We start from the raw sequence: 42621 nt of genomic DNA, 5'->3' as shown, positions 1-42621 counted from the left end.
GCCCCGCCGTCGGCTCGTCCAGCAACCACAAGGGCCGGTGGCTGACCAGCAGTTTCGCAATCGCCGCGCGTCGTCTTTGCCCGGTCGAGAGATAGCCGAACGGCAGATGGCCGATGCCGCCCAGTCCGACCGTCTCCAGCGCCTCCTCGACGCCGACGGCCCCACCGCCGTTGAAGTCGCGCCAGAAGCGCAAGTTTTCCGTCACGCTGAGCGCCGTTTTCATCGCGTTCTGATGGCCGAGATAGTGGCAGGCCGAAGCGATCGACGGAAATTCATCGCCGCCGCCCTCGAGCAGCAAATTGCCTTCGGCCTTCGGCAGCAGTCCGGCCACGATCCTGAGCAAGGTCGATTTGCCTGATCCGTTCGGCCCGGTGACGACAAGCGCCTGGCCTTGATCGAGGTCAAAGCCAACGCCCGAAAACACCGTCTCGCCGCCGCGTTCGCCGCCTAGATTTTCGGCGATAAGCCGCATCCCTCGCCCGCCCTGAAACAATCCGCCTCGGCCTCTGCCGCATCGCACAAATTTGCTTTTTAACTGTCTAGAACTATTCCAGAAAATTCTCTATATGCGGTGCATCCGTGCCAGCGGTCGGCGCGGGAACAGAACTAGCGCCGAACCAGCGCACGCGCCGCCTTGAACGGCTCGGGTTGCTTGGGAGCGGACAGCGGAAATGGCCGTACCCGCACCTTTGCGCGTGATTGCATGCCATCGGCGTCCGTTCCCTTTCAGGCTGAACAGACAAGGACGGATCGCACGTGTCAAAATCCCTCGACAGTTTCAATTGCCGCCGCACGCTGAAAGCGGGCGACGCCGAATATGCCTATTTCGATCTCGTCGAGGCCGAGAAGAACGGCCTCACCGGCATCGCCCAATTGCCTTATTCGATGAAGGTTCTGCTGGAGAACCTTCTGCGCAACGAGGACGGCCGCTCCGTCACCAAGGACTCGATCAAGGCCGTCGCCGGCTGGCTGACCGACAAGGGGACGGCCGGCGTCGAGATTGCCTATCGCCCTGCCCGTGTCCTGATGCAGGATTTCACCGGCGTTCCGGCGGTGGTCGACCTGGCGGCGATGCGCGACGCCATGGCCTCGCTCGGCGGCGACCCGCAAAAGATCAACCCGCTGGTGCCGGTTGACCTCGTCATCGACCATTCCGTCATTGTCGACGAGTTCGGCTCGCCGATGGCCTTCGCCCGCAATGTCGAACTCGAATATGAGCGCAACGAGGAACGCTACAAGTTCCTGAAATGGGGCCAGCAGGCGTTCCGCAACTTCCGCGTCGTGCCGCCCGGCACCGGCATCTGCCACCAGGTCAACCTCGAATATCTCGGCCAGGTGGTGTGGACCAACACCGAGGACGGCGAAACGACCGCCTATCCCGACACCTGCGTCGGTACCGATTCGCACACCACCATGATCAACGGCCTGGGCGTTCTCGGCTGGGGCGTCGGCGGCATTGAGGCCGAGGCGGCGATGCTCGGCCAGCCCGTCTCCATGCTTTTGCCCGAGGTCATCGGCTTCCGCCTCACCGGCAAGCTGAAGGAGGGCGTCACCGCCACCGACCTCGTGCTCACCGTTACCCAGATGCTGCGCAAGAAGGGCGTCGTCGGCAAGTTCGTCGAATTCTTCGGCCCCGGTCTCTCCAACATGACGTTGGCCGACCGCGCCACCATCGGCAATATGGCGCCTGAATATGGCGCCACCTGCGGCTTCTTCCCGGTCGATTCGGAGACCATCCGTTACCTGACCATGTCGGGCCGCGAGGAAAGCCGCATCGCGCTGGTCGAGGCCTATTCCAAGGCGCAAGGCATGTGGCGTGACGCAGGCTCCGCCGACCCGGTCTTCACCGATTTGCTGGAGCTCGATCTCGGCGATGTCGTGCCGTCGATGGCCGGACCCAAGCGCCCCGAGGGCCGCGTCGCGCTGGAAGGAATTCCGGCCGGCTTCGTCAAGGCGATGGACACCGAATACAAGAAGGCGGCGGAAATCTCGAAGCGCTATGCCGTCGAAGGCGCCGGCCATGATCTCGGCCATGGCGACGTCGTCATCGCCGCCATCACCTCCTGCACCAACACCTCGAACCCCAGCGTGCTGATCGGCGCCGGCCTGCTCGCCCGCAACGCCAATCGCCTCGGCCTCAAGCAGAAGCCCTGGGTAAAGACCTCGCTGGCGCCGGGCAGCCAGGTGGTCGCCGAATATCTCGAGAAATCCGGCCTGCAGAAGGAGCTCGACCAGATCGGCTTCAACCTGGTCGGCTTCGGCTGCACCACCTGCATCGGCAATTCCGGCCCGCTGCCGGCGCCGATCTCGAAGACCATCAACGATAAGGGCTTGATTGCCGCCGCGGTGCTTTCCGGCAACCGCAACTTCGAAGGCCGCGTCTCGCCCGACGTGCAGGCCAATTATCTCGCCTCGCCGCCGCTGGTCGTGGCGCACGCGCTTGCCGGCACGGTGACGAAGGACCTGACCACCGAGCCGCTCGGCGAGGACAGGAACGGCAAGCCGGTCTACCTCAAGGATATCTGGCCGAGCTCGGCGGAGATCCAGGAGTTCATCGAGAAGAACGTGACGCGCGAACTGTTCGCCCGCAAATACGCCGACGTCTTCAAGGGCGATGAGAACTGGCAGAACGTCAAGGCGCCGGAAGGCCAGACCTATGCCTGGGACGACAATTCCACCTATGTGCAGAACCCGCCCTATTTCGCCGGCATGACCACGGGGTTCGGCAAGATCGGCGACATCAAGGGTGCCCGCGTGCTGGGCCTGTTCGGCGATAAGATCACCACCGACCACATCTCGCCGGCGGGCTCGATCAAGGCCGCCTCGCCGGCCGGCAAATACCTCACCGAGCATGGCGTCGGCGTTGCCGACTTCAACCAGTACGGCACGCGGCGCGGCAACCATGAGGTGATGATGCGCGGCACCTTCGCCAACATCCGCATCCGCAACCACATGCTGGGCGAGAACGGCAGGGAAGGCGGCTACACCATCCACTATCCCTCGAAGGAAGAGGAATCGATCTACGACGCGGCGATGCAATACAAGAAGGAAGGCGTGCCGCTGGTCATCTTCGCCGGCGTCGAATACGGCAACGGCTCGTCGCGCGACTGGGCGGCCAAGGGAACGAATCTGCTTGGCGTCCGCGCGGTCATCGCCCAGTCCTTCGAGCGCATCCACCGCTCCAACCTGGTCGGCATGGGAGTGATCCCCTTCGTCTTCGAGGAGGGCACCTCATGGGCTTCGCTCAACCTGAAAGGGGATGAGCTGGTCGAGATCGACGGCCTGGACGCCATCAAACCGCGCCAGAAGATGGCAGCCAGGATCACCTATGGCGACGGCACGGTGAAGAACGTGCCGATCATCTGCCGCATCGATACGCTTGACGAACTCGACTACTTCAAGAACGGCGGCATTTTGCAGTACGTGCTGCGCGATTTGGCAGCATAAGTAAGGGAATAAGGCAGTAAGGGAGTAGGGAAGGAAGGCACCTACTGCCCTACTGCCCTACTGCCCTACTGCCCTACTGCCCTACTGCCCTACTGCCCTACTGCCCTACTGCCCTACTGCCTCGCTGTGGCGCGCCGTAGCGCGCCGCGGCGGCCAGCAGCACGCCCAGCATCAGCCCGTTGAGCAGGTGCCAGAGGAAGTGCGTGCCGAGCGGGAAGCTGGTGCAGACCAGCGGATCGACCATGCGGCAGATGACAGACAGCACGAAGATCGCCGATCCGGCCAGATTATACCAGCCGGCGCGATTGCCGCTCGCCGCCACCCAGACACCGAAGAAGGCGAGCGCCAGGAACGGCGGCAGGTAGCCTGTGGTGCCGTTCGACGCCTGGTGCAGCCAGTCCGGCACCGCGAATGTGACAAGCCCGGCAACGACATAGAAGCTGACGAAGACCGCGATTGCCTTGCCCCATTCCAGGCGCAGGAAGCGCCGCAGGTTGAACAGCGTGTAGGCCAGCGTGAAGCCGGCGATCGGCACCACGTCGGCCCAGACCGTTCCCTTGGTGGCGAAGATGTGAAAGATCGTCGAGCCGACGCCGATCGCCACCACCCACCAGGCCAGGACCTCGGCGAAAATGCCGGTCCTGCATCGCCGCACTTCGCGGACGCCCCATAGTCCTGCGGCAATGAAAGCCAGGTTGGTCAAAGCATTCGCCGGCTCTGCCCAAAGTTCAGGACCCGTTCGCTCGCAATAGAGATCGACCGGAGCCAGGAAACTTTGCCACATGATGATGATCCCGCTCCCGAATCGAACCGCCGGTTGAAATGCAGTGGCTTCTCCTATTGCCGCCCTACCCAGGCTTGCAATGGCAAAATTTCACCGCAACGTGACTTCCCGTTGACTTCCGGTTCTGCCACATATTTCGGCCAATCAAAACAAAGCCGGCATCACCGGCGGGAATTGGAATGGTCATGGCCTCGCGTAGATCATTGTGGCTGGCAGCGTTCGCGCTGGCCTTATCGGCGTTTGCCGGTGCCGGGCACGCCGGCGAGTCCGGCAGGCTCCCGGCCGACAAGCCCCAGGGCGACAGGCCCGTGGGCGTGGTCGAGCTGTTCACCAGCCAAGGCTGCAGTTCCTGTCCGCCCGCCGACGCCTTCTTCTCCGAACTTGCCGCCAGGCAAGATCTCGTCGCGCTCTCCTATCACGTCGGCTACTGGGATTATCTCGGCTGGCGGGACACGCTGAGCAGCAAGGAAAACACCGAGCGGCAATATGAGTATATGCGGGCCTTCGGCAACCGCTCGGTCTATACGCCGCAAGCGGTCATCAACGGCCGGGTTCATGTCAACGGCGCCAATCGCGGCGAGGTCGATGGCCAGCTCGCTCGCATGGCAAGGATCGGCGAAGACATGCGGGTCGCCATCAAGGTCAGTCGGACCAGCGACCGTGTCATGATCGATGCCGGCGATGGCGGGACCGGTCCCAGCGATGCCCATGTCGTCATCGTTTATTTCGAACCGCCGCAGACGGTCACGATCGGCCAGGGCGAGAACACGGGCCGCAAGATGACCTATTGGAACGCGGTGACCGGCATCCAGACCGCCGGCATCTGGCACGGCAAGGCGCAGCGCTACGAATTGCCGATGAGTGAGATTTCCAAGAAGGGCGGCTGCGCCGTGCTTTTGCAGTCCGTCGGCAAGGATGGCCTGCCGGGCCCCATCCTGGGCGCCGCCTTCATTCACCGCCCCGGTTCCGAGGCGCCATTCGATCGAAGGCTCTGAAGCGCGCCGCCGAGAACGGAAATGATGCGACGCGCTGTCGGTCTCCATTCATGCCTGTCGACCAAACGGAATCAAATTTGAGTGACCTGCCTCAATGGCCGGTCAGCCGATCCGCGAAAGCGGCGAGGCGCGACGTCCGCCCTAGGCCGTTCGCCTCGCGCCGGTCGGCGATGCGGTAGAGCTGGTACATGGCGTGGACGCCGAGCCAGCGCAGCGGCTCCGGCTCCCATTTCTTCACCGTGCGGTTGACCCAGGGCAACCGGGTCAGTTCCGTGTCGTGTCCGAGCACCAGGTCGCGCAAGGTGCGGCCGGACAGGTTCGAACTGGAAACGCCGAGCCCGACATAGCCGCCGGCCCAGCCGATGCCGCTTTCGCGATCGAAGCCGCATGTCGTGCACCAGTCGCGCGGCACGCCGAGCGTGCCGCACCAGGCATGGTCGAGCCGCACGCCTTTGGTCTGCGGCAGCAGTCTGGTCAGGATCTCGTGCAGCTGATCGATGGTCGCCTGTTGTGTCTTGCCGCGTGTGTCGGTGCGCGACCCGAAGCGGTAGGGCACGCCGCGGCCGCCCATGGCGATCCGGCCTTCCCGCGTGCGCTGCGCATAGCAATAGGTATGCGCTGCATCGCCCAGCACCTCGTAACCGCTCCAGCCGATTTCGTCCCAGAGCTTCTGCGGCAGCTTCTCGGTCACCACGATCGCGCTGTTCAGCGGCAGCCAGAGACGCTCGTAGCCGGCAATGCCGGCGGTGAAGCCCTCGGTGGCGCGCACGATCTTTTGCGCCCGCACGATGCCGCGATCGGTTGTGACCTTGCCCTTGTCGAGCGCCAGCACCTGCGTCTGCTCATAGATTGGAACACCGAGCCGAACGACCGCCGCCGCCAGACCCTGCACGAGCTTGGCCGGCTGCACGCGCGCGACGTCGCGCACGACGAAGGCGCCCAGTACATTGTCGACGGCGATGCGCTCGCGCGCTTCCTGCGCACCGAGGAAGGCCAGCCGCTCCGGCGGCATTTCCCAGTGCCGGGCCTCTTCGTACTCGGCTTTGGCGCGCTCAAGCTGCGCGGCGTTGGTGGCTACGGTGATGTTGTCGACGCGGCGGATATCGGCGTCGATCCCTTCGGCAGCGGCGATCGCGATCACCTCGTCGACCGTGCCGGACATGGCGCGCTGCATGTCGATCACAGCGCCGCGCGACGAGGTTTTTGCATATTTCTCGCGCGACCAGCTGAAGCCCCCGGACAGCCATCCGCCATTGCGGCCCGAGGCACCGAAGCCGGCGAACTCCTTTTCGACGATGGCGATGCGCAGCGCGGGCTCCGCTTTCTTGAGATAGTAGGCCGTCCACAGTCCGGTATAGCCGGCGCCGACGATGCAGACATCGGCCTCGATGTCGCCGGGCAAGGGTGGGCGGCTCGCCGGCGGGCCGCCTATGTCGGCATACCAGAACGACACGTCGCCATTGCGCTGGGCTTGCATTGCGGTCTCGCTTTCGGATTTTCAGGTAAGGGTAAGATCGGCCTTGTCGTCATCGGCAAGCAGCTTCACGTCGCCGCCGGCGAAGAGCACGTCGACCTCGTCTCCAATGGCAAAAGTATCCGCCTCGAGCGTCGATCGCACGATGGCTTTCGAGCCGTCGGCGAGCTCCACCTCGTATTTGGAGCCGGAGCCGAGATAGATGGCCTCGCCGATACGCCCTGTGAGCCGGTTGCGGCCATCCCCGCCGGCACCGCGACGCGCAAGCGCCAGCTTTTCGGGACGCAGCAGCATCACCGGCTTGCCGCCATCGGCGAGACGCTTGGCGGTCGCCACTCTCTGGCCTGATATCTCGATCGCCGTCTCGTTGCCGGAAGTGACGGCGGGGCCGCGCAGCACGGTGGAATCGCCGATGAACTTGCCCACGAAAAGCGTCGCCGGCTCGTCGTAGAGTTCGCGGCCGGTGCCGATCTGCTCGATGCCGCCGCGGTTGAACACGGCGATGCGGTCGGAGAGCACCAGCGCCTCCTCCTGGTCGTGCGTCACATAGACGAAGGTGGTGCCGAGTTCGCGGTGGATGCGCTTGATCTCGAGCTGCAGCCATTCGCGCAGTTTCTTGTCCAGCGCGCCGAGCGGCTCGTCCATCAGCAGCAGCGGCGGATCGAAGACGATGGCGCGGGCCAGTGCCACGCGCTGCTGCTGGCCGCCCGAAAGCTCGCTCGGAAAGCGGTGGCCGAAATCGGCCATCTTGACCATGTCGAGCGCGTGGCGGACGCGGCGTTCGCGTTCTGCCCCGGTGACGCCGCGCAGCTTCAGCGGATAGGCGACATTGCGGCCGACCGTCATGTGCGGGAACAGTGCATAATGCTGGAAGACCACGCCGATGTTGCGCTTGTGCGCCGGCACGCCGACCACGCTCTTTCCCCCGACCAGCAGCTTGCCGCTGGTCAGGTCGGTAAAGCCGGCGATCACGTTCAGCGTCGTCGTTTTGCCTGAGCCGCTCGGACCGAGCAGCGTCATGAATTCGCCCGGCTCGATTCGCAACGACACGCCGTCGAGCGCCTTGAAGGAACCATAGGCCTTGCTTACCGACTCCAGGTCGATCGCCGCACCGCGATTTTCCGCCTTCCGAGTCATAAGCCTCCCTTCCGCTCACGGCCAAGAATCAGCATGCCGCCGCCGATCAGCAGTGTCGTTGCGCATAAGAGGATCGTGCCGACGGCCGCGACCGTCGGATCGGCGTCGCGCGTGATGGAAGCGAAGATCTGCACCGGCAACGTCTTGAGATAGGGATTGGTGATGAACAGCGACACGACGATCTCGTCGAAGGAGGTAGCGAAGGCGAACAGCAGGCCGGACAGTACCCCGGGGGCAATCAGCGGCAGCGTCACCGTGCGGAACGTGGTGAGCGAGCCTGCGCCCAGGCTCGCCGCGGCTGTCTCCAGCCGCTTGTCGAACACTTCGAGATTGGCCGAAACGGCGATCAGCACGAAAGGCAGCGCAAGGATGGTGTGGGCCAGCACGAAGCCGAGCAGCGTGCCGACAAGCCGCGTGTCGAGATAGACGGCGTAGATGCCGATGGCCAGGACCACGCCCGGCACCACCATCGGCGTCAGCATCAGCATGCGCAGGAGGTTTGCCGGCCGCGCCTGCATGCGGTCGATGCCGAAGGCGGCAAGGGTGCCGAGCACTGTTGCCAGAACCGCAACGATCGATGCGACCTTCAGCGAATTGAGAAAGCTGGTCGACCAATCCGGATTGGTGACGAAATTTTCGTACCATTGCCAGGAGAAGCCCTGGGGTGGAAATGCGAGCGATTTGTTCTCGTTGAATGACATTGGCACCACGACAAGCGTCGGTGCCACCAGCCAGATGGCTACCAGCAGGCAGACAAGGCCCAGCATGACGCGGGTGAGCGGCTTCATCTCCATCAAGGCCGCCCCGCTTGCCGATGGCTGGACCGCATCACGGGCGCGGCAAGCGCCAGCAGCACGAAGGTCGTGACGAGCAGCACCACGCCCATGGCGCCGCCCCTGCCCCATTGCAGGAGGCTGAGCACCTGTGTCTGCACCAGCGTGGACAGCATCGTCGAGCGCGGTCCGCCGAGCAGGGCCGGCGTGATGTAGAAGCCGAGCGCCAGGATGAAGACGATGATCGCGCCGGCATAGACGCCAGGCAGCGACAGCGGCAGATACACAGTGAGGAACGCGCGCGACGGTCTCGCCCCAAGGCTCCGCGCGGCTTGCACCAGCCTGAGATCGATGCCTTTCATGACCGAATAGAGCGGCAGGATCATGAAAGGCAAAAGCACCTGCGCCATGCCGATGACCACGCCCGTCTGGGTGCGGATCAGCCTGATCCCACCGAACCCGAGCACCCGCAGGATCGAGTTGATGACCCCCGAATCCTGCAGCAGTATCACCCACGACAAAGTGCGTACCACGCCGCTCACCCAAAACGGGATCAGCACACATAGCAGCAGCACCAAGCGCACGCCTGGTCGGACCGCGGTCATCAGATAGGCATAGGGATAGGCGCAAACCACGCAGACCAGCGTGACCCACGCTGAAATGAGGAAGGTCCGCTGGAGCACGGCCAGGTTGATGGGCGCGCCGAAGAACCAGATATAGTTCTGCAGGCCCCACTGCGGCTCCGACAGGCTGCGCACGACGATGGTGAGCAGCGGATAGCCGATCACCGCGAAGAGCAGGACCAGCGCCGGCAGCGTGAGCGCGAACGGCCGCCATGCCCGGCGCCTTTCGGCCGAAATGATTGGCTCGGACGCGCTCACGGCTTTTGGTCTCCCTCAGCCGGTCAGTTGCCGGACATCAGCGCGGACCACTTCTCCTGCGCCACCGCGAAATTCGGGACCCAGAACTTGAAGTTCTGCTTATAGCCCTGCTTCTGGCGTTCGGGCGTGTTGGTCAGGAAAGCGGAGACGGAAGCGTCGACCTTGGGCTGCGCTTCACTGTTGATCGGCGTGTAAGACGTTTGCTCCGTCAACACCTCCTGCGCGTGCTTGCCAAGATAGGCGTTGAGCAGCGCGTAGGATGCCTCCGTGTCCTTGGCGCCGACAGGGATCGTCATCTGATCCATCACCACCAGCCAGTCCTGCCAGGCCGGTGCGTATTTGGCGCCGTTCTTGACCGCGGTCATGGCGCGGCCCGTCCACATCATCAGCATGTCGGCCTCGCCGGATTCGGCGAGTTGCTGCGATTCAGCACCCGTCTTCCAGAAGATGGTATCGGGGCCGAGCTTGCGAACCACATCGATGGCCTTGTCGATATCGGCCACCGTCATCGCCTTCGGGTCGCCGCCGGCGACCTTGAAGGCCTGTTCCAACAAGCCGCCGGTCGGGCTGCCGGAGCCGTCGATTCCGCGCACGCCGGGGAATTTCTGCGTGTCGAAGAAGTCGGCCCAGCTCTTGGGCGGATTGTCCTTGTACTTTTCGGTGTTGTACATCAGCACGACGCCGTAGTTCATCGCCGGCACCGAGCATTCGCCGACCTGGCCCTCGGGAATTTTCGAGACGTCGAGTTTGGTGAGGTCCAGCTTCTGGAACAGTTTGCCGCAATAGACATAGGGCGGCAGATCGTCGGTATCGACAACGTCCCATGTCACATTACCGGACTCGACCTGCGCCTGCAGCTTGGCGATCTCCGTCGGGCCGTCATTGAGCAGCTTGACGCCCGACTTGTCGACGAACTCCTTGAGCGCCGCCGCCTGGCCGTCCTGGTAGATGCCGCCATAGGACACGAAGGTCAGCGTCTTGCCCTTCAGCGAGCCTTCGGCCACCTCTCCGGCAACCGGCTTCGATTGCGCGAGCGCGGCCGTCGCTGCCAGAAGCACGCCCAGGCACGCCGCATGTGCAAATTTCACTCTCATCGTCAACTCTCCCATTCCAGAGCTCGCATTTGTTCTCATTCACCCGGATGCGAGCGGTTTCCGGGCCTGTACTGATCAAGTTCGAGCGCGCCTGCGGTCGGCGGCGCGATGATCCAGAGCACCTCCGCCGGCGTGTCGCCGACATTGACCGTGCGGTGCGGCACCGAGGTCGCGTATTCGACGCTGTCGCCCTCGCGCATCAGATGGCGCTCTTCGGCAAGCGTCAGTTCGACGGTTCCCTTGAGCACCATGAACATCTCATGCTCGCCGCCATGCACATAGGCGTCCTCGCCGGTCGAGCCGCCGACCTCGAAATGGCCCGCATAGACCTCGAACTGGTGGATCGGCCGCCGCGACAAAAGCATCTTGCGGCCTCGCACGCCGACGGGAACGACAGGCCGTTCCGCGCGCCTCAGCACCTTGTGCAACGGACGGCCGGAGTCTTCGAACAGGTCGTTGATGCCGAGATCGAGAGCGGCGGCGATCTTGAGCAGCGTGCCTGTGTTGGCGCCGCAGAGATTGCGCTCGAGCTGGCTGATGAAGCTCGCCGTCGTGCCGGTCATGTCGGCCAACCGGCGCAGCGAGACGCGCCTTGCCATGCGCAGCGCCTTGATGCGGGGACCGACGCCGCCGGCCTCGACCGCGGCCGTGCCATTCACCTCTTTCGCCGTGGAGTCCGATATGCGTGGCATTGCCGCTCCCGTTTCACTTAACACCTTATTAAGTGGCGATGGCGTTGGCAAGCGACGGCGGCGTGCCAAGATTTCGGCGCGCATCGATCCTGCCGGTCGCACCGGGAGCGGACTGGAACCCCCCTATGGGGCCGGGAAATCCGCCGTCGCGGCGATCCAGGCATGAAAAAACCGACGTCAGCTTGCTTCTGACGTCGGTCATTTAGGTTTTGGGATCGTCGCACCCGGCTCTTCCGAGGAAAAGCCGAGGTTGGTTCGATCCGACGCAGACCCGTGGGCGGGGGGCTTGGGGTTTACGAGCCGGTGCCGGACCGAACCGTCTCAGGCAACGCCGGTAAATTCGTCGGACATTGGGGCATGAGCGCGGATAAAAAATGGCGAGAATGTGGCGGAGCATCACCAATTCCAACATGTCGTTTGCAAACGTGACTGGACGCGACGGAAATGGCGCGGCTCCGCACCGCTTCGCCGGCACTTGCAATTCCATGGCGAAAGCGCCAACTTTGGTTGGCAAAGGTTCATTTTTGAAGGATCGAGGCATGACCGATCACGGCGGCGGGACGGAGGATGGCGACGCATCCGCAATACTGATCCCGCTCCATGAGGCACGCCGTGCGCGCCTCGACCAGCCGGTGCGCTTCGAGCGCCGCGAACTGGACCAGATCCTGAAACTCTACGGGCGCATGGTCGCCGCCAACGAATGGCGCGACTACGCTATCGATCATCTCACTGACAGGGCCGTGTTTTCGGTGTTCCGCCGGGCCAGCGAGGTGCCGCTGTTCCAGATCGTCAAGGACCCGAAGCTGGCACGCAAGCAAGGCGCCTTCGCCGTCATCGCCGCGGGCGGCCGCATCCTCAAGCGCGGGCAGGAGCTTGGCCGTGTGCTCGGCGTCTTCGACAGCAAGCTGAAGCTGGTCGAGGCCTGAGCCGGGAACTGAAGAATTGGGGAACTGAAGAACAAAGAAGACGGCCGGCATGCAGACGCTGAGTGCCAATTCTTCAATTCTTCATTTCTTCAGTTCTCTCTGACGCCTCGCGGAACTTTCGTTCCGGCAGCGAGTCCGGATCGGGCGGCACCGATGCACCGCCGTTCAGCGCCAGTTGCATGAACACCGTGTCCAGCCAACGTCCGTGCTTGTAGCCGGAGCCTTCGAGGCGGCCGGAATGACGAAAGCCGAGCTTTTCGTGCAGCTTGACGGAAGCGCTGTCGGGATGGCCGTCGCCGATCACCGCGACGATCTGCCGAAAGCCCGCCGCCTCGGCCGCCGCGATCAGGCTTTGCATCAGCTTGAGGCCGACACCCTGGCCCTTGGCATCAGGCGCGACATAGACGGAATCCTCGACGATGAAGCGGTAGGCCGGGCGGGGCCGGAAGGGGCCGGCATAGGCATAGCCGAGCACGGCGCCGGCCTTTTCCGCCACAAGGTAAGGGAAGCCGCCGGCCTGGAGCGTGTCGAATCGCGTGCCCATTTCGGCGCGGCCCGGCGGCTCCAGTTCGTAGCTCGCCGTGCCGCGGGTCACAGCGTCGGCATAGATTTGCGTAATAGTGTCGAGGTCGGCCGCGCGTGCGGCCCGTATAACGATAGTGCTCATTCTTTATGCAGGCCTCTTTGTCTGCCTGCAATAACAGCAAAGGTCGGCGAAAAAGAAAAGGGCGGCCGTTGGGCCGCCCCTTCCAAACCCGATGGTCCAGTCAGACCATGACGCGAACCAGGCCTTAGCGGCGGTCGCCCATGAACTGGAGCAGGAACATGAACAGGTTGATGAAGTCGAGATAGAGCGTCAGCGCGCCCATGATGGCCTTGCGGCCGGCGACGTCGGAAGCGTCGCCCTCGAAATACATCTCCTTGATCTTCTGCGTGTCGTAGGCGGTGAGGCCGGCGAAGACCAGCACGCCGATCGCCGAGACGGCGAAGGACAGCGCCGACGATTGCAGGAAGATGTTGATCACCATCGCGATGATGATTCCGAACACGCCCATGATCAGGAACGAGCCCATCGCCGTCAGGTCGCGCTTGGTCGTGTAGCCGAACAGCGACAGCGCGCCGAAGGCCGCGGCGGTGGCGAAGAAGGTCTGCGAGATGCTGGCGGTGGTGTAGACCAGGAAGATCGACGACAGCGACAGGCCGACCAGGCCCGCATAGACCCAGAACGTCGTCTGCGCCGCCGACACGCTCATCGACTGGACGCGGAACGACAGGAACAGCACGGCGGCCAGCGGGGCCAGCATCACCAGCCAGCGCAACGGCGAGCCGAAGATCGCGTAGCCGAACGAGGTCAGCATCTCGCCGCTTGGCAGCGTCGCGACAGCCGAGGCCGGATCGGTGGTTGTGGCCAGCATGATCGTGCCGACGGCGGCAAGACCAGTGATGAGGAGACCAAGCCCCATCAAATTGTAGACCTTGATCATATAGGCGCGCAGGCCCTGATCGATGTCGACGGCTGCGCCGGGCACGGCGCGCGTCTGATAGTTGCGAATGGGTTCAGCCATTGTGGTCCTCTATTGCTTCTGCCCCGTCCGGTGTCGGGTCCACCCGGACCCAGGCGCCGCTGGCGGGACTCCAGCATGCCTGCGGCGAAATATGATGGTTATTCGCGTCAAGAACAAGACCGTAACCGGGTGTAATGCTTCGTGAGGCACGTATGGCGCGGTTTTCCAGCCCTTTGGCCGCGAAACATTACGCCGATTTAACCAAATGACGGCCGTCGGCGGGGTGGAACCGATGCGGATTCAGAGGTTGCGCAACACGGGCGCTGCCTTGTGGCCGAGTACCCGCCAAGTGCCGGCGAGACCGATGCCGACGGTGATGACCAGCGCAAAGAGAATGGTCGCCACCGCCACTTCGGGCATGAAATGCGACGGCAATGTCATGATGCGGGCGACAACGAACCATGCGGCGGCACTGCCGGCGGCGAGCGCGAAGACCGCCGTGGCGAGGCCGATCAGCATATATTCCAGCGAGAAGGCCGATATCAGCGTCAGCCGCGTCGCGCCCAGCGTCTTCAGCACCACCGCGTCGTGGATGCGCGCCCGGTTGCCGGCGGCGAGCGCGCCGGCCAGCACCAGCACCGACGCGATCAGCGCCACGCCGGCGGCCGCCCTGATCGCCGCGCCGAGCTGTCCCACCAGCCGGTTTACGATGTCGAGCGCGTCCTTGACGCGCACCGTGGTGACTGCCGGGAAGGTGCGGGTGACGGCATTGAGGATGCGGGCATCGTCGGCTGGAGTGGCGCTCTTTTCGGTCAGCGTCGCCACCCAGCCATGCGGCGCGCCGGCAAATGTGTTGGGCGAGAACACCATGACGAAGTTGATGCCCATCGTCTCCCATTCGACCTGGCGGAAATTGGCGATTCTCGCCGTGACATTGCGGCCGAGCACGTTGACGGTGACGGTATCGCCGAGCTTCAGCCCGATTTCCTTGCCTTCCTTGTCGGAAAACGAGACGAGCGGCTCGCCGGTATAATCGGCCGGCCACCATTTCCCCTCGGTCAGCGTCGCGTTGTCCGGCTGCTTGGCCTCATAAGTCAGGCCGCGATCGCCGCGCAGCACCCAGGCGCCCTCCGCCGGCACCTTGACCTTGTCGACGGCAACGCCGTTGAGCGCCATCACCCGGCCGCGCAGCATCGGCACCTTGGCCAGCGTCCCCTGCGGGGCCTCCTTGCTGATCAGACTGGAGAAGCCGTCGACATCGCTGCTCTGGATATCGACGAAGAAGAAGTTCGGCGCCCGCTCCGGCAGGCTGCCGGAGATCTGCCGCCGCAGATTGCCGTCGATCAGCGCCAGCGTCACCAGCAGCGTCAGCCCAAGCCCCAGCGACAGCACCACCGACGGCGTCAGCGCGCCTGGCCGATGAATGTTGCCGACGGCGAGCCTGAGCGCCACGAAGCGCACGCGCGGGCTCTTCCTTGCCGCCCATTGCACCAGCGCGCCGACCAGGCGCAGCACCAGGAAGGCGAAGATGGTGGCCCCGACGAAGATCGAAGCGATGCGCTGGTCGCCCGAAAACAGGATGGCGAGCGCTGCAAGCAGCACTGCGATGCCGAGCGCCGAAACGACATAGATAGCGCGTGGAAAGCCGCGGCCTTCCAGCCCCATCTCGCGAAACAGCGCGGTCGCCGGCACATCGCGGGCGCGACCCAGCGGCAGCAGCGCGAAGGCCAGCGTCACCAGCAACCCGAACAGCGCCGCCATGCCGAGGGCGCCGGGATAAAAGCCGCCTTGCGCCGGTACCGGAACGACGGACTGAAGTGCGGCGCTCGCGGCGAAGGGCATCAGCGCGCCGAGCACCAGACCGGCGGCGATGCCGAGGGCCGCGATCATCAGGATCTGCACGAGGTAAACGGCAAAGACGAAGCCGCCGGATGCGCCCAGGCTCTTGAAGGTGGCGATGACGCCGCGCTTGCCGTCGAGATAGCCGCGCACCGCGTTGGCCACGCCGACGCCGCCGACCACCAGCGCCGTCAGCCCGACCAAGGTCAGGAATTGCGAAAAGCGCTCGATGTTGGACGACAGCGCCGGGGCCGCATTGCCGCGCGTGCGGATCGACCAGCCGGCCTCCGGGAAATCCTTGGCGGCCTCCTCCTGGATAGCCTTGAGCCGCGCCTCGTCGGCGTCGGCGGCCAGCCGGACCTTGTAGGAATTCTCGACCAGGCTGCCCGGCTGGACCAGCCCTGTGGCGGCCAGGCCCTCCGTCGAGATCATCAGGCGCGGCGCGAAACCGAAGCCTTCGGACACGGCATCGGGCTCGGTGACCAGCCTGGCGCGCAGTTCGAAGGTGGCGGTTCCGAGCTTCAGCCGATCACCGAGCTTCACATGCAGCCGTTCGAACAGCAGGTCGGGCGCGGCCGCGCCGAAAACACCGAACTGTTCGCCGAACAGCTCGCCCTTCGTCAGCGCCGGCTCGGTTTCCAGCGCACCGTAAAGCGGATAGGCCTCGTCGACGGCCTTGGCCTCGACCAGCGCCTGATCCGAGCCGTCGGCAAGCCGCGCCATCGAGCGCATGCTGGCGGTTCTCGACACGGTGCCCAGCCCATCGAGGAAGCCGCGTTCGGCGTCGCTTGCGTCGCGCTGGTTAAGCTGGAAGCGCAGATCGCCGCCAAGCAGCGTCTGGCCCTGGTTGGCAACGCCGGCGCTGATCGAGCGCGCGACGGAATTCACGCCGCCGATCGCCGCGACGCCGAGCGCGATGCAGGCAAGAAAGATCAGAAAGCCGGCCAGGCCGCCGCGCATCTCGCGCAAGGAGAAACGGACGGCGAGTTTTAACGTCCGCGCCGGCGACATCAGGCGATGGCCTTGGTCGGCGCGGGCGCCTCGATCCTGCCGGAGCGCATAGAGACCTGGCGCGAACAGCGCGCCGCGAGCGCCGGATCATGCGTGACCAGCACCAGCGTCATGCCGCGCTCGGCCGCCTTGGCGAACAGCAGGTCGGCGACCTGCTTGCCGGTCGCATGGTCGAGATTGCCGGTCGGCTCGTCGGCGATGAGGATGCGCGGCGATGGCGCAAGCGCCCGGGCGATCGCGACGCGCTGCTGCTCGCCGCCCGACAGTTCGCCGGGATAGTGCGTGACACGGTCGCTCAGACCGACGGCCGCAAGCTCGCGTTCCGCCACCGAGAACGGATCGGCATGGCCGGCCAGTTCCAGCGGCACGGCGACATTTTCGAGCGCCGTCATATTGGGAATGAGATGGAAGGACTGGAAGACGATGCCGATGTTTCGCCCACGAAACGATGCGATCTGATCCTCGCTCTTGCCGTTGAGCAGCTCGCCGGCAATTCGTACCGTGCCCGAATCGACCCTTTCCAGACCGGCGAGGACCATGAGCAGCGTCGACTTGCCCGACCCCGACGGTCCGACGATGCCGGTCGCCTCGCCGCGCGCCACATCGAGGCTGACGCCCTTCAGCACATGGACGGACGAGGCGCCTTCGCCCAATGTCAGCGATACGTCTTTCAGCTCGATGACGGCTTCTGTCAAAATGAAAGCGTCCTATATGGAGATGAGGGCTCCGCCTGCCGGGCCGTCGCCGGAAGAATTCTCTGTCATATGGGACCTGCCGCATGTCTTTCCAACGCAGAATTGCCGCAGGCCTGATCGTTTTCCTCGTCATTTGCGGCGCCATTTCGTCGGCACGCGCCGAGCCTTTCAAGATCGTCGGTTTCGGCGACAGCCTGATGGCCGGCTTCGGGCTCGGACCCGAAGAAGGTTTTACCGACAGGCTGCAGGCGGCGCTGCGCGCCAGGGGCAGGGATGTAATCGTCGCCAATGCCGGCGTTTCGGGCGATACCTCCAGCGGCGGGCTGGCGCGGCTCGACTGGTCGGTGCCGGACGGCACGCAGCTTGTCATCCTCGAACTCGGCGCCAATGACATGCTGCGCGGCGTTTCGCCAGACATCACCCGCAAGAACCTGGATACGATGCTGGCCAGGCTGAAACAGCGCAAGATCGCCGTGCTGCTGGCCGGCATGCGCGCAGCGCCCAATCTCGGCGCCGATTATCGGAACGCCTTCGACTCCATATTTCCGGAACTGGCCGCAAAATACGGCGTTACCTTGTACCCGTTCTTTCTCGACGGCGTAGCCGGCCAGTCCGCCCTGCAGCTTGAGGATGGCTTGCATCCGAACGCCAAGGGGGTCGCCCAGATGGTCGAGCGTATATTGCCCGCGGTCGAGAAGGCCATCGCGGCGGTGCCTGGAGGATCGTGAGCAGACCTTTCCGTTGGGGAAATCTTTCGACGAGACCTGTGACCAACAAATCTCTTGCCCCGCTTGATTATCGATGATTCGCTAGGGGCACAGTTCGATTCGAGGAAGGGAGGCTCTTCATGCCGCGTCTTTTCACCGCCCTCGAAATTCCGCGTGACGCCGCCCTTTCGCTGTCCCTGCTCAGGGGCGGCCTGCCCGGGGCCCGCTGGATCGACGTCGAGAACTACCATCTGACGCTGCGCTTCATCGGCGATGTCGAAGGCCATGTCGCCGACGAGATCGCAAACGCGCTCGATCGCGTCCATCGCCCCTCCTTCCCGCTGACGCTGTCGGGCGTTGGCGCTTTCGGCCAGAAGAAACCGCATGCCGTATGGGCCGGGGTCTCTGCCTCGCCGGACCTCGCGGCGCTTCAGGCTGAAATCGAGCGCATCTGCCAGCGGCTCGGTATTCCGGCCGATCCGCGCAAGTTCATGCCGCATGTCACACTGGCGCGCCTGCGCAGTTCGAGCCCGCTGGACGTCGCCCAATATCTTTCGGCGCGCGGCAATTTTTCGACCTTGCCGTTCCGCGTCAGCCGCTTCGTCTTGATGTCGTCGCGCGATTCGGTCGGCGGCGGCCCCTACATCGTGGAGGAAGCCTGGCCGCTGTCGGGCGCCGATACGCGCGCGGCAAGCCGGGTCGCCAGCGCCTCCGACGCTTCGCGGATCATGCGGTAGACCTCGGCGAAGGCTTCCTCGCCGTGGTGATAGGGATCCGGCACGTCGCGGCCCTTTCCCTGCGCAAATTCCAGGAACAGGTGGACGCGGTCGCGCACGGCGGCTGGCGCCAGCCTCTTCAGGTCGGCGACGTTCGAGCTGTCCATGCCGAAGATCAGGTCGAAACGCGAGAAATCCTCGGGCGTGATCTTGCGTGCCCGCAGTTCCGATATGTCGATGCCGTGGCGCGACGCGATGGCGATCGAACGCCGATCAGGGGCGGAGCCCGCCTCCCAGTCGCTGGTTGCGGCCGAATCGAGCACTATGTCCCGGCCCAGTCCACGTTCCGTCAGCACGGAACGAAGCACGCCTTCCGCCAGCGGCGAGCGGCAGATGTTGCCCAGGCAGACGAACAGAATGGATTTTATGGGCTTCGTGCTCATCGATCCGGCGCTATGGTGAAGGTCATCTTCGAAATAGCACAGGAACCGGACATGACGAGAGAGAAACTTGGCAAGGAAGCCATCATCGCGGCGCTGAAAGGCCTCGAAGGCTGGTCGCTGGCTGCGGATGGCGCTTCCATCAACCGGACGTTCACCTTCAGGAATTTCTCCGAAGCCTTCGCCTTCATGACCCGCGTCGCGCTTGCTGCCGAGAAGATGGACCATCATCCCGACTGGTCCAATGTCTACAAAACCGTCGACGTGACGCTGAACACCCACGATGCCGGCGGCGTCACGGCGCTTGACATCGAGTTGGCGAAGAAGATGAACCGCTTTGTCGGCTAGGTGGTGGGCGACGCGGCGCAACGTCCCTAAACTTCGGCTCGACGCGGTCAAGACTGATTCCGATTTTCAGCCCAGCGATCCGCCAAGCTCTTGCAGCAAGCGTCGGGTTTCACCACATTTTGCCCCGCGGCCATGCGCAGGCAAGCGCTTGAGCCCGCAAGGAGAAATTGATGGCGCAAAAATCCGGTTTTGATTTCTTCGGCTTTGGCGACAGGCTGGGCGGCGAGGGCGAGGTGCGCGAGAAATTCTGGCGCACGGCCAAGAAGGCCGCGCGGCAGATCCCGTTCATGGAAGATGTCGTCGCGGCCTATTACTGCGCCATGGACAAGAACACGCCGCTGCGCGCGAAAGGCATCCTGGTGGCGGCACTCGGCTATTTCGTCCTGCCGGTGGATATGATCCCCGACTTCGTCCTCGGCCTCGGCTTCACCGATGATGTCGCCGTGCTCACCGCAGCGATCACCGCCGTCAGCGCCCATATCACGCCGGCGCACCGGCAGGCCGCCAAGGATGCCATATCAGACAGGGGTTGAGCCCTGGCACCGCCTTCGCGCGCTCTGGACACCAGCGTTCAGAGGGCTTGTGGAAAAGTCAAACTCTTGCCGCTTTCATGCCCTCCAAGTCGCCGAAGGGACATCGCGCCAGCCGCTTGAAAGGCGGCGGCGCGAAGACGGCGGCGGTTTCCTGGGGTGAGCGTCCTTTTCTCAGAGGTATTCACCGTTTGGTAACCCAGATTAAATCAAAATGAAGCGACGGCAGGACGCCACGCGGCCTGCCTCCGCACCATTTGGAATACGGGAAAAACGATGCGCGGATTGATTGCTACAGTTTCGAGCCTGGTCCTGGTGGCCTTCGCAGCGCCGGCGATGGCGCAGCAGGCGACCAAGATCGGCCAGCACAATGCCTGGGGCACCTACAGCTACCAGGCATCGGGCGGCAAGGTCTGCTATGTCCTCACCGTGCCGACCGACAAGCAGCCGCCGACGCTCGACCATGGCGACATGTTCTTCTTCGTCAGCCAGCGGCCCGGCCAGCAGGTGTCCTACGAGCCGCAATTCATCGCCGGCTACACCTTCCAGGAAAACTCCAAGGCCACCGTCACCATCGATAAGAAGACGTTTTCGATGTTCACGCGCGGCAAGTCGGCCTGGGTCGAGAACGCCGCCGAGGAGCCGGTGCTGATCGCCGCCATGAAATCCGGCACCGACATGAAGGTGCAGGCCAAGTCCGGCCGCGGCAACACCACCTCCTATGTGTTCTCGCTGAAAGGCATCTCGGCGGCGCTGTCCTCGATCGCCAACTGCAAATAGTCGAAGCTTCGCTTGAACAGAGGGCCGGACCGCTGAGTCCGGCCTTTTGCTTTTCAGGCCGGGCCTTGTTCCGGCGCCGCCTCCGCCCTGCGCCGGCGGATGGCTTCCGCGATGAAGACGCGCGACAGCGCATGATAGAGCGGCTCGCGCGAGATCATGCGCGCCGTGCCGTAGCCCAGCATCGAGGCCAGCATCAGCGCGATGACATTGTCGTGATTGCCGGTCATCTCCAGGATGATGACGAAGGCCGTCATCGGCGCCTGCACGACGCCGGCGAAATAGCCGGCCATGCCGAGCAACGCGGCCGCACCCGTGCTGGCGCCGAAGACGAGGCCGAGCGAGCTGCCGATGCCGGCGCCGACCGAAAGCGAAGGCGCAAAGATACCGCCCGGAATGCCAGAGACCATCGACAGCAGCCCGGCAAGGAACTTCTCGGCGAAGAAGAACCAGGGCAGCGGCGTGCCTTCAACGGCGCCGCGCGCCTGGGCGTAGCCGGTGCCGAAGGTCAAGCCCCCCGACGCGATGCCGATCGCCGCGACGCCGAGCCCGCAGATGGCGGCGACCAGCAAGGCGCGCCGCAAGGGCTGCCCCGTGTTCCAGCGCCGGATCCGGCGCGTTGCCTTCAGCGCCAGGAGCGAGAACAGCGCGCCGAAGCCGCCGCCGATGATCCCGCAGGCAATGACAAGCGGCCACTCGGCGGAAAACGAGATCGTCTCCTTCGAGACACCGAAATAGGTGTAGTTGCCAAGCAGGCCGAGCGAGGCGATGCCGGCCAGGATCACCGCCGTCAGCACCAGCCCGTTGGTCCGCGCTTCGTAGGTGCGACCCATTTCCTCGATGGCGAAGACAATGCCCGCGAGCGGCGTATTGAAGGCGGCCGCGATGCCGGCGGCCGAGCCGGCCAGGATCAGGCCGCGCGCCTGCGCCATGCCGCCCCAGCGTGCCGCCTGCAGCATCAACGACGCGCCGACCTGCACGGTCGGTCCCTCGCGGCCGATCGAAGCGCCGCAGAACAGGCCGACCAGGGTGAGCGCGATCTTGCCCGCTACCAGCTTCAGCGACAGGATATGGCCACGGTCGTCGTCGTCGCGCAGATGCCGAGCGGCGATCGCCTGCGGAATGCCGCTGCCTTGCGAGCCCGGGAAGAAGGCTTGCGCCAGCCAGGCGCACAGCACGAAGCCGAGCGGCGTGATTGCCAAAGGCAGGTAGAAGCGCCAGTCGCCGTCATCGCCGATCATGGCGTGGAACAGCGCCTGCGCTTTGTCGGCCAGCACCGCGAACATAACGCTGATCATGCCGATGCAGATCGCGCCGGCCCAGAACACCAGCCGCGGCTGCCACACCCGGCGAGAGCCCCACATGGCGCGCGAACGCCGCAGCAAGGGGTATTTTCGTACTGTACCGGCCATGTCTGTCCTCTCGACGAAACCCAGCCCTAACACAGGCATGACCTCGATCAAGCATTCGCATCGAACGTGGATTGGACGACGGACCTGGACCGAATGTCCATGGCGGCGGTTTGGGACCATGAATAAGGAACCATGAGCTATGCCCGGTTCGCCGCAATGATCCCGATCATTTTCCGATCGGCCTCCGGGGACAAGGCTCGAATAGCCCCCGCCGACCTCGGAGCCGGCGGGAACATCGATCGATGGCAGCCCTCACATAGCCATTTTTTCGCATTCCGCCTGAGCCTTCTTGGTCGACGTGTCGATCATGAAGGCTTTGCCCTTGCGTCGGTCATCATCATCATGCAGTGTTTGATCGGCTTTGCCATCTTCATCATCTCGGCACTCATTTTCGCGTCCGGCGTCATGGTGCCCATATGCCCGTCCGGCATGATTGCCGTGACTTGCCCTGCTTTCATCATGGTCATCGTGCCCATCGCGTCTTCGGCAAATGCCTGCGAGGCGAAAAGGCCGACGAAGCCGGCAATGACGGCGAGCTTGATAGAGTTCATGCTGCATACTCCCATTTGTCGGGGCATGGTTGCCCCATCCAGGGGTTCGAACACGCGGTGAGAACCGTTACTTCAACACGATCAAGTGATCCGTTTTCAGTCGAGAAACACGGACCGCAGGGCCTGACCGGCCAGCGCATCTGTCAATCGGTCGGCCTACAGATGGCCTCGCCATCGCATGACTCCGCCGCCAAGCTGTGCTATGGGCCGCGCTTCATATCGGGCCGATGGATGAAATCGGCCGCAAACCGCTTATATCAGTGCAACCATGACCCTTTCATTCGACCTCACCGCCGAAGGCGCCCGTGACGCATTGCGCGCCCGCGCCGTGCCGGCCGAAAAACCGTCGCTGATCGGCCTGACGCGCGCCGAGCTCGGCGAGGCCCTCATTGCTTCCGGCATCGTGCCGGAGCGTCAGGCAAAAATGCGCGCCCAGCAGCTCTGGCACTGGATGTATGTGCGCGGCGTCTCCGATTTCGCCGGCATGTTCAATATCTCCAAGGATCTTCGCGCCGAACTCGACAAGCATTTCACCGTGGCGCGGCCCGAGATCGTCGAGGAACAGATCTCCGCCGACGGCACGCGCAAATGGCTGTTCCGCTTTCCGCCGCGCGGCGCCGGCCGCCCGGTCGAGATCGAGACCGTCTACATTCCCGAGGAAGGCCGCGGCACGCTCTGCATCTCCTCACAGGTCGGCTGCACGCTGACCTGCTCCTTCTGCCACACGGGCACCCAGAAGCTGGTCCGCAACCTGACGGCCGAGGAAATCCTCGCCCAGTTGCTCACCGCGCGCGACCGGCTCGGCGACTTCCCCGACGGGGACACGCCCGACGGCGCCATCGTGCCGGCCGAGGGCCGCAAAGTGTCCAACATCGTCATGATGGGCATGGGCGAGCCACTCTACAATTTCGAGGCGGTCAAGAAAGCGCTGCTGATCGCCTCCGACGGCGATGGTCTTTCGCTCTCCAAGCGCCGCATTACCCTGTCGACCTCGGGCGTCGTGCCGGAGATCTTCCGCACCGGCGAGGAGATCGGCGTCATGCTCGCCATCTCGCTGCACGCCACCAATGACGATCTGCGCGACCTCCTGGTGCCGATCAACAAGAAGTATCCGCTCAAGGAGCTGATCGCCGCCTGCCGCGCCTATCCTGGCCTGTCGAACGCCAGGCGCATCACGTTCGAATATGTGATGCTGAAGGACGTCAACGATTCCCTCGACGATGCCAAGGCGCTGGTCAAGCTGCTCAGGGGCATTCCGGCCAAGATCAACCTGATCCCGTTCAACCCATGGCCCGGCACCAACTACCAGTGCTCGGACTGGGAGACGATCGAGAAATTCGCCGACTACATAAACAATGCCGGCTATGCCTCGCCGATCCGCACGCCGCGCGGCCGCGACATCCTCGCCGCCTGCGGCCAGCTCAAGTCGGAATCGGAGCGCATGCGCAAGGTCGACCGGCTGGCGCTGGAAGCCATGATGATCGCGGGGCACGGGGAGGCGTGAGGCGTCTCGTCGCCGGGCTCAAGCGCTTCGTCTTTATAGCAGTCGGCTATATCGCCGCCGTGCTGACCTCGATCCTGATGCCTGTGCTGCTGATCGCTCTTCTGGAAGGGCTTGAATATGGCAACTGGTCCATCGTTTTCGCGTTCGACTGGCTGGTTTCCTTCCCGCTCACGGTAGTGACAGTGGCGGTCTGCGCCCTGTTGATCGTCGGCCCCGCGATCTTCATGGCCGAACGCTTGTCGCTTCGGGGGTGGTTCTACTTCGCGGCCACGGGCGCGATCACGTCCATCGCGTTCGGGGTTCTCATCCCGGGCTCGGCCGGAGGGTTTGTTTTCAACCCGGGCTTTCTCGGCTTCCTGGCCACCGCCGGCATTGCCGCCGGTTCGGTCTACTGGTTTCTGGCCGGGCGCAAGTCCGGTTATCTCACACGCCGGGATCAGCAATGACCCGTCTCGTCGCCTATATCGTGCGCCTTGCCGTCATCCTGTTCGGCTATGCCGTCGCCGCGCTGGCGGCGAGCGCGTTCCTCAATGTCCTGTTCCTGGCCTCGCTCGGCTATACGCCGGCGCATGCGGACCCGGCGGCGACCGCCTCGCTCTATTTCTCGATCCCCTTCGTCGCGCTGTTTGCGGCCTATTTCGCCTTCATGCCGGCGGCCCTCGCGATTCTGATCGCCGAGATCCTCGGCCGGCGCGATTGGCTGTTCTATGCGCTGGCCGGTGCGATCGTCGCCGCCGTCTTCCTCGGCTTCGCCGACCAGATGGGCGATACGCCATTCGCCGTCACCGAGCCGCGCGCCATGGCCGCCGTCATCGGCGGCGGCATGGTCGGGGGTATCTTCTATTGGCTGAGCGCCGGGCGCTGGGCCGGAAGCTGGTGGAAAGCCGAATCGTGACCCCGAACCGAGCGCCCGCGTAAGCGGGGAGCTTTGCTGACCTCCGGTTCGGAAGAGATCAGCAGCGAACAGCAAAATCCTACTTCGCCTGGGCAGTCAGGATTTTGAGCGCGAAGGCGGAAAACACGCCGGCGAAGAGATAGTCGACCACCCGCGTCACGCGCGGGCTGGCCTTCATAGCCGCCGAGAATTTCTCCGCCGCCAGCACCATCGGGGTCGTCACCGGGGTCGACAGCACCACGAACATGGCGCCGAGGAAGAACAGCTTTCCCGGCGCGTGCGGATCATGCGCCGAGACGAATTGCGGCAGGAAGGTCATGAAGAACAGGATGATCTTCGGGTTGAGCAGGTTGACGCCCAGTCCCACCATCCAGCTCCGGAACAGCGAGATTTGTGGGCCCGTCTTCTTCTCCGGCGAGAAGGCCGAACCCTTGGTGATCGCCTGCCAGGCCAGGAAGACGAGATAGCCGGCGCCGAAGATCTTCAGCACGAAGAAGGCCATCGGCGAGGCGACGATCAGCGCCGAGACGCCGACCACCACCAGCGTGGTGTGGATCAGCGTGCCGCACAGCGCCCCCGCCATCGAGGCGAAGCCGGCGGCGCGGCCCTGGCTCAGCGTGCGCGAGACGAACAGCGTCATGTCCGGTCCCGGCGTGATCGCCAGGATGAACGTGGCGATGGCGAACTGGATCAGCGTTGCGGTGTCGGGAATGAAGGACATGGGCGATCCGTTGGCTCTAAAGACGCTGCTATAACGAATGGCTACTGTGGTTGCCAGCGGCTGTGCGACGGAAAGAATGATCCAGCTGTCCCGGATGCCTGTTTCTCCGCGCCTTGCCGCGTTCATCCCCTTGCGGTGACCGGAAACGGCGTGATACCTCGCCGGCCGAGAACTCTTGTCGCGGAAACGCCAAATGTCGAAAACAAAAGACGTCAAGAAGGTCGTGCTCGCCTATTCCGGCGGCCTCGATACATCCATCATCCTGAAATGGCTGCAGACAGAGCTCGGCGCAGAGGTCGTGACCTTCACGGCCGACCTCGGCCAGGGCGGCGAATTGGAGCCGGCGCGCCGCAAGGCCGAGTTGATGGGCATCAAGGACATCCGCGTCGTCGACGTGCGCGAGGAATTCGTTGCCGACTTCGTCTTCCCGATGTTTCGCGCCAACGCCGTCTATGAGGGCACCTATCTGCTCGGCACCTCGATCGCCCGGCCGCTGATCTCCAAGCATCTCGTCGAGATCGCAAAGGAGACCGGCGCCGACGCCATCGCCCATGGCGCCACCGGCAAGGGCAATGACCAGGTCCGCTTCGAGCTTTCGGCCTATGCGCTCAATCCCGACATCAAGGTCATCGCGCCCTGGCGTGACTGGTCGTTCAAGTCGCGCACCGACCTCATCAACTTCGCCGAGCAGCACCAGATCCCGGTGCCGAAGGACAAGAAGGGCGACGCGCCGTTCTCGGTCGACGCCAATCTCCTGCATTCCTCTTCCGAGGGCAAGGTGCTTGAGGACCCATGGAGCGAGCCGCCGGAATTCGTGCATCAGCGCACCGTCTCGCCCATGGACGCGCCGGACAAGGTCACCGAGATCGAGATCGAATTCCTGAAGGGCGATCCGATAGCGCTCAACGGCAAGAAGCTGTCGCCGGCAACCATGCTGGCCGCCCTCAACGATCTCGGCCGCGACAACGGCATCGGCCGGCTCGACCTCGTCGAGAACCGCTTCGTCGGCATGAAGTCGCGCGGCGTCTACGAGACCCCCGGCGGCACTATCCTTATCGCGGCGCACCGCGCCATCGAATCGATCACGCTCGACAGGGGAGCTGCCCACCTCAAGGACGAGTTCATGCCGCGCTATGCCGAACTCATCTACAACGGCTTCTGGTTCGCGCCCGAGCGGCTGATGCTGCAGGCGATGATCGACAAGAGCCAGGAGGATGTCGAAGGCACGGTGCGTCTGAAGCTCTACAAGGGCAATGTCATCGTTACCGGCCGCAAGTCGAACAAGACGCTCTATTCCGACGCGCTGGTGACCTTCGAGGACGACCGCGGCGCTTACGACCAGAAGGACGCCGCGGGCTTCATCCGCCTCAATGCGCTGAGGCTGCGCACGCTGGCCGCACGCAACCGCGGGGGCTGACCACTCTACCGATCAGTGACAGGAAACCCGGCATCGCGCCGGGCTTTCCGCTGAACGAAAACATAGAGCGGTCGCCGTTTCCGTGAAACGGTGACCTGCCCTAACGATTACTCGCCGTCAATTGCGGTGGCGATACGGGCGATGGCCTGCTGATAGACACTCGCCGAGTTCCAGCCAGCAATTGCACCCATATTCGACTGAGCGCTCGCGCCGGCCTGCCAACCATGCGCCTTGAGGAAGTTGGCCGTGGATGCCAGCGCGATGCTCTTGTCGCGCAGGTTTCCGCTGCCCACCCCATATTTCAGGACATTTCCGGGCAGGAACTGCGTGTGGCCGATCTCGCCATGCATGGCCCCGACCGACGAGGCGGTCAACGTTCCGCGATCGACCAGCTTCAGGGCCGCAATGGCATGCGGCTGAAAATAGTCCGGACGGCGGCAGTCATAGGCAAGCGTCAAAATGGCGGACACCGTGTTCTGGTTGCCCATGGAGGCGCCGAAGCCCGTCTCCATGCCCCAGATGGCAAGCAGCACGCCCGGCGAGACGCCGTAGGTCCGTTCGATCTTGTCGAACAGCGCCGCATTCGATTTCTTCAACGCCCGGCCCCTGGAAATGATCGCCGCCCCGCCGCGGCGCTTCATGAAAGCTTCCACGGAGCCGCTGAAAGCCTTGTGGATGGCGCGGTCCGCGGAAATGGTCCTGGTCGCGTAGGTCGCGCCGGCCAGGGCGGCCAGCCCTCTCGAACCCACGCCCTCGGCCCTGGCCTCCGCTGCGAAGTCCTGCTTCCAGGCATCGAAGCCGGCTCCGGTCTTGCCACAGCTGGCCGCCGCCTGTGCGCCCGTCGCCAGCGCAAGCATCGCCACCACAGTGGCCGCTGCAAACATCTTACCCTTGGCAAGAAATGCCATGTTGTTCTCTCCTGGTTGCCTGAATCACGTCCCGGCCGGAATTTGCCAGTGAAACGCGCACTTGTCACTGTCGCGCGCGCAAGCTGGCCAATGGATGGGAATTTGCCTACGATCAAGCAATTATTATGGCAAGAACCGCCCATGGCCTGACGATCCTTGCGCCATGTTGCTCAATGACGTCACAGGGGGGAACGACGTTTGTCGGCCGGCGTTTTGCACGACGCGCCTTCCCCTGTTCCGTGGTCCGAGACCGAGATGAAACTCTTCGACTGTCCTCATTGCGGCCATCGTCTCTATTTCGAGAACGCCCGGTGCCTGAACTGCTCCAGTGCCGTGCTCTACGATCCGCAGCGCGCCCGCTTTGCCCTGTCCGGTGCCGACGGCGGCTCCCCATGCGCCAATGCCGACGAATGCGCCTGCAACTGGATGGCCGAGGCGGGACAGCCCTTCTGCCGCGCCTGCGCGCTCAACCAGCTGATCCCGGACCTCTCCGTCACCGGCAACCGCCGCCGCTGGATACGCGTCGAGGCGGCGAAGAAGCGCGCGGTCTATTCGCTGCTGGCCTTCGGACTGCCGGTGACGCCCAAGCAGAACCCCGCCGACGAGGCCGGCCTTGCGTTCGACTTCCTTGCCGATCCGATCGGCGGCGGCCCGGGCGGCGAGCACATCCTGACCGGCCACGACAATGGCCTGATCACCCTCAACGTCGCCGAAGCCGACTCCGCCGAGCGCGAAAGGCGGCGTATTGAGATGGGCGAGAACTATCGCACCTTGCTCGGCCATTTCCGCCACGAGCTCGGCCACTACTACTGGGACCGGCTGATCCGAGACAATCCGCAAAGGCTTGACGCCTTCCGCGCGCTGTTCGGCGACGAGCGCACTGGCTACGAGCAGGCATTGAAGAACCACTATGCCAATGGTGCCCCACCCGACTGGCAGCAACGCCACATCTCGCCCTATGCCACCTCCCATCCCTGGGAGGATTGGGCCGAAAGCTGGGCCCACCACCTGCACATCACCGACACGCTGGAAATGGTCCATGCGCTGAACTTCCCGCTCGGCCGGCTGGAGACAGTGGAAGCCAACGAATTGCCCCAGGGCGACACCGGGGGCATGCTGCAACCAGCGCCGTCCGAACCGACACCCGCTCCCGAACCGTTCGAAAAGATTCTGTCGCGCTGGCTGGTGCTGTCGGAAGCCTCCAATTCCATCAATCGCTGCATGGGTCTGCCCGACCTCTACCCCTTCGTCATCTCGGATGTCGCCGCGCGCAAACTGGCCTTCGTTCACGACCTTCTGACCGGCCTGCCGCAAGAAACGGGAACAAATCGTGAGTTGGCTTCAACATTTTAGCTGGAACGCATGCGCCGCTCTCCCGTTTTCGCTGCCGAGGGACCATGAAACGGAGAGAAACCATGAAATCCGTATTGTTTCCCGCGGTCGCCGGAATGCTCGCGCTTTTCTCGGGGGCCGCCATGGCCGACACCCCCGTCTCCGCAATCACCGATCTCAACGTCCGCGCCGGCCCAGGCCCGCAATATCCTGTCATCGGCGTGCTCGCCGCCGGCCAGTCGGCGACGCTCAATGGCTGTATCGAAAACAGCAAATGGTGCACCATTGCCGAAGCCGGTGGCCAGGGCTGGGTCTATTCGGACTATGTGACGGCTGATTTCGGCGGCGACCGGGTCATGTTGACGCGTCGTCCGCTCGGCTCCAGCGTCGCCGTCGTGTCGCCGCCCGAGGGCTATTCCACCGATTACACCGGCTCGATCATCGCCGGCGAGCCGGTAGAGGACGCCATCCCGCAGCCTCCCGCCGAAGTCAGGACTTATGTCGACACGCATCGCGTCGACCCTGTCTATCTTGAGGGCGAGGTGGTCACCGGGGCCGTATTGCCCGAGAGCGTCGAGTTGCGCGAGATCCCCGATTACGATTACCGCTACGTCTATGTGAACGGCCAGCCGGTGCTGATCGACCCGGAAACGCGGCGCATCGTGTATGTGGTGCGTTGAAGCGGATAGGCGCGGGTAATCATCGGAGCATGCCTTTCGCCTGCCGGCAGGCAGGCGAGGGCGGGGCGAATGCACCGATGACTGGTGGGGCGTACCGAACAGGAATGATTGCGCAGAACCGTCCGATCCCATAAATCATGCGACGCGAAGCACCAGCTTGCGAGAGAGCGTGATATCGGATCCTGCCGCCTTCGAGCATTATCGAAACACAGCCAACGAAAAGACGACCCTGCCGCGCCTAGTTCTCGGGACCGGGATCGTCGTCCTGTTCTGGGCCGCGACGACGGTGGTCGTGCTGCTGGGCGGCACCTACGCCTTTTTCGCCTGGCGGACAGCGCAAGGCGCGGCTGCGCCAGCCGGCGGCATGCAGGGCTTCCTTGCGTCGCCCGTCGGCATCCTCACCGCGCTCGCGTCTTTCGCCGGCATCTGGATCGGCTTGTGGATCGCCATGCGCTGGGTGCATGGCGAGAAGCTGTCGGCGCTCCTCGGCAACAGCCGTCGCATTTCGCGATCGGGCTTCGCCAAGGGACTGACCGCGGTGTTGGTCACCTCGCTCGTGTCCGAGGTCCTGCTCTACCTGATGCAGCCCGAGATCGCGCGCGGCTCGATTGCCCTGTCGTCCTGGCTGCTGTTCCTGATCCCGATCCTGGCGCTCACTTTTCTGCAGACGTCGTCGGAAGAGGTGCTGTTCCGCGGCTACCTGCTGCGCGGTCTGGCGTACCGCTTCAGGAGCCCGTTGATCTGGGCGCTGCTGCCGGGCCTGCTGTTCACCTCACTCCACTGGAGCCCGAGCTCCTCGGCGGCCATCAACGCCTCCGTGCTGGCCTCGATCGCCGCCTTCGCGCTGCTTTTGACGCTGGTGGTCTATGCCACTGGCAATCTCGGCGCCGCCCTCGGTGCCCATCTCGGCAACAATCTGACCGGCTTCCTGCTGATCTCGCATCAGGAGAGCTACAATTCCTTCGCCCTGTTTACCGCCAGACCTCTCGAAGGGCCGGGCTGGGCGACGTCGGATGCGGTCCTCATCGCCATGATCGGCATCGCCTGCAGCCTGCTGACGATACTGCTGCTCTTACATCCGCGCTCGCCACTGAGGGTCTCGGCCGAACCTGCAGACGGAACGAAGGCGACCTGATTGCTGCGCGGGGAGACCAGCGGAACGGTCCTTGTCTTGACTCCGCGGCCGTTTTCCTGTCTACAGCCCCGAATTCCGCGACGAGTATCCCTCCGAGCAAGCCGACCAGGACGCCGAAGCCTCTTTGAGGCCAACTGCTGTAAACAGATCCTGGAGGCCAACACCCGGCAGCGCTGTGCGCCCCCGGGTGCTTTTTGGTTTTGGCTTTTGCTTGCCACGAGACTTGGACACTTGGCGCGAACGCATTACTTCTCGGGCACCATCCGGTTGCCAGGGAAAAGGAAACAGAATGTTTGAATCACTTCAGGAGCGCCTTGGCTCCATCCTGAACGGCCTGACTGGCCGCGGCGCGCTGTCGGAGGCGGATGTCTCGGCGGCGCTGCGCGAGGTGCGCCGTGCGCTGCTCGAGGCCGACGTGGCGCTGGAAGTGGTGCGCTCCTTCACCGACAAGGTGCGCGAGAAGGCGGTCGGCGCGGCGGTGCTGAAGTCGATCAAGCCCGGCCAGATGGTCGTCAAGATCGTGCATGACGAACTGGTCGACATGCTCGGCGCCGAAGGCGTCGCCGTAGACCTCAACGCGCCGGCGCCTGTCGTCGTCATGATGGTCGGCCTGCAGGGTTCCGGCAAGACCACGACCTCCGCCAAGATCGCCAAGCGGCTCACCGAGCGTCAGAACAAGAAGGTCCTGATGGCCTCGCTCGACACGCGGCGCCCCGCCGCGCAGGAGCAGTTGCGCCAGCTCGGCGAGCAGGTCAAGGTAGCGACGCTGCCTGTCGTTGCCGGCCAGAACCCCGTCGATATCGCCAAGCGCGCCGTGCAGGCGGCCAGGCTCGGCGGCCACGACGTGGTCATCCTCGACACTGCCGGCCGCACCCATATCGACGAGCCGCTGATGCTCGAGATGGCCGACATCAAGAGGGTGTCGAGCCCGCACGAGATTCTGCTGGTCGCCGACTCCTTGACCGGCCAGGACGCCGTCAACCTGGCCAAGAGTTTCGACGAGCGCGTCGGTATCACCGGACTGGTGCTGACCCGCATGGACGGCGACGGCCGTGGCGGCGCCGCGCTGTCGATGCGCGCCGTCACCGGCAAGCCGATCAAGCTGATCGGCACCGGCGAGAAGATGGACGGGCTGGAGGAGTTCCACCCCAAGCGCATCGCCGACCGCATTCTCGGCATGGGCGACATCGTTTCGCTTGTCGAAAAAGCCGCCGAGAACATCGACGCCGAGCAGGCGGCGGCGATGGCCAAGAAGATGCAGTCGGGCAAGTTCGACCTGAACGACCTCGCCCAGCAGCTTCAGCAGATGTCGAAAATGGGCGGCATGGGCGGCATCATGGGCATGATGCCCGGCATGGGCAAGATGAAGGACCAGATGGCCGCCGCCGGGCTCGACGACAAGATGTTCGGCCGCCAGCTCGCCATCATCTCCTCGATGACCAAGGCCGAGCGCGCCAACCCCGATATTCTCAAACATTCGCGCAAGAAGCGCATCGCCGCCGGCTCCGGCACCGATGCCGCCGAGATCAACAAGCTGTTGAAGATGCATCGCGGCATGGCCGACATGATGAAGGCGATGGGCGGCAAGGGTAAAGGCGGCGGCCTGATGCGCGGCATGATGGGCGGACTCGCCTCCAAGATGGGGCTCGGCGGCATGATGCCCGGTGGCATGGGCGGCATGCCTGACCTCTCCAAGATGGATCCCAAGCAGCTTGAAGCCTTGCAGAAGCAGGCGCAGGCCGCCGGCCTCGGCGGCATGAAGGGCCTACCCGGCGGCCTCCCCGGCGGCAACCTGCCAGGCCTGCCCGGCGGCATGAAACTTCCGGGGCTTCCCGGCCTCGGCGGAGGCGGACTGCCGGGCCTTGGCAAGAAGAAGTGAGAAGACGGATGAACGAGGAAAAGGACATGGCGGACGCCCGCACCATCCTGGCCGGCTACCGTGCATCGATCGACAACATCGATGCCGCCCTCATCCACATGCTGGCCGAGCGCTTCCGCTGCACCAAGGCGGTCGGCCTGCTCAAGGCCGAGCACGGCTTGCCGCCGGCTGACCCGGCGCGCGAACAGCAGCAGATCGCCCGTCTTCGCCAGCTGGCGGATGATGCGCATCTCGACCCGGATTTCGCGGAGAAATTCCTCAATTTCGTCGTCCGCGAAGTGATCCGCCACCACGAACAGATCGCCGCTGCCAACGGCGTGACGAAAACCGGCTGAAGACAAAGATTTAGCCGCAACCCTATCAACGAAATCAGAGCTTTTAGGAGATAAGAAATGGCACTGAAGATCAGACTGGCCCGCGCGGGCTCGAAGAAGCGTCCTTACTACCACGTCGTCGTCGCCGACGCGCGCTCGCCGCGCGACGGCCGTTTTATCGAGTCGCTCGGCTCGTGGAACCCCCTGCTGCCGAAGGACGGCGAGCGCGTCAAGGTTGACGCCGAGCGCGTCAAGCACTGGCTGTCGCACGGCGCCCAGCCGACCGACCGCGTGCTGCGCTTCCTCGACGAGGCCGGCCTCGCCAAACGCGACGCCCGTTCCAACCCGAAGAAGGCCGAGCCGGGCAAGAAGGCGCAAGAGCGCGCCGCGCTTCTGAAGAAGGCGCAGGACGACGCCGCTGCCGCCGTCGCGGCGGCCGCGGCCGCACCGGCCGAGGCGGAGCCCGCCACGGCCGAGTAATCGATCATCGATCGGCGTTTTCGAAACGGCGGGCTAAGGGCCCGCCGTTTGCTATTTCGAATTCATTGGGCGGATGCTGCCTCTCAATACCCGCTCGGGCAGCGATCGATATAGACACGGCCGCGGCTATCGCGATAACGGCAGCGGCCCGGTTCGCTGGCCCGCCCGATCAAAGCGCCGGCCACGGCGCCGACCGCGCCGCCAACCACGGCGCCCTGGACGGGATCGCCCGCCACCGCCGCACCGACCGCCGCTCCGCCCAGGCCGCCGACAGCCGCGCCTTTTTCCGTCTGCGAGCAGGCGCCAAGCGCTGCCGTCAGCACCAGAATGGTCATGATTTTCTTCATAGTCGTTCCTCTCTCACGGGGATCGCCGTCCTCGCCGCCATGTTCTTAACTCCCAGACGGCCAATTTGATCCCTAGACATTGAAGGCCGGCGCTTGGCCGCCCCTGCCAAGGCCATGCCGATCTCCGGCAAGCATTTGAAATGGTTGATATTCTCACGCCATAGCGCAGTTCTTTCGCCGATTCGTCCGTGCAGCGCGCCGGCGCGGCTATCGGCGCGCTTGGGTCGCGTATATGAAGAGCCGACGGGCGTGGCCCGTCAGACAAGAGCAGGCGACATGGCCGGAGAGACAGATCTGAAGGCATTGCTGGCGTCGATGACGCCGGAATTGATTGCCGGCATCCATGTCTTCGCCACGCTGCCGGCGGGCGTATCGGTTCCGGAAGAGCTCGAAGCGGTCATGTTGTTTCGCGAACGCGAAGGCACGACATTGATCCTGCTCGAAGACGAGGCGCAGGCAGCCGGGCTGGAAGCCGCTTTCCGCTGCCGCATGATAACGCTGAACATCCATTCGTCGCTGGAAGCCGTCGGCTTCCTCGCCGCCATCACCGCGCGCCTTGCTGCCGCAGGCATGGGCGTCAATCCCGTCTCCGCCTTCTATCACGACCATCTGTTCGTGCCGGCCGACCGGGCGGAAGAGGCGATCGCGATATTGGTGGGGTTGGCGGAAAAGAACCGGGAGTGACCTATCGCATCATGCGCCTGCGCTACCCTTCATCCGCCTGCCGGAACCTTCTCCCCGTATAGGGACGAGGAGAAGGGAGCTACGGCCAAAGACCGGGCCTGCGACCGCAGGCCGCCGGTCGTCCGGCGCGCCCGCGCAGGGCCAGCCGCGGCAGCGGCGGTGCGGCCCGTGAGCGAGACCAGAATCGGCCAAAGGCCGAGCCCGTGAGCGAGAACTATGCCGCCTTCTTCTTCGGCTGGATCAGGCCGCGCTCGACCAGCAGCTCGGCGATCTGCACCGCGTTGAGGGCGGCGCCCTTGCGCAGATTGTCGGAAACGATCCACATCGACAGGCCGTTGTCGATGGTCGAATCCTCGCGGATTCGCGAGATGAAGGTGGCGTCCTCGCCAGCCGATTCCAGCGGCGTGATGTAGCCGCCGTCCTCGCGCTTGTCCAAGACCTGGCAACCCGGCGCCTCGCGCAGGATGTCCCGCGCCTCGTCGGCGGTGATCGGCTTTTCGAACTCGATGTTGACCGCTTCCGAATGGCCGATGAAGACCGGCACGCGCACGCAGGTCGCCGTCAGCTTGATCTTGGGATCGAGCATCTTCTTGGTCTCGGCGACCATCTTCCACTCTTCCTTGGTGAAGCCGTCGTCGAGGAAGACGTCGATATGCGGGATCACGTTGAAGGCGATGCGCTTGGTGAACTTCTTGACGTCGACCTGGTCGGCGACGAACACGGCGCGTGTCTGCGTGAACAGCTCGTCCATGCCTTCCTTGCCGGCGCCCGACACCGACTGATAGGTGGCCACGACGATGCGCTTGATGGTGGCCGCGTCATGCAGCGGCTTCAGCGCCACGACAAGCTGCGCCGTCGAGCAGTTCGGGTTGGCGATGATGTTCTTGCGGGTGAACAGGGAGATCGCGTCCGGGTTCACTTCCGGCACGATCAGCGGCACGTCGGCGTCGTAGCGGAAGGCCGAGGAATTGTCGATGACGACGCAGCCCTGCTTGCCGATCTTGGGCGACCATTCCTTCGAGACATTGCCGCCGGCCGACATGATGCAGATGTCGGTGTCGGAAAAGTCGTAGGTGTCGAGCGCCCGGACCTTCAGCGTGCGGTCGCCGAACGACACTTCCGTGCCCTGACTGCGCCGCGAGGCAAGCGCCACCACTTCGCTGACCGGAAAACCGCGCTCTTCCAGTATGTTGAGCATTTCGCGGCCCACATTGCCCGTGGCGCCAACTACCGCAACCTTGAAACTCATAAAGATCTCCTATCCCTCTCCGCTTGGTTGTTGGAGAAAACCCGCCGGCCAGGTGCGGGTTCCGTCCCCCGGGCCGAACCCGGGAGAGGGTGGTCAGGCCAAGGGAATCACACCGTTTTGGTGGTGGTTTTGGCCGTTATATTGCTGGAACGGGGGGACGCGCCGAGATACCCGGCCCAATGATGCTCATTGAGGCTGGGGGCGTCGAATGCAAGAAGAGCCTTCAAAAGGCCGCGCATCGAAAAACGATCCCGTTCGAAGCGGGCTTTTACGCGGTTTCGATAAAGAGTCAATCAGCGGTGTTTCTTCCTTCCCTCCTTGCGGGAGAAGGAAAGGCGGTGCCGCTTGCCCTGTACAAGAGCGGCGCCAGCAAGTACGAACGGCTGAGATCGTCTGGCTGGCGCTGCGCCAGCCCTGTATGTGCTCCATGATGAGCGCAGAACCCTGAATTCCGAAAGAGCGAGATGTCCAACTTCGAAGGTATCGTTCCGGCGCTGGCGAAGGCGCTGGAAAAACGCGGCTATGCCGAACTGACACCGGTGCAGAAGGCGGTCCTGGAACTTGGCCAGGCCGACGCGCTGGTGTCGGCACAGACCGGTTCGGGCAAGACGGTGGCCTTCGGCCTTGCCATGGCGCCGACGCTCCTGGGCGGCGCCGAACGCTTTGCCCATGCCGCGGCCCCGCTGGCGCTGGCGGTGGCGCCGACGCGCGAGCTGGCGCTGCAGGTAACGCGGGAACTGGAATGGCTCTACGAGCTGACCGGCGCCACGGTCGCCTCCTGCGTCGGCGGCATGGATATGCGCACGGAACGGCGCGCGCTGGAGCGCGGCGCCCATATCGTCGTCGGCACCCCCGGCCGGCTGCGCGACCACATCACGCGAAACTCGCTCGATATGTCGGCGCTCAAGGCGGTGGTGCTGGACGAAGCCGACGAGATGCTCGATCTCGGTTTCCGCGAGGACCTGGAATTCATTCTCGACGCCGCGCCGGCCGAGCGCCGCACGCTGATGTTTTCGGCCACCGTGCCACGCTCCATCGCAACCCTCGCCCAGGGCTATCAGCGGGACGCGGTGCGCATCTCGGCCGCCGGCGAGGAAAAGCAGCATCTCGACATCGAATACCGGGCGCTCAGCGTCGCCCAGGCCGACCGCGAGAACGCCATCATCAATGTGCTGCGTTTCTACGAAGCGAAGAACGCGCTGGTGTTCTGCAACACCCGTGCCGCCGTCAACCATCTCACCGCACGCTTCAACAACCGCAATTTTTCCGTCGTCGCGCTCTCGGGTGAGCTCAGCCAGAACGAACGCAGCCACGCCTTGCAGGCGATGCGGGATGGCCGCGCCAAGGTCTGCATCGCCACCGACGTGGCGGCGCGCGGCATCGACCTGCCCAATCTCGAACTGGTGATCCATGCCGACCTGCCGACCAACCCGGAAACGCTGCTGCACCGAAGCGGCCGCACCGGACGCGCCGGGCGCAAGGGCGTCAGCGCGCTGATCGTGCCGGGCAGCGCGCGCAGGCGCACCGAACGGCTGCTGGCGAGCGCCAAGCTGACCGCGACATGGGCAAGTCCGCCATCCGCCGACGACGTGATGCGGCGTGACGACGAGCGCATCCTTGCCGATCCCGCTTTCGACGAACCGGTGAAGGACGACGAGCGCGCCTTCATCGACGCGCTTCTCGCCAGGCATGGCGCCGAACAGGTGACGGCCGCCTTCGTGCGGCTGTGCCGCTCCAGCCGCTCGGCGCCCGAGGATCTGATGGAAATCGCGCCGTTCACGCCGTCGCGTGAGAGACCGGCGGGCGAAGACTTCGCGCGCCGCGACGAGGCGCCCAGCCGCCGCGACGATTTCGGCGCCAGCGTCTGGTTTTCGCTGTCGGTCGGGCGCCGGCAGAATGCCGAGCCGCGCTGGCTGATCCCGATGCTGTGCCGCACCGGCAGCATCACCAAGCGCGAGATCGGCGCCATCAAGATGCAGCCGGAAGAGACCTTCGTGCAGATATCAGCCGACTGGGCCGACCGTTTCCTCGCCGCCGTCGGTCCCGACCGCAAACTGCAAGGTAACATCGTGGTGAAACGGCTGGACGGCACGCCGGACCTGTCGCGCGCCGGCTACCAGCCACCAAGCCCCGACAAGAAACCGCATCGCGGCAAGGCGCCGTTCGACCCGAACGCGCCGAAGCGCAAATTCGAGAAGCGCGCGCCGGCTGGCGACCAGCGCCCCGCCGCATCGGACGCGAAGCCCTGGGCGAAGAAGCCGGGCAAGCCGAAATTCGACAACGCCGGACCGCCGAAACACAAGAAGGCGAAGAAGCGGCCGAGCTGAGGTCTTCCGGCGCCAAGGCAGCCGTCGCATTTTCATGCCCGCCCGGCCCTGGGCCTCCAGCCGGCGCGGCCGCCGATGCGCGAACCAGTGCTTGCGCCTCTTTCGCTGCTCAAGTCGCGCAGCCGCGGCATTTTGGCCGCTCCGCCAGCGCCGGATCGGCCGAGCCCGGCCTGTGGGGCTATTTCTGGCGCGGCATCACCGAGAATTATCTCAACTTCGCCGGCCGCGCCCGCCGCAAGGAATACTGGGCCTATTGCCTGTTCTGGTTCGTCGCGCTGCTGGCGGTGACCGGCATCGGCGTTTTCGCCGATGCCGGGATGGGCAATCTCGACGACGCCCAAATGCCGGTGATGACGGTTGGCCTGTTCGGCCTTTTCCTGCTTGCCACCTTTCTGCCTGGCCTCGGCATGACAGTGCGTCGCCTGCACGACATCGGCCTGACCGGCTGGCTCTTCCCGGTGATCCTGATCCCCAGCATCGGCAGCCTGATCATCCTGGTCTTTGCGCTCATCCCGACGCAGGGCCGGGAGAACCAGTGGGCAGCGGTGCCGGCGGGCGTCGCGTGCGTATTGTAATATATACAATCTTGAGTAGTATGCGCGACGCAATGTGCAATGGGGGCAGAGCATGCGCGGGGCGGTGTTCCACTATGACGAAGGTCAGGACTATGGTTACATCGACGGAATTGACGGCAAACGCTATATCTTTTCCCGTATCGATCTGAGCCAGGAACTCATCCTAGTCAGGGGTGCTCTTGTCGAGTTCCGGCCGGACGACGGCACTGCGCATAACATAGTCGCGGTGGCCTCGGCCGCACCGCCGTCTAGTACCGGTCAGCCACTGCAGACCAGCCGTTCTGCCCCAAATCGGCCGGCCTACCCCACAGGGCTGTGGGCTTACTTCTGGCGCGCGGTGATTGCGGACTACAGCAATTTCAACGGACGCTCCCGCCGCAAGGAATTCTGGGCCTTCTGGCTATTCTACACTCTCGGGATATTCACGCTTTTCGGCTTCGGGATACTTGTTGACCTGGCGATCAACGGCTTCGAAACCAACGCGGACAGGGCGCCGATAGGGTCCATAGGGTTCATACCCCTCCTGGTTTTCCTTTCGGGATTGATCCTGCCTTGGATTGCGCTCCTCGTGCGGCGTGTGCATGACGCCGGCCTGAGCGGCTGGTTTGCCCTGCTCTGCTTCATCCCGCTCATCGGTGGCATCGCCCTGCTAGTCTTCGGGCTTATGCCGCCTCAGCTGGGCGAAAACCCTTGGGGGCCCGTGCCGACCGGTGTCAGGGTTTGATCGCCCCCAGCGCCTCGTCCGAAAGCCTGAGAAATAGCTTCTGGCCATGACGTTCGGCGCCAAGCCGGTCGTAGAAGCGCAGCGCGCCTTCGTTCCAGTCCTCGGTGGTCAGGTCGATGCAGCTGATGCCGTGGCGTCGGCAATGGCCGGCGAGAAAGCTGATCAGCGCCCGGCCGACGCCGGCGTTGCGAGCTTTGTCGCGCACGAACAGGTCCTTGAGAAACAGCAACCGCTCGAGATCGATGCCGGAATGCGCGATCGCCACCGACGCCAGGCCGCTGACCTTGCCCTCGACGAAGGCCAGCGCGAAATGCGGATAGGCCGGGCTTCCTCGCGAGCCATTTCCGTGCCGCCGACGAGGCGCGCGTGGTCGAGCGGCGGTTGCCGTATTGCACCGCCATTTCGCACAGCACGGTGGCGAGCGCCGTCGCGTCGTCGGTCGTCGCCCGGCGGACGTCGACCGTCATGGGCTCAGCCCAGGAACTTGGCGATGATCGCGTCGCCCATCTCGACCGTGCCGACCTCGGTCATGCCTTCGGACATGATGTCTTTCGTCCGCAGGCCCTGATCGAGCACGGCGGCGATTGCCGCTTCCAGCCTGTCGGCTTCATCGACCATGCCGAAGGAATAGCGCAGGCACATGGCAAAGGAAGCGATCATGGCGATCGGGTTGGCGATGCCCTTGCCGGCGATATCGGGCGCCGAACCGTGCACCGGCTCGTAAAGCGCCTTGCGCTTCTTGGTCTTGGCATCCGGCGCGCCGAGCGAGGCGGAAGGCAGCATGCCGATCGAGCCGGTCAGCATGGCGGCGATGTCGGACAGCATGTCGCCGAACAGATTGTCGGTGACGATGACGTCGAACTGCTTGGGCCAGCGCACCAGTTGCATGCCGCCGGCATCGGCCAGCATGTGGTCGAGCTTGACGTCGGAATAGCGGGCCTTGTGGGTCTGGGTGACGACCTCGTTCCACAGCACGCCGGATTTCATGACATTGCGCTTTTCCATCGAGGTGACATGGTTCTTGCGCGTGCGCGCCAATTCGAAGGCGACGCCCGAAATGCGCTCGATCTCGAACGTGTCGTAGACCTGCGTGTCGATGCCGCGCTTCTGGCCGTTGCCGAGATCGATGATCTGCTTGGGCTCGCCGAAATAGACGCCGCCGGTCAGTTCGCGCACGATCAATATGTCGAGGCCTTCGACCACCTCCTGCTTGAGCGAGGAGGACGCCGCCAGCGCCGGATAGCAGATCGCGGGCCTGAGATTGGCGAACAGCTCCATGTCCTTGCGCAGGCGCAGCAGGCCGGCCTCGGGGCGAACCTCGTAAGGCACGGCATCCCATTTCGGACCGCCGACGGCCCCGAACAGCACGGCGTCGGCGGCAACAGCCTTCTCCATATCGGCATCGGAAATCGCGGCACCATGTGCATCGTAGGCTGAGCCGCCGACCAGCCCCTCGTCGGTGGCGAAGCCGCTGCCGAGCTTCTCGTTCATGGCCGCTATCAGCTTCTTGACCTCGGCCATGGCCTCGGGGCCGATACCGTCGCCGGGGAGCAGGAAAAGATGCTTCGTTGCCATGGAGAAACCGTCCCAGAAAGATTTCGCTTCGATTTTGCACAGAGCCCTTTGCGCGCCAAGGAGGCGCGCGGCGCTGTGCGACCGCGGCCTTGCTAAACGCCAAGCGGTTGCGACGCAAGGAGGAACAATTGGCGAAGGCGGCTAAGTGCGTAATCTCCCCCCTTGAGGGGGAGATGGCCGGCAGGCCAGAGGGGGGCGCTGTCCCGCCAACATTTCCAGGTCTGCCGTCGCCTCGGCGCTTTGGAGATATTCACCGATGCGAGAGAATGTTGACCAGCCGGCCGAAGGGATCGCGCACATAGAAGCGGCGCACGTCCCAGGGCTCGTCGGCCGGCCCGTATTCGATGGCGAAGCCGGCTGCCTTCATGGCGTCGAGCGCGGCATCGACATCATCGACCTCGATCGACAGGTCCGGCACCGGCGTGCCCGACCCGCCTTGCGCCATGAAGCTGACCTGCGCCTGCATTCTTTCCCCGGAACCATAGGTGGCGATCCAGCCTTGATCCATGAGCACATCGAGGCCGAGCACGTCGTGATAGAAGCGCTTCGCCCCCGCGATGTCCCGCGTCTCGATATTGGCCACGATGCGCCGCACCTTCATGGCATTGGCCCTCCTCAGACTGTGCGCCGAAGCGCCGTCACCTCGATTTCGATCTTCATCTCCGGCTTGTTGAGCTGGCACACGATCATCGTCGCCGCCGGCCTGATCTCGCCGAACGCCTCGCCGAGAATGGGGAACACCACGTCGACGAAGGCCTGGTCGGTTATGTAGTAGTGCGCGCGCACCACATCTTCCATGTCGAAGCCGCCGTCCAGCAAGGCCTTGGCGATGGTTGCCAGGCAGTTGCGCGTCTGGGCCTCGACCGTCTCCGGCATCGTCATAGAGGCATAGTCATAGCCGGTCGTTCCGGACACGAAACACCAGTCGCCCTGCACCACGGCGCGCGAATAGCCGGCGGTCTTCTCGAAGGGCGAACCGGTGGAGATCAGCTTTCGCATGGCATTCTCGCAAAGGGGTGTTCGCAACCACTTTGCGGGCAAAAACCACGCGCCGCCATAGGCCAGACGGAGCTGGCGGTTGTCCCGATGACCTTGATTGTCCGCTGGGCTTCAGCTCGCCAGCCGGCTGACCATCTCGTGC

46 protein-coding genes and 1 pseudogene (1 of these 47 running past the window's edge) are annotated in these 42621 nt (G+C 64.2%); 23 read left to right on the top strand and 24 right to left on the bottom strand.

The window, feature by feature from the left end; translation table 11 throughout:
* On the bottom strand, positions 1–472 hold a 472-nt coding region (gene ccmA / locus LB566_RS18625), incomplete at its 3' end, for a heme ABC exporter ATP-binding protein CcmA (protein ID WP_224625443.1).
* A gap of 284 nt (positions 473–756) precedes the next feature.
* Here ccmA and acnA point away from each other — a divergent pair.
* Positions 757–3447: an aconitate hydratase AcnA gene (gene acnA / locus LB566_RS18620; RefSeq protein ID WP_140550625.1), complete on the top strand. Its 2691-nt coding sequence runs from the start codon at positions 757–759 to the stop codon at positions 3445–3447.
* 97 nt (positions 3448–3544) lie between these two features.
* On the opposite strand, the gene LB566_RS18615 is transcribed toward acnA, so the two are convergent.
* Positions 3545–4231, bottom strand: a complete 687-nt coding sequence (locus LB566_RS18615; RefSeq protein ID WP_224625442.1) for a ceramidase domain-containing protein — start codon at positions 4229–4231, stop codon at positions 3545–3547.
* Positions 4232–4410: 179 nt separating this feature from the next.
* Between LB566_RS18615 and LB566_RS18610 the strand changes: the two genes are divergently transcribed.
* Positions 4411–5226 carry a DUF1223 domain-containing protein gene (locus tag LB566_RS18610; RefSeq protein WP_224625441.1) on the top strand — a complete coding sequence of 272 codons (816 nt, stop codon included), beginning with the start codon at positions 4411–4413 and terminating at the stop codon, positions 5224–5226.
* Positions 5227–5317: 91 nt separating this feature from the next.
* On the opposite strand, the gene LB566_RS18605 is transcribed toward LB566_RS18610, so the two are convergent.
* Genes LB566_RS18605 through LB566_RS18580 form a run of 6 tightly spaced genes read right to left on the bottom strand, consistent with a single transcriptional unit; the run spans position 5318 to position 11277 of the window.
* Positions 5318–6703: an NAD(P)/FAD-dependent oxidoreductase gene (locus LB566_RS18605; protein WP_224625440.1), complete on the bottom strand. Its 1386-nt coding sequence runs from the start codon at positions 6701–6703 to the stop codon at positions 5318–5320.
* A gap of 21 nt (positions 6704–6724) precedes the next feature.
* Positions 6725–7837 carry an ABC transporter ATP-binding protein gene (locus tag LB566_RS18600; protein ID WP_224625439.1) on the bottom strand — a complete coding sequence of 371 codons (1113 nt, stop codon included), beginning with the start codon at positions 7835–7837 and terminating at the stop codon, positions 6725–6727.
* Positions 7834–8631, bottom strand: a complete 798-nt coding sequence (locus LB566_RS18595) for an ABC transporter permease (RefSeq protein WP_224625438.1) — start codon at positions 8629–8631, stop codon at positions 7834–7836. The genes LB566_RS18600 and LB566_RS18595 overlap by 4 nt, the downstream gene beginning before the upstream one ends.
* Positions 8631–9491, bottom strand: a complete 861-nt coding sequence (locus tag LB566_RS18590) for an ABC transporter permease (RefSeq protein ID WP_224625437.1) — start codon at positions 9489–9491, stop codon at positions 8631–8633. Before LB566_RS18590 ends, LB566_RS18595 begins: the two co-directional genes overlap by 1 nt.
* Before the next feature lie 23 nt (positions 9492–9514).
* The gene (locus LB566_RS18585; RefSeq protein ID WP_224625436.1) at positions 9515–10585 is read right to left on the bottom strand and encodes an extracellular solute-binding protein; all 1071 of its coding nucleotides are present in this window, start codon (positions 10583–10585) and stop codon (positions 9515–9517) included.
* Between the two features lie 35 nt (positions 10586–10620).
* Positions 10621–11277 carry a helix-turn-helix domain-containing protein gene (locus LB566_RS18580; protein WP_140550617.1) on the bottom strand — a complete coding sequence of 219 codons (657 nt, stop codon included), beginning with the start codon at positions 11275–11277 and terminating at the stop codon, positions 10621–10623.
* Between the two features lie 539 nt (positions 11278–11816).
* Between LB566_RS18580 and LB566_RS18575 the strand changes: the two genes are divergently transcribed.
* Positions 11817–12203, top strand: coding sequence for a DUF2794 domain-containing protein (locus LB566_RS18575; RefSeq protein ID WP_140514020.1), 387 nt, complete (start codon positions 11817–11819; stop codon positions 12201–12203).
* A 73-nt stretch (positions 12204–12276) separates the two neighbouring features.
* On the opposite strand, the gene LB566_RS18570 is transcribed toward LB566_RS18575, so the two are convergent.
* The 4 genes from LB566_RS18570 to LB566_RS18555 form a co-directional block, all read right to left on the bottom strand.
* Positions 12277–12870 (bottom strand): GNAT family N-acetyltransferase, encoded by a 594-nt coding sequence (locus tag LB566_RS18570; protein ID WP_224625435.1) that lies wholly within the window; start codon positions 12868–12870, stop codon positions 12277–12279.
* 124 nt (positions 12871–12994) lie between these two features.
* Positions 12995–13768, bottom strand: a complete 774-nt coding sequence (locus LB566_RS18565; RefSeq protein ID WP_140492223.1) for a Bax inhibitor-1/YccA family protein — start codon at positions 13766–13768, stop codon at positions 12995–12997.
* 240 nt (positions 13769–14008) lie between these two features.
* On the bottom strand, positions 14009–16558 hold the full coding sequence (locus LB566_RS18560) for an ABC transporter permease (protein WP_224625434.1): 2550 nt from the start codon (positions 16556–16558) through the stop codon (positions 14009–14011).
* A complete protein-coding gene (locus tag LB566_RS18555) occupies positions 16558–17253 on the bottom strand; it encodes an ABC transporter ATP-binding protein (protein ID WP_224625433.1) in 696 nt (231 codons plus the stop codon). Before LB566_RS18555 ends, LB566_RS18560 begins: the two co-directional genes overlap by 1 nt.
* 83 nt (positions 17254–17336) lie before the next feature.
* Between LB566_RS18555 and LB566_RS18550 the strand changes: the two genes are divergently transcribed.
* Positions 17337–17981 (top strand): arylesterase, encoded by a 645-nt coding sequence (locus tag LB566_RS18550; protein ID WP_224625432.1) that lies wholly within the window; start codon positions 17337–17339, stop codon positions 17979–17981.
* A gap of 119 nt (positions 17982–18100) precedes the next feature.
* Positions 18101–18697 carry an RNA 2',3'-cyclic phosphodiesterase gene (gene thpR, locus LB566_RS18545; RefSeq protein WP_224625431.1) on the top strand — a complete coding sequence of 199 codons (597 nt, stop codon included), beginning with the start codon at positions 18101–18103 and terminating at the stop codon, positions 18695–18697.
* On the opposite strand, the gene LB566_RS18540 is transcribed toward thpR, so the two are convergent.
* A complete protein-coding gene (locus LB566_RS18540; RefSeq protein ID WP_140550610.1) occupies positions 18601–19119 on the bottom strand; it encodes a low molecular weight protein-tyrosine-phosphatase in 519 nt (172 codons plus the stop codon). The genes thpR and LB566_RS18540 overlap by 97 nt on opposite strands.
* Before the next feature lie 51 nt (positions 19120–19170).
* Here LB566_RS18540 and LB566_RS18535 point away from each other — a divergent pair, with 51 nt between their 5' ends.
* The 3 genes from LB566_RS18535 (at position 19171) to LB566_RS18525 (ending at position 20774) form a co-directional block, all read left to right on the top strand.
* Positions 19171–19464: a 4a-hydroxytetrahydrobiopterin dehydratase gene (locus tag LB566_RS18535; RefSeq protein WP_224625430.1), complete on the top strand. Its 294-nt coding sequence runs from the start codon at positions 19171–19173 to the stop codon at positions 19462–19464.
* A gap of 170 nt (positions 19465–19634) precedes the next feature.
* Complete coding sequence (locus LB566_RS18530) at positions 19635–19997, top strand: YkvA family protein (protein ID WP_224625429.1); 363 nt, start codon at positions 19635–19637, stop codon at positions 19995–19997.
* A 273-nt stretch (positions 19998–20270) separates the two neighbouring features.
* Positions 20271–20774, top strand: coding sequence for an invasion associated locus B family protein (locus tag LB566_RS18525; RefSeq protein ID WP_140492199.1), 504 nt, complete (start codon positions 20271–20273; stop codon positions 20772–20774).
* Positions 20775–20827: 53 nt separating this feature from the next.
* Here LB566_RS18525 and LB566_RS18520 read toward each other — a convergent pair whose 3' ends face one another.
* Both LB566_RS18520 and LB566_RS18515 read right to left on the bottom strand, forming a co-directional pair.
* Positions 20828–22183, bottom strand: coding sequence for a chloride channel protein (locus LB566_RS18520; RefSeq protein WP_224625428.1), 1356 nt, complete (start codon positions 22181–22183; stop codon positions 20828–20830).
* A 305-nt stretch (positions 22184–22488) separates the two neighbouring features.
* Positions 22489–22734, bottom strand: coding sequence for a hypothetical protein (locus LB566_RS18515; RefSeq protein WP_224625427.1), 246 nt, complete (start codon positions 22732–22734; stop codon positions 22489–22491).
* Positions 22735–23002: 268 nt separating this feature from the next.
* Here LB566_RS18515 and rlmN point away from each other — a divergent pair, with 268 nt between their 5' ends.
* Genes rlmN through LB566_RS18500 form a run of 3 tightly spaced genes read left to right on the top strand, consistent with a single transcriptional unit; the run spans position 23003 to position 25133 of the window.
* A complete protein-coding gene (rlmN, locus tag LB566_RS18510) occupies positions 23003–24238 on the top strand; it encodes a 23S rRNA (adenine(2503)-C(2))-methyltransferase RlmN (RefSeq protein ID WP_224625426.1) in 1236 nt (411 codons plus the stop codon).
* Entirely contained in the window at positions 24235–24684 is a 450-nt protein-coding gene (locus tag LB566_RS18505) for a hypothetical protein (RefSeq protein ID WP_224625425.1), read from the top strand. Before rlmN ends, LB566_RS18505 begins: the two co-directional genes overlap by 4 nt.
* A complete protein-coding gene (locus tag LB566_RS18500; protein ID WP_224625424.1) occupies positions 24681–25133 on the top strand; it encodes a hypothetical protein in 453 nt (150 codons plus the stop codon). Before LB566_RS18505 ends, LB566_RS18500 begins: the two co-directional genes overlap by 4 nt.
* A gap of 79 nt (positions 25134–25212) precedes the next feature.
* Here LB566_RS18500 and LB566_RS18495 read toward each other — a convergent pair whose 3' ends face one another.
* A complete protein-coding gene (locus LB566_RS18495; RefSeq protein ID WP_140550602.1) occupies positions 25213–25854 on the bottom strand; it encodes a LysE family translocator in 642 nt (213 codons plus the stop codon).
* Between the two features lie 193 nt (positions 25855–26047).
* Here LB566_RS18495 and LB566_RS18490 point away from each other — a divergent pair, with 193 nt between their 5' ends.
* Positions 26048–27271 carry an argininosuccinate synthase gene (locus LB566_RS18490; protein ID WP_224625423.1) on the top strand — a complete coding sequence of 408 codons (1224 nt, stop codon included), beginning with the start codon at positions 26048–26050 and terminating at the stop codon, positions 27269–27271.
* 107 nt (positions 27272–27378) lie between these two features.
* On the opposite strand, the gene LB566_RS18485 is transcribed toward LB566_RS18490, so the two are convergent.
* Positions 27379–28179: a lytic transglycosylase domain-containing protein gene (locus LB566_RS18485; protein ID WP_224625422.1), complete on the bottom strand. Its 801-nt coding sequence runs from the start codon at positions 28177–28179 to the stop codon at positions 27379–27381.
* 255 nt (positions 28180–28434) lie between these two features.
* Here LB566_RS18485 and LB566_RS18480 point away from each other — a divergent pair, with 255 nt between their 5' ends.
* The 6 genes from LB566_RS18480 (at position 28435) to rpsP (ending at position 33999) form a co-directional block, all read left to right on the top strand.
* Entirely contained in the window at positions 28435–29532 is a 1098-nt protein-coding gene (locus LB566_RS18480) for a putative zinc-binding metallopeptidase (protein WP_224625421.1), read from the top strand.
* A 62-nt stretch (positions 29533–29594) separates the two neighbouring features.
* Positions 29595–30191, top strand: a complete 597-nt coding sequence (locus LB566_RS18475; RefSeq protein ID WP_224625420.1) for a DUF1236 domain-containing protein — start codon at positions 29595–29597, stop codon at positions 30189–30191.
* Positions 30192–30360: 169 nt separating this feature from the next.
* Positions 30361–31326: a CPBP family intramembrane glutamic endopeptidase gene (locus tag LB566_RS18470; protein WP_224625419.1), complete on the top strand. Its 966-nt coding sequence runs from the start codon at positions 30361–30363 to the stop codon at positions 31324–31326.
* A 289-nt stretch (positions 31327–31615) separates the two neighbouring features.
* Positions 31616–33205, top strand: coding sequence for a signal recognition particle protein (gene ffh / locus LB566_RS18465; RefSeq protein ID WP_224625418.1), 1590 nt, complete (start codon positions 31616–31618; stop codon positions 33203–33205).
* An 8-nt stretch (positions 33206–33213) separates the two neighbouring features.
* The gene (locus LB566_RS18460) at positions 33214–33540 is read left to right on the top strand and encodes a chorismate mutase (protein WP_140492160.1); all 327 of its coding nucleotides are present in this window, start codon (positions 33214–33216) and stop codon (positions 33538–33540) included.
* Between the two features lie 57 nt (positions 33541–33597).
* Positions 33598–33999 carry a 30S ribosomal protein S16 gene (gene rpsP / locus LB566_RS18455; protein ID WP_140492156.1) on the top strand — a complete coding sequence of 134 codons (402 nt, stop codon included), beginning with the start codon at positions 33598–33600 and terminating at the stop codon, positions 33997–33999.
* A gap of 83 nt (positions 34000–34082) precedes the next feature.
* On the opposite strand, the gene LB566_RS18450 is transcribed toward rpsP, so the two are convergent.
* Positions 34083–34346, bottom strand: a complete 264-nt coding sequence (locus LB566_RS18450) for a YMGG-like glycine zipper-containing protein (protein ID WP_140639557.1) — start codon at positions 34344–34346, stop codon at positions 34083–34085.
* 276 nt (positions 34347–34622) lie between these two features.
* Between LB566_RS18450 and LB566_RS18445 the strand changes: the two genes are divergently transcribed.
* Positions 34623–35030, top strand: coding sequence for an ACT domain-containing protein (locus LB566_RS18445; RefSeq protein ID WP_224625417.1), 408 nt, complete (start codon positions 34623–34625; stop codon positions 35028–35030).
* Positions 35031–35244: 214 nt separating this feature from the next.
* Here the strand turns inward: LB566_RS18445 and LB566_RS18440 are convergent, their stop codons facing one another.
* Positions 35245–36279, bottom strand: a complete 1035-nt coding sequence (locus tag LB566_RS18440; protein WP_140550592.1) for an aspartate-semialdehyde dehydrogenase — start codon at positions 36277–36279, stop codon at positions 35245–35247.
* Positions 36280–36458: 179 nt separating this feature from the next.
* Here LB566_RS18440 and LB566_RS18435 point away from each other — a divergent pair, with 179 nt between their 5' ends.
* Genes LB566_RS18435 through LB566_RS18420 form a run of 4 tightly spaced genes read left to right on the top strand, consistent with a single transcriptional unit; the run spans position 36459 to position 39905 of the window.
* On the top strand, positions 36459–36710 hold the full coding sequence (locus LB566_RS18435) for a hypothetical protein (RefSeq protein ID WP_224625416.1): 252 nt from the start codon (positions 36459–36461) through the stop codon (positions 36708–36710).
* 33 nt (positions 36711–36743) lie between these two features.
* A complete protein-coding gene (locus LB566_RS18430; RefSeq protein ID WP_224625415.1) occupies positions 36744–38606 on the top strand; it encodes a DEAD/DEAH box helicase in 1863 nt (620 codons plus the stop codon).
* Positions 38510–39181: a DUF805 domain-containing protein gene (locus LB566_RS18425; RefSeq protein WP_318012858.1), complete on the top strand. Its 672-nt coding sequence runs from the start codon at positions 38510–38512 to the stop codon at positions 39179–39181. The genes LB566_RS18430 and LB566_RS18425 overlap by 97 nt, the downstream gene beginning before the upstream one ends.
* 52 nt (positions 39182–39233) lie before the next feature.
* Positions 39234–39905: a DUF805 domain-containing protein gene (locus LB566_RS18420; protein WP_224625414.1), complete on the top strand. Its 672-nt coding sequence runs from the start codon at positions 39234–39236 to the stop codon at positions 39903–39905.
* Here LB566_RS18420 and LB566_RS18415 read toward each other — a convergent pair.
* The 5 genes and pseudogenes from LB566_RS18415 to LB566_RS18395 all read right to left on the bottom strand — a co-directional run.
* Positions 39895–40221 (bottom strand): annotated as a pseudogene (locus LB566_RS18415) (GNAT family N-acetyltransferase); the annotation flags it as partial. The gene LB566_RS18420 and the pseudogene LB566_RS18415 overlap by 11 nt on opposite strands.
* Before the next feature lie 155 nt (positions 40222–40376).
* Entirely contained in the window at positions 40377–41480 is a 1104-nt protein-coding gene (gene leuB / locus LB566_RS18410; RefSeq protein ID WP_224625413.1) for a 3-isopropylmalate dehydrogenase, read from the bottom strand.
* A 250-nt stretch (positions 41481–41730) separates the two neighbouring features.
* Positions 41731–42081: a VOC family protein gene (locus LB566_RS18405; RefSeq protein WP_140550587.1), complete on the bottom strand. Its 351-nt coding sequence runs from the start codon at positions 42079–42081 to the stop codon at positions 41731–41733.
* A 14-nt stretch (positions 42082–42095) separates the two neighbouring features.
* Complete coding sequence (locus LB566_RS18400) at positions 42096–42479, bottom strand: RidA family protein (RefSeq protein WP_140550586.1); 384 nt, start codon at positions 42477–42479, stop codon at positions 42096–42098.
* Between the two features lie 111 nt (positions 42480–42590).
* On the bottom strand, positions 42591–42621 hold the end of the coding sequence (locus LB566_RS18395; RefSeq protein ID WP_140550585.1) for a saccharopine dehydrogenase family protein. Its footprint extends 1073 nt past the window's final position; only the last 31 of its 1104 coding nucleotides appear in the window; its start codon lies off the right edge, out of view; its stop codon occupies positions 42591–42593.

Source organism: Mesorhizobium sp. CA13, assembly GCF_020165235.1.
GTDB lineage: Bacteria > Pseudomonadota > Alphaproteobacteria > Rhizobiales > Rhizobiaceae > Mesorhizobium.
The sequence above is the reverse complement of the archived record's forward strand: the minus strand, read 5'-3'. Positions and strand labels throughout refer to the sequence as shown.

Excerpts from the sequence above, each read along its gene's own strand:
- LB566_RS18575 (WP_140514020.1), top strand. The coding sequence starts at position 11,817 with ATGACCGATCACGGCGGCGGGACGGAGGATGGCGACGCATCCGCAATA.
- LB566_RS18585 (WP_224625436.1), bottom strand. The coding sequence starts at position 10,585 with ATGAGAGTGAAATTTGCACATGCGGCGTGCCTGGGCGTGCTTCTGGCA.
- LB566_RS18445 (WP_224625417.1), top strand. The coding sequence starts at position 34,623 with ATGGCCGGAGAGACAGATCTGAAGGCATTGCTGGCGTCGATGACGCCG.
- LB566_RS18460 (WP_140492160.1), top strand. The coding sequence starts at position 33,214 with ATGAACGAGGAAAAGGACATGGCGGACGCCCGCACCATCCTGGCCGGC.
- ffh (WP_224625418.1), top strand. The coding sequence starts at position 31,616 with ATGTTTGAATCACTTCAGGAGCGCCTTGGCTCCATCCTGAACGGCCTG.
- LB566_RS18605 (WP_224625440.1), bottom strand. The coding sequence starts at position 6,703 with ATGCAAGCCCAGCGCAATGGCGACGTGTCGTTCTGGTATGCCGACATA.
- LB566_RS18595 (WP_224625438.1), bottom strand. The coding sequence starts at position 8,631 with ATGGAGATGAAGCCGCTCACCCGCGTCATGCTGGGCCTTGTCTGCCTG.
- LB566_RS18520 (WP_224625428.1), bottom strand. The coding sequence starts at position 22,183 with ATGGCCGGTACAGTACGAAAATACCCCTTGCTGCGGCGTTCGCGCGCC.
- LB566_RS18500 (WP_224625424.1), top strand. The coding sequence starts at position 24,681 with ATGACCCGTCTCGTCGCCTATATCGTGCGCCTTGCCGTCATCCTGTTC.
- LB566_RS18610 (WP_224625441.1), top strand. The coding sequence starts at position 4,411 with ATGGTCATGGCCTCGCGTAGATCATTGTGGCTGGCAGCGTTCGCGCTG.
- LB566_RS18485 (WP_224625422.1), bottom strand. The coding sequence starts at position 28,179 with ATGGCATTTCTTGCCAAGGGTAAGATGTTTGCAGCGGCCACTGTGGTG.
- LB566_RS18600 (WP_224625439.1), bottom strand. The coding sequence starts at position 7,837 with ATGACTCGGAAGGCGGAAAATCGCGGTGCGGCGATCGACCTGGAGTCG.
- LB566_RS18560 (WP_224625434.1), bottom strand. The coding sequence starts at position 16,558 with ATGTCGCCGGCGCGGACGTTAAAACTCGCCGTCCGTTTCTCCTTGCGC.
- LB566_RS18490 (WP_224625423.1), top strand. The coding sequence starts at position 26,048 with ATGTCGAAAACAAAAGACGTCAAGAAGGTCGTGCTCGCCTATTCCGGC.
- LB566_RS18420 (WP_224625414.1), top strand. The coding sequence starts at position 39,234 with ATGCGCGGGGCGGTGTTCCACTATGACGAAGGTCAGGACTATGGTTAC.
- rpsP (WP_140492156.1), top strand. The coding sequence starts at position 33,598 with ATGGCACTGAAGATCAGACTGGCCCGCGCGGGCTCGAAGAAGCGTCCT.
- LB566_RS18535 (WP_224625430.1), top strand. The coding sequence starts at position 19,171 with ATGACGAGAGAGAAACTTGGCAAGGAAGCCATCATCGCGGCGCTGAAA.
- LB566_RS18580 (WP_140550617.1), bottom strand. The coding sequence starts at position 11,277 with ATGCCACGCATATCGGACTCCACGGCGAAAGAGGTGAATGGCACGGCC.
- LB566_RS18475 (WP_224625420.1), top strand. The coding sequence starts at position 29,595 with ATGAAATCCGTATTGTTTCCCGCGGTCGCCGGAATGCTCGCGCTTTTC.
- LB566_RS18540 (WP_140550610.1), bottom strand. The coding sequence starts at position 19,119 with ATGAGCACGAAGCCCATAAAATCCATTCTGTTCGTCTGCCTGGGCAAC.
- LB566_RS18525 (WP_140492199.1), top strand. The coding sequence starts at position 20,271 with ATGCGCGGATTGATTGCTACAGTTTCGAGCCTGGTCCTGGTGGCCTTC.
- LB566_RS18550 (WP_224625432.1), top strand. The coding sequence starts at position 17,337 with ATGTCTTTCCAACGCAGAATTGCCGCAGGCCTGATCGTTTTCCTCGTC.
- LB566_RS18450 (WP_140639557.1), bottom strand. The coding sequence starts at position 34,346 with ATGAAGAAAATCATGACCATTCTGGTGCTGACGGCAGCGCTTGGCGCC.
- LB566_RS18480 (WP_224625421.1), top strand. The coding sequence starts at position 28,435 with ATGAAACTCTTCGACTGTCCTCATTGCGGCCATCGTCTCTATTTCGAG.
- LB566_RS18515 (WP_224625427.1), bottom strand. The coding sequence starts at position 22,734 with ATGAACTCTATCAAGCTCGCCGTCATTGCCGGCTTCGTCGGCCTTTTC.
- rlmN (WP_224625426.1), top strand. The coding sequence starts at position 23,003 with ATGACCCTTTCATTCGACCTCACCGCCGAAGGCGCCCGTGACGCATTG.
- LB566_RS18430 (WP_224625415.1), top strand. The coding sequence starts at position 36,744 with ATGTCCAACTTCGAAGGTATCGTTCCGGCGCTGGCGAAGGCGCTGGAA.
- LB566_RS18435 (WP_224625416.1), top strand. The coding sequence starts at position 36,459 with ATGATGCTCATTGAGGCTGGGGGCGTCGAATGCAAGAAGAGCCTTCAA.
- LB566_RS18495 (WP_140550602.1), bottom strand. The coding sequence starts at position 25,854 with ATGTCCTTCATTCCCGACACCGCAACGCTGATCCAGTTCGCCATCGCC.
- LB566_RS18615 (WP_224625442.1), bottom strand. The coding sequence starts at position 4,231 with ATGTGGCAAAGTTTCCTGGCTCCGGTCGATCTCTATTGCGAGCGAACG.
- LB566_RS18405 (WP_140550587.1), bottom strand. The coding sequence starts at position 42,081 with ATGAAGGTGCGGCGCATCGTGGCCAATATCGAGACGCGGGACATCGCG.
- LB566_RS18440 (WP_140550592.1), bottom strand. The coding sequence starts at position 36,279 with ATGAGTTTCAAGGTTGCGGTAGTTGGCGCCACGGGCAATGTGGGCCGC.
- LB566_RS18530 (WP_224625429.1), top strand. The coding sequence starts at position 19,635 with ATGGCGCAAAAATCCGGTTTTGATTTCTTCGGCTTTGGCGACAGGCTG.
- LB566_RS18400 (WP_140550586.1), bottom strand. The coding sequence starts at position 42,479 with ATGCGAAAGCTGATCTCCACCGGTTCGCCCTTCGAGAAGACCGCCGGC.
- leuB (WP_224625413.1), bottom strand. The coding sequence starts at position 41,480 with ATGGCAACGAAGCATCTTTTCCTGCTCCCCGGCGACGGTATCGGCCCC.
- thpR (WP_224625431.1), top strand. The coding sequence starts at position 18,101 with ATGCCGCGTCTTTTCACCGCCCTCGAAATTCCGCGTGACGCCGCCCTT.
- LB566_RS18565 (WP_140492223.1), bottom strand. The coding sequence starts at position 13,768 with ATGGCTGAACCCATTCGCAACTATCAGACGCGCGCCGTGCCCGGCGCA.
- LB566_RS18570 (WP_224625435.1), bottom strand. The coding sequence starts at position 12,870 with ATGAGCACTATCGTTATACGGGCCGCACGCGCGGCCGACCTCGACACT.